Origin of the sequence: Iningainema tapete BLCC-T55, from assembly GCF_014698965.1 — a bacterium.
Classification (GTDB): domain Bacteria; phylum Cyanobacteriota; class Cyanobacteriia; order Cyanobacteriales; family Nostocaceae; genus Iningainema; species Iningainema tapete.
The window spans coordinates 1-57671 of the sequence record NZ_JACXAE010000098.1; the positions used below are offsets into that span (position 1 = coordinate 1).

Consider the following 57671-nt stretch of genomic DNA (forward strand, 5'->3'; position numbering starts at 1 on the left):
AATTTTATCTATAACTCTTGCTTGAATATTTTACTAATCCTCCTATGGCTTTTTATTGAGTTTTTCAGCAAGCCCTAATTAGTATTTTTCGGAGACTAGCTGTTGAGCGACCTCTATCAAGGTAAAGACCCTCGCAATATTGGTATTTATAGCGCGACGGATGCGGTACACTATTTGCGTGTACCTTACTCGACGGTGCGTTCTTGGGTATTTGGCGCTAGATATAAAACGAAAGCTGGTTCAAAACGCTTCGAGCCAGTTATTAAAATTCCCAAGTCTGATGAGCGATTATTATCTTTTACTAATTTGATTGAGATACACGTCCTTAATGCGATACGTCGCTATCATCATATATCTTTGGAAAAAGTAAGACTTGGGGTTGCACATCTTCAAGACTCCTATGGGATGGAGCATCCACTTGCTTATAAAAAGCTTTATACAGATGGGATTGATTTATTCATCGAGCATTTGGGGTGTTTAGTGAATGCTTCACGGCATGGACAATTAGCGATACCAGAAATTGTTAAAGTTTATCTGCAGCGAATTGAGTGGGATGAAGCAGATTTGCCAGCAAAGCTTTATCCATTCACTCGAACAAGAGAAACTGAATTGCCAAAGTTGATTGTGATAAATCCGTTGGTATCTTTTGGGCAACCTATTTTAGAGGGAACAGGAGTACCAACAAGTATTTTGGCTCAAAGGTATGCTGCTGGAGAATCAATTAATGATTTAGCAGAAGATTATGATTGCGATCGCCTCAAAGTAGAAGAAGCTATCAGGTATGAACTAGCATTGGCAGCATGAGAGAAGAGGTTGAAATTGTTTTTTTTATTGACCGATCTTTAGGAAAAACTCATGTTGTAAATGCTCTGAGGAATATAGGAGAATTAGTGGAAATTCACGACGACCATTTTAATCAAGCAACGGCTGATACGGATTGGTTGCCAATAGTAGCGTCAAAGGGTTGGGTGATTTTGACTGCTGATAAAAAAATTGCTCATCGTCGTTTAGAACTTATGGCTGTTCAGGAATCGGGTGCGCGTATGTTTGTGTTGGTGTCAGGAAACTTGTCTGGGATCGAGATGGCAGAAATATTTGTTCAAGCTGTACCAGTAATGAAACGCTTCATGGCAAAGACTCCAGCACCTTTTATCGCTAAGGTACACAAGAATGCTAGTGTGAAGACTTGGAAGTAAATTTGCCTTCTGCCTTTGGAAAGATTTACGTTACAAATTCTGTTACAAATAACTAACTTGAGCAGTCAGCGTTTTAAAGTAATAACACTTATGTATTATTACGTAGAGTGGTTATGCGCTTTATTTCTCGCCGTAGATTTTTCCAATTTGCCGGCTCTACTTTAGCAACCTTAGGGTTTAGCCAGTCTAACTTTCTACAAAAAGCTGAAAACTACGGAAAAGTTCTAGCAAAAAGCACTTCCCGCAAAGTTGCCTTACTTGTCGGTATAAATGACTATAAATCTCAGCCTTTGCGGGGATGTCTCAGTGATGTGGAGTTGCAGCGCCATCTCCTACAGTATCGCTTTGGTTTTAACAAAGAAGATATTCACACTCTTACGAACGAACAAGCAACTCGTGAAAATATATTACAAGCTTTTGATGAGTATTTAATTAAACAAGCCAAGCCTGATGATGTGGTGGTGTTTCACTACTCAGGACATGGTTCGCGTATTGTCGATCCCGATCCGATTTTTGTGAGTTTTCTTGACAACACAGGCTTAAACGGGACTTTAGTACCCATTGATGCTTTGCTACCGCCAGGATATCCCCAACAAGGTGGACAGGTAAAGGACATTATGGGACACACATTGTTTCTGTTAATGGCATCTGTAAAAAGTGAAAATTTCACCGCCGTTTTAGATAGCTGTTTTTCTGGTGGTGCAACCAGAGATTTTCGCGTTCGTTCTCGTGATGGCGGTAGGAATATCCAGATTGTACCAGCAGAAAAAGCATACCAAGAAAATTTGTTAGCCAAACTCAACCTCAAACGCCAAGATTTTGTTAAAGCGTATCGTAAAGGAGTTGCCAAAGGAGTTGTTCTGGCTGCAACAGATCCTCATCAAGAGGCAGCAGATGCACAACTTAATGGTTTCTATGCAGGTGCTTTTACATACTCATTAACTCAGCATCTTTGGCAGCAAACCAGCACGCCAGAAACTGCTATTTCCTATGTTAGGCAAGTGATACCTGAGAAATATAACCAAACACCCATATTTGAAGCGAAAGCGAGCAGTGGGTATGAAAAACAACCAATCTATTTCATCAATAATCCATTTGTGGGCGCGAATGCAGTAGTTACCGCAGTTACAGGAAATCAAGCAACACTGTGGTTTGGGGGAGTAGATGTCGGAAATGTTGAGACTGGCATGGTGTTTACTGTGGTGAATGGCTCAGGCAAGGTAATATACCAAAGTCGTCAAGGGTTAGAGGGAAAAGGAATAGTACAGGGAGTTGTGAAGCAAGGAGCGCTGTTGCGAATGGTTGGGTGAAATTGCATATCCTCTCCCGCCTCAGAAATATAGCAATAGTAGAGACTCGACAAACCGCCGCACAATACAAATGTAGTATGAAGAATCAAAATAAATCGTTGGTTGTAGTCACATCCAGGACGCGATCGCTTTTATCTTTGTGTTTGCGCTTCCCCGTGTCTGCCTTATTCATCAGTATTTTCTTGCTGTCATCAGTAGTTGCCATACCGGGGCGTATGGGGAGCAGCGTTGCCCAGCAGCCAACAGTGATGCAGCAAGAAGAAACTCGCGCTGCGGCGAAAAGATTATTACAGCAAGGAGCTCAACTATATAAACAAGGCACAGCACAATCAAAAGGACAAGCGCTTATAAAATTCGAGGAAGCACTGAAGCTATTTTATCTACTGGATGACAAGGGAGGGGAAGCGCTTACTATTTTGGGTATTGGCAGAGTCTACTCAGATTTAGGAGAAAAGCAAAAAGCCCTCTCATACTACAACCAAGCCCTGCCCTTGATGCGTGCAGTGGGCTACAAAGCAGGCGAAGCTATAACCCTTAGCAACATTGGCATAATTTACTCCGATTTAGGAGAAAAGCAAAAAGCCCTCTCATACTACAACCAATCCCTGTCCTTAAGCCGTGAAGTGGGCGATAAAGCACATGAAGCTGGAACCCTCAACAATATTGGCGCTGTCTACTCAGATTTAGGAGAAAAGCAAAAAGCCCTCTCATACTACAACCAATCCCTGCCCTTGTTGCAGAAGGCGGGCAACAAAGCACTTGAAGCTACAACCCTCAACAACATTGGCTTAGTCTACGACAATTTAGGAGAAAAACAAAAAGCCCTCTCATACTACAATCAATCCCTGCCCTTGAGCCGCGAGGTGAGGGACAAAGCAGGTGAAGCTACTACACTCAACAACATTGGCTTAGTCTACGACAATTTAGGAGAAAAGCAAACAGCGCTCTTCTACTACAACCAAGCCCTACCCTTGAGTCGTGCGGTGGACGATAAAACAGTCGAAGCTACTACACTCACCAATATTGGCTTAGTCTACGACAATTTAGGAGAAAAGCAAACAGCGTCCTACTACAATCAATCCCTGCCCTTGAAACGTGCGGTGGGCGACAAAACAGGCGAAGCTAGAAACCTCAACAATATTGGCTCAGTCTACTACGATTTAGGAGAGAAGCAAAAAGCACTGACATACTTCAACCAAGCCCTGCCCTTGTTACGGGAGGTTGAGGACAAAGCACTTGAAGCTACAACCCTCGGAAATATTGCCTTCCTCGAACGCAGCAGAGGCAATCTCAACGCAGCTGTAACTCCAATCAAAGAAGCCATCAATATCATTGAAGACTTACGCACCAAAGTTATCAATCAAGAACTGCGTACCTCTTACTTTGCCTCTAAACAGGGTATTTATAAATTCTACATCGACCTGTTGATGCAACTGCACAAAAAAGACCCATCCAAAGGATACAACGCTCTTGCACTGCACATCAGCGAACGCGCACGGGGGCGAAATCTCTTAGAACTGCTTGCTGAAGCTAATGTTGACATTCGTCAAGGTGTAGATCCTAAGTTAGTCGCACAAGAACGCAGCTTGCAACAACAACTAAACGCCGCAGAATTGCAAAAATCTAAATTGCTTCAAGGTCAGTATACAAATAAACAATTAGATAATATCAAACAACTTATTGAATCTCTTGACTCTCAGCTTGACGACGTACAAGCACAAATTCGCGTCAAAAGTCCTGAATATGCAACTTTAACTCAAGGCAATCAATTTGATAAACTTGTACTCACTCTGCCACAAATTCAACAACAAGTACTCGATGACAATACCCTGCTTTTAGAATATTCTCTTGGCAAGGAACGCAGTTATCTTTGGTTAGTCAGCAAGACAGGTATTACCACTTACGAACTTCCCAAAGGCGCTGATATTCAAGCTGCGGCACAGGCTTTTAACAAAGAACTGTTAGACAAAAAAGATTCTGCGGCTATCCCAGAAACAGGAATCAAATTAAGTCAAATGATCCTCGCACCCGTCGCTAGTCAACTAAAGCAAAAACGCTTGCTGGTTGTTGGAGACGGCGCTTTGCAAACGATTCCTTTTACAGTATTGCCCATACCTGGAAGCAGTCAAACGCCTACTCCTTTGCTGGTACAAAACGAAATTGTGACTCTACCTTCTGCCTCTAGCATTGGAGTATTGCGAAATAAATTTAAACAACGCAAAAAACTTCCTCCCAAAACGATCGCAGTCCTTGCCGATCCCGTCTTTAGTTCCGACGATCCGCGTCTGACAAATATTTCACAGTCACGCAATGCTCAATCGAGAGATTCTAATGACGAATGTCTCAACTTGGGTCGTCTTCAATATACCGAAAACGAAGCCAATTATATTCTTTCCCTTGAGCCGAATTCCACAAAGAAATTTTCTGCCTTGGGTTTTGGCGCATCTGTTAACACCGCCGTCAAACCAGATTTATCGCAATATCAAATAGTTCATTTTGCCACTCACGGTTGCATCTCCCAAAACAATCCGCAATCATCAAAATTAGTCCTTTCCCAGTTCGATGACAAAGGCGGCAACATTGACGGCGACTTGAATCTCAACAAAATTTACAACCTCAAATTACCAGTTGAACTCGTTACCCTCAGCGCCTGCAAAACCGGATTGGGTAAAAATGTCCAAGGAGAAGGCTTGGTAGGCTTGACAAGAGGCTTCATGTATGCTGGTGCAAAGCGTGTAGTGGTGAGTTTATGGAGTGTGAATGATTTGACAACAGCTTCTTTGATGCAACAATTTTACCAAAAGATGCTGCATCAAAATCAAAATCCGGTGGCGGCAATGCGAACAGCACAGTTAGAAATGTGGAAATCTGGGAAAGCACCTTATTACTGGGCGGCGTTTACTATCCAAGGTGAATGGCAATGAAGTTAATGCGATCGCCAACGCATTCGCTACGCTTTATTTGGACTAGAACTTACAGCCACGACTTTAGTAGAGTTCTAGACTGTGTAAACTGGGATTACTCAAAAGTTCTTGAATTGCCTCTGCACCAGAACGAAGTATAGTTTCAACTTGCTTGGTTGGTGCATTCCCACATCGTAGCCATACTACTTTAGGTGGCGAACCGTACAAACGGCTTCTCTCTGCAAAGTCTACGTCTTGAGTCACAATACAATCATTCGTTGATTTGAGCAAATTCCCATATTTCAGTATCAGTCTTTTCTTCTAGTCCATGAAACTGCACATGGCTAGAATCGGGAAAAATATCTGCTAACCGATTCACTAGTCTACGACTCAAATTTTGGTCAAAAAGTAACTTCAAATAGCACCTGCCGAAGCAACTAAGCGATGTTCGCGATCTGCAGCAAATTCTAAACAAGCCCTTATGTCTTCTTCTGTTAATTCCGGAAAGTCTTCTAAAATCTCATTGTGAGACATGCCTGCTGCTAGCCAGCCCAAAACATCATATACAGTGATTCGCATCCGTCGAATGCATGGCTTACCGCCTCTTTTACCTGGTTCGATTGTGATAATATTTCGATAACTCATGCTGATGAAAACTTGCCTAAACGTCTCGTAATTTCTTATTAGTTTAATTGATTTGTCTGCAACCGCTCAAAATCTTTGAGAGACTCTGCTTGTTGTAATGGACGTAACTGGATTCGAACCAGTGACCTCTACGATGTCAACGTAGCGCTCTAACCAACTGAGCTATACGTCCGAAGCTATACAAAGGTAGCACATATTTTTGTAAAATGGCAACTACCTTGTGAAATTAATTTGCTAGCGTGTTTGCCAAAGGCAGTTGCCCTAAAGTGGCGATTGCGCGAAGCGCAGTGGGCTAAAGCCCAATCGCTCACCCAATACTACTTCAACCTTTTTTGTGCCGACAAAAGTAGTTGTTGTGCTTCTGCGTAAGCTGTTGTACCTGGTTTGACGGTTTTGAGTTGATTGATAATCCCTATTAACTGACCATTGTACTGGCTGGGTTCGGAGGGAGGAGAAGCAACAAATCTTTGAATTAGCGCATTTGCTTGTCTAAGAGCTTGTTGTGACTCACTTTCTGCTAATTTTCGAGTTTGCACAATCCCTAAGTTGCTTTGGTATTTTGCCAGTAAAGTTTGCGCTTCTAGATAATTCGGCTCTTCTACTTTAATATTTTGCAATCTATCTATTGCTTGTGACCAAAATTTTTCGATTTGTTCCCACTCTGAAGCTGTATGGGGTGGATTTTGTGATGCTTGAGCAGCTTGAAGAGCAAATACCTTTGCCGCTTCAATCACAATATTACTATGGTTACTATCCACAACGCTACCGGAAATCTTTTCAAAATCGCGTTTGTACGCGGCGAGTTTAGTTTGTGCTGATTTTCCTGCTAGGGTTTGTTCGGAAATTTGCTCTAAAGTATCAATTGCTGCTTGGATGGAGGCGATCGCTTGCTCTTTCTCTTTCGTACTGGTAGCTTGTTCATATTGTTGCTTTGCTGCCAAAAGTGCCTTTTCTCCTTGATTAAGTGAGGTTAAAGCATTCTTGTCTTGGAACACAATAGCATCCAGCCGCGCCACCAGCCGACGAGCTGCTTCAAATTCATCTGCGGTAAACTTCCAAGTGCAACCACGTAGATTGCAGTAAGCTTCAGGATAGTATCCCAAAAACCAAACTGGCAAATTATCTAGGTGTTTTTGTGCTTCCTTAACTTTATCGCCACCCCGCTCAATATCCGAAGAACTAGTAGCTTTATTAACCAACTGATCCGCTTGCTCAAGGGAATTAATTGCTCCTCGATAGTGATAATCCATACTAATGAAGCTTGGTAAAAGTAGGATTGGTGCTGTTTTGGCAACACTCCAGCGAATCATCGGGTAAGGTAAATTCACCACCCAAATCACTCCAGCAGCACTTGTCAAAAGTATAGCCGCCCATTTAATTGCTCTGTAATTAAGAAAGTACATAATAAGAATATGTATATTATAATTTCAGTATTCCCGTCTTTGAGTAAAAAATTGCATATTTAGAGACGCTCCGGCGGAGCGTCTCTACGACTCTGGGCGGGTAAAACGTTAAGCAACAATTGCTAGTATCAACAGAAGGGTTTAACAAATTGTCTTAGTAAATAGAATGTCAACTGCTTTAATTACAGGTGCTTCTAGTGGTATTGGTAAAGCCTTTGCGCTAGAATTAGCGGCACGCAATACAAATCTTGTTTTAGTCTCTCGTGCAGAAGAAAAACTCCACCAACTAGCTAAACAACTACAAGAAAAATACAAAATTCAAGTAGACGTGATAGCTAAAGATCTCACAGAAGCAGGTGCTGCTGGGGAAGTTTTTGATGCTACCCAAGAAAAGGGATTAACGATTGATTTGTTAATTAATAATGCTGGTTTTGCTGAATATGGTGATTTTGCCAAAGCCGATGGAGAACGGCAAATCAAGATTGTGCAATTAAACATTCTGGCATTGGTGGATTTAACTCACAAATTTTTGCAAGAAATGCGGCAACGCGGTGAGGGGAGCATTATTAACGTATCTTCCCTCACAGCATTTCAACCGATGCCTTATATTTCTGTTTATGGTGCTAGCAAAGCGTTTATTGTTAATTTTAGTCAAGCACTATGGGCAGAAAATCGTCACTATGGTATTCGTGTGCTAGTCACTTGTCCAGGACCTGTGGAAACAAACTTTTTTACAGAAGCTCATTTCCCCCCAGCCTTGGCAGCTAAAACAAATAAAATATCTACTTGTGAGCAAGTGGTGCGCGAAACTTTGAAAGCTTTGGCTCGGGGAGATTCTATTGTTGTCATTGGCGGTATTACCACTCACCTGATCACTAAATTATCTCCTTTCGTTCCGCGCCAAACTTTGCTGTATTTTTTGGAAAAACAGTTTAAAGTAAAAACAATTTAGGGTGTAGAAACGTTCCGGCGGAACGTCTGTACAAGAGTCGTAGAGACGTTCCGGCGGAACGTCTCTACAGGTGGCGTACAGTATCATGACTGATCTTCAAAAATAGATGGTAAATCTCGGCGAGCGTTAATCACTCGGAGAATTTCAACGCCATCGTCCAAAATTCTGTAAAAAATAATATACCCATCCAACGGTATACCGCGTAGGTAGGGACGGATTTCTGCATAGCTCCTACCGATTTTAGGAAAATTTATTAATTGTTCGCAGCTACGATCAAATTAGCGGAAAAATTGTTCTCCTGCTTCGACATTATTATTCGTAAAGTAGTCAGAAATTTCCTTGAGATCTTGAGTTGCAAGAATGTTAATAGAATAACGGCGATTCATTCAGACGCCTCACGCACTTGTTGGAAGTGTTTAAGAATTTGGTTAACGAAAGTTTTTCCGTCAATGGGTGGAGTATGTTCGCTGATGGCAACCGCAGCGTCTATTTTTTCCCGTACAGAGTTTATCCAATCAGCATCGGCTTGCTCATATTCATCAAGTAGCCGGAAAGCAAGTTCTAGCACTTCTTCGGCATTGTGATATTTGCCTGAAAGCAGCTTGGCTTGGATGAATTTTTCTTGCTGTGGTGTAAGTGTGATGCTCATCTCGACTATTCTCCCTTACATATACCTAGTCAACTGCACTCTGTAACGATCTTTTTTGGTGACGGCGATTTCCCCAACTTCTAAACGTCCTTTACCGCGAATGGCGATTAAGTCACCTGTTTTCACTTGATGACTAGCTTGGGTGATATCCTTCCAGTTAACACGAACATCACTACCGTCAATTAACTCTACCATTTTGCTACGGGACATGCCAAAACCAGCTGATGCGATCGCATCTAGCCGTAAAGAAGCTTCGACGGTGGTTAACTCTTTTTTCTTCGGTTCGCGTACCTTTAACTCGCTCAAATCTATGCGCTGAGTTTTCACTGGTACTGAGCGCACTTGCTGGAGATTCATTTCTAAAAATTCTGCTAACTCAGGTACGACAATTACCTGCGCCCCCCTTTCTCCCAGTACAATAATATCCCCTGTTTTTTCGCGCACAATTCCGGTTCCTAGCATTGCGCCTAAAAAGTCGCGATGAGTTGCGGTATCAAACAAGAAGTTTCCGGCGATATCTAACAGGGTGACAGCTACTTGAGATGTATCTAGTTCCATTTCTGAACGAGCGATCGCAATTCTTTGCCTTTCCGCTTGCGGATATCCACCCCACGCCACCAACTGCACGTCTGAGAGACGGTTAAATACCTGCTGAGTTTCCACCAACTCTGGTGGAGACAGAAAATCTGTCAAAACAACTTCCCAAGTTTTGATTGCTTGCTCAGCAAAGTCTATGACACGAGCTATACTATCTCGATTTTCTACACCTTTTAAAAGTTCTTCCCGTGGTAACATTCTCTAAGTTTATAAGTTAAGCTTATGTTAGTAGTAGAACTACGAACTAAATTTATTATCACTGTAAGCTTGAATATCTTCTGGTTCCAACTTCCGCAAAACGCGGGTGGCACTACGGATGAGAGTTTCAGCACCTTGGACTACAATCAGATATTTGCCAGCATTCAAGCGGTTACGATAGGGTAAAGCGTCACCACTACCTACCACTAAACCGACTCCACCACCAGCAAATATACTGCCCATTGCGCCGCCGATCGCACCTAGTAGTCCGCCAATAATGTGGTTGCCAATTTCACCCGCCCAAGCAAAGGTTTCCAAACCAGTAATGATGTTGAAAGTGAACCCTGCAAAAAAGCCAAATGGTACAAGCCAAACAGCCATGAGCTGAGCTTGCTTCTTTGCTTGCTCATTGGGGTCAATCAAACCAAACTCGTCAGCAGTTTTGTAGCCTTTACCCAAAATCGTACCTTTGATGCCCTCTTGCTCTAAGGCTAGGTATGCAGCTTCTGCTTGGATGCGGTCTGGTAGTATAGCAAAAAGATAACTCATTGATTTAACAATTGTAATAAAAATTTAGCTTATTAACCGAGTATCGTCGTGATTAACTTCTTATTTTAGCGTATCCAAAGGTTCACAAAAACTGTTAACGCCTTGCTTCAAGACATATATGACAACTGGTGTTGCTAACATCTCAGGAAAAGTTGTGATTGTTTTTAAATGTTTAATCATTTCCTCAAGGTTGCCATGAAGTAAGTCATCTCTAAATCCTTGTTGACAGATTACAGCACGCCACTGTCTAGCCAAAGCATCTAACCACTCTGAGTTTGCTCTTTCTGGTTGTTGTCCAGATCGAATAGCTAAACTCATCGCTGCATCTTCTAAATCTCCCTCACAGTCCTCAATCAAATCCAAAGCTTCCATTGCTGCGGAATCTTCTGCTAATTGAGAGCGAAACTGTGCAATTTCTTTCGATGTAACTTTAGTCATATTTAGTGAGACACGGAGGCTGTTGATGAAACGGCACGGAGAGACAAATTCAAACGTGTAGAGACGTTCCATGGAACGTCTCTACAAAATTTTGTTATGGTAGTTAGTTAGTTTAGCGCAAAAATGCTCTTGAGGTAACAGATCTTTGTAAACTAGCCAAAGCGCGGTTGTAATCCAGAATAGCGCTGACTCGACGACCTTCAGCTTGGGTAAGTCTGTTTTCTGCGTCAATTACATCAGTTTGAGTACCTACACCAGCTTGAAAACGTAAACGCGCTAGACGTAAAGACTCCCTTGCCTGATCAAGAGCGGCAGTGGCGGTTTGAATATTCTCTAAATTTGATTGCAGGTTAGAATAAGCCTGCTCTACTTGAAAGCGGATTTGGTTGCGAGTCTCAGCAAATTGAGTTTCAGCAATCCGAATATCAGCTCTGCGCTGGTTTGCACTTGCTCTTGCTGCCCCTCCGTCAAATAAAGTTAGGTTTGCTCTAACTCCTAGTGAATAATTATCAATAATGCTGCCGCTATCATCAAAAGTATCTTGCAAGCTGTAGCCAGCAACCAAACTAATTTGCGGACCAAGCTGAGCAAGAGCCAGCCTCCGCCGTTGCTCGTTGATATTGCGATTTGCTAACTGCTGTTGTAGTTCAGGACGGTTTTGGAATGCTAGTACAATGCTGTTTTCTAATGTTTGGTTCCAAAGACCAGCTAATTGCACAGGATCTGCCGCACTAATATCAACTGACTGGGACAATGAGAGCGAAGTTACTAATCGGCGACGGGTAATTCGCTGCTGGGAGATAGCATTAGTCAGGTTTTGTTGAGCGTCTGCTAAATTCACTTGAGATTGCAGCACAGCGAATCGCGTACCAACACCAGCTCGTTCAAGAGCTTGTGCATCCCGCAAACTAGCCTGAGCGTTTCTCACTGCTGCCTCGTTAATGCGTACTTGCTCATCTGCTTGTTGCAAGTCGTAGTATTGCGTTGTAACATTTAGGCGGATTTCTTCAGATTGACGCTCTACATCTAATTCAGATGAGCGTACTTGTTCCTCATTCGCTCTAATGTTCGCGTTTCGTTGCCCAGAAGTATAAATTTGATAATTTATTTGGGCGCTAGCATTGAAACCTGTGGAGGAAGATCGGAATGTGGGATCGAGTGGATTACTACCTGGCAGTATCTGATCGGAAAAACCAGGACCACTACGAGTTAAATCACTACTAAGATTAGCACTAGGCAACAAAGAAGCTTGAGCTTCTCGCAAAGCAAAGCGGTTACGTTCTAAAGTCAGTAATGCTACCTGTAATTCCCGGTTATTTCGCCGTGCTAGCTCTAACGCTTGTGCCAAAGTAATTGGCTGAGTTCCTTGAACCGTAACTTCATCTGGTTTAGTCGGAAACTGTAGGGGATTTGGGTTGGGGTTGAGGTAACTCGGAGGTTGATCATTCTTTGTCGGTACAGCATTATTGATTGGGGCATTGGGCTTTGGGGAGCCTGTTTGCGCTACCCGCTTCTTCCCGGAGTTGGGGAGAGGAGTTGGGGGGATAGATTGAAATTCTCCTCTACTCCCCTGCACCCCTGTAGCCGTGAATTCCTGCACAGTAGCTCCCCCACTACCAACGGGATTCACATTTGTAATAACGCTAATAGGGGTAAATATAGCGGGAAAACTATCGATATAGGGAGTAAGCTGTTGTGGATTGACTTTTTTTACTGCCGAATTTAGATCGTAAATTGCACTCAAACCTTGAGGAGAGGCAAAATACCTTACCTCATTTACTTTCGCGGTATCAGCCAGACTGGGTTGAGTGGTCAGTACCGCTAGTGTCACACTAGGTAATAAACTTTGGAATAGTTGCTGTCCTTTCACCGCATCTCCTCACAAGAAATTCAGGCGGCTCCAAACCGTTTTGTCACCACAGAATATAGCATGATGCCAACTTTAGGTATCTGAACTCGAATTGTCTTGAAAGCTCTTAACAATTCGAGACAGTTCCGCCTTTTCATCGATACTAACGCGGGTAGGTGCTCCACTGACAATCCGTTCATAGTTGCGGAAAGAATCTTTAATTTCCGGACCGTCGGCAGTAATATTGTACTCACGAATACCTTTATCATGCCAAGAACCCCGCATTTTGAAGACATTGATTGCTCGCGCCATTTCGCCCCGAATTTCTACATACTGTAGCATCAGAATGGTGTCAGTAATGGTGGAAATATGGGAGTCAGTAATTGAATGGGAACCCATAAACTGATCTGTTGTGTTGGTAAAAAAGCCTGTAATCTCCTCTTGCTTTGCATAACCTGTCACACCAATGACAAACTGCCTAAAAGCATTATTGCTTACTCCTCGTGCTAGGGCGGAAAGCGAATCAATGGCAATCCGAGATGGTTTAAACTCAGTAATTTCTGTTTTAATAATTTGCAAATGGTCTTCTAAGCCAGTAGATTCGGGATAGGTACAAATTATTTTCAGTAATCCTTGACGTTCTAATTCATCAAAACTTATTCCCCACGAAGACGCATTACGAGACAGTTGGGCGCGTGATTCTTCATAAGCAAATAATATCGCTCTTTCACCATTAACGCAGCCTGTTTGCAAAAACTTACTTACTAACAAGGTTTTACCAGTTCCTGTCGCTCCTGTCGCCAAGATAATAGAATCTTTAAAGAAACCACCACCACACATTTCATCTAAGGTTTTGACTCCCGAAGATACGCGCACGTTAGAAGAGCGTTGAGTTAACCGCATTGCGCCCAATGGGAATATGTTAATTCCTTCATTAGTCATTGTAAAAGGATACTCTCCTTTCATATGAGTTGTGCCGCGTAATTTGAGAATTTCTGCTGTACGACGACGACGTTCTCCTTCTAAAACATTGCGGACGATGACAACATTATCAGATACAAACTCTTCTACACCAAAACAGGCAACAGAACCGTATTCTTCAGTACGTTCTGCGGTAATGATAGTGGTGACATTTAATTGTTTGAGCCGCGCTACTAGCCGAAAAATCTCTCGGCGTACAACTCCCACCGCTTCGTACTGCTGGAAGACGGCTGTAATTGAGTCAATGGAAACTCTTTTTGCCTTGTATTTACGAATGGCATATTGTAAGCGCTCAATTAGTGCGGAAAGATCGAAGTTACCAACAATATCTTGTCCTTCAGGATCGGGGGAAGCATCAAGAATAAATAACTTTCCTTCATCAATTAACCTCTGTAAATCCCAATTAAAACTATAAGCATTTTTGATAATATCAGTGGGAGATTCTTCAAAGGTGACAAACACCCCTGGCTCATTAAAATAGGTAATACCTTTATAAAGAAATTGCAGCGAAAATAATGTTTTGCCTGTTCCTGAAGTGCCACTGACGAGTGTAGTTCTACCCATAGGTAATCCGCCATGACTAATATCGTCAAAGCCTTCGATCATTGTGCGAATTTTTTCTATACCTCCAATTAATGGTTTGTTATTTTGATTTAATTGTTTTTTTCCACTCATTTTTCGACACTTACTATTGGGATTAAACCCAGTTATATTAATGTTTTACTCTTGCGCGTCTTCTTCACTCAGTTCGTCATACAACAAATCTAATCCAATCAATACTCTTTCTCGATCAGAAAGATCGCCAATAATTTTACGCACTGGTGGTGGCAGTATCTTAGATAATGTAGGTGTAGCTAAGATTTTATCTTCTTCCGCTAGTTGCGGACTTTTGAGTACGTCGATTACTTTTAAAGCATATACCCCTTGAAACTCTTGCTCAAGAATATCTTTGAGTGTTTTTAATGCTCGTACTGAGTTGGTTGTATTTCCTGCTACATACAGTTTGAGAATATAGGTCTTTTTTACATTACTCATATGGACTAGAAGTTAATATATCCAATAAATGTACCTTATTTGGGTAACGAACACCGATATAATTCGCATAAATGAGCTAGTATATCAATTAGTGTCAACCGATAATCTAGTAATGATTCTTCACTTCTTCCTTCCAATTTTAGCTGTTGGGAAAATTCATCAATCAGCTCCATATGAATTTCGATAATTTGCGGTACAGGAATATTAGCGGAAAATACTGTGTTGATAAATTTATCAATTTTATCTTTTAACTTTGCGTCTGTGGTAAAGTAATTTATAAGAATTTGTCTATAGTCTAATTTAAGTTGCTTTAAAAATGCCTGTTGTTCGGCTTTGGTCATTGGGAGAAAAAACTGCTAGTGATCGGCATCAGAACAATAAAATTACTTAGATCTACGTAGGCGGATGGCAGCAGTACCATTATTGCTATGGAGACTGCTATCACCATAGTTACTTTTGATTGGTAAAGTGAGGCTAACCAAAAGATTTATCCTCTTAAGTTTACAAACTTTTGCCGCTATTGAGCGGAATTAAGATAGGTTTTGACATCACTTACTACAAAAGAGCTAATGAGTGTATCTCTCTTTAGGTAGAGAGTCATTGCGGACGTTAGCTAAAATACTTAAGAAAAGCTAAACTATGGTCGCAATGTAAATCATTATAATTCCTAAAGGTTATTTGCGAATCTTTGGAGCCATAATTGTTTTAGTTATTGCTCGTGCTAACTAATTTCAACACCAAAGAGTTGAACTCGTCAAAATAATCACCTGCCGCAGCGTCTTCTGGGAAAAACGTTGCTTTGTCGTCATATATAGCGCTAAACAAATGGCGCTGGTTAGTAATACCTCCAAGCACAAGCCTCCGCGTGAAGATAGACCATCGCAGCCTTATGTTAATGCTAAAGTACCCGCTTTACGACTTTATTACAACAGTACCCAGTTGTGTAGAAACGACTCCTGTGAGTGTTGTAATGGAGATTTTTGCCCAACAGCAGTGCGCCCACCTAGTAGTCTTAGACGAACAGCAATATCCTCTAGGGTTACTGACTTGTACCAGTTTGCTACCATTATTGGCGGCAGATGGTCAGAAGTCTTTGGATCAACAACCACTGAAGAAGTTAGCAACTTCAATTCAACCAATACAGCCATTACCCCATTCTTATAGTGTAGAGGAATTCGGTTTATTTTTGCGATCGCAACACAACCAAACAAATCTTAACCTAAATTGGGCATTAATTGACGCGGGTGGTAAATACCAAGGACTGGTTGATAGTTTACGCCTGTGGCAGTTTTGGATGAAGCACCGCCACGAATTAAGCGGTGAATACACAACCTCAAGTAAAGCGGTGAAGCATGTTGAGCGGCACAAAACAGCAAAAACGCCAAAGCCAGTAGAAATTAAGCCATCGCTAAACAAACCGTTAGTACAACTACTAGAACGACTACCGTGGCCTTTAATGTTACAAACAAGTACTGGTGAAATAGTAACGCAAAATCCAGCTTGGTGGCAGCAATTAGGAGCATTAAAAGATCCAGAAGGGGTGAGACAACAGGTTTCGGCAATACTAACAACTGCCCCGACACAAAAAACACCACCCACAATAGCAGCCAAGACTCAACCTAGTGGTAAAGGAAAAGAGTACAACGGCTTTGAACATCAGTCGCTAATTGCCATTCCCGAAAAACATTTGCAGCCAGAGCAAACAAAAACATCAAGTCAATGCTTTGTAGATGGTATAGGCACTTGTACCTGTGTTGTCGAAGTACAAAATGGTCAAGAGCGAGTATGGCAATTTGTTAAAATCCCCTTAGATAGTCCTGAGTTAAAAATCCTCAATCCTGAGTTTTCTGTTCATGTCGGCAAGCGTAACACGACAAAAGAGGAAAAACGTACCGATAACTTATGGCTAATGTTAGCTACTGACGTGACAGAACAACAGCAGCTATACAAAGAACTAGCAGCAAAAAATGCGGATTTAATTCAACTAAATCGTTTAAAAGACGAATTTTTAGCTTGTATTAGTCATGAATTAAAAACTCCCTTAACAGCTGTTTTAGGTTTATCGCGGTTATTAGTCGATCAACAATTGGGAGAATTAAACGAGCGTCAAGCCCGATATGCAGGACTAATTCACCAAAGTGGACGCCATTTGATGAGCGTAGTCAATGACATTTTAGACTTGACACGCATGGAAACAGGACAAATGGAACTGACGCTTTCTAAAGCAAAAATTCGCTCCGTATGCGATCGCGCTTTATCAGAAGCAAAAGCAATCAGAACTCAAAGCAGTAAATCAACTTTAACAGATCAAACACCAGAACATCAATTTACCCTTTCCATTGAACCAGGTTTAAACGAGATTGTTGCCGATGAAATGCGCCTGCGTCAGATGTTAGTACATCTACTTTCCAATGCTTTTAAATTTACCGAAACAGGTGGTGAAATTGGGCTTTCAGTAAGTCGATGGGAAGGCTGGATTACCTTTACAATTTGGGATACAGGCATTGGTATTCCCGAACACCAACAACATTTAATCTTCCAAAAATTTCAACAACTGGAAAATCCACTCACACGCCAGTTTGAAGGAACTGGTTTGGGGCTAGTTTTAACTAGAGCCTTAGCCCGCCTCCACGGTGGAGATGTCAGCTTCTTATCGAAAGAAGGAAAAGGTAGCCAGTTTACCCTTTTGTTACCACCTAGTCCCCCAAATAATCGAGTGAGGGAGAAAGGGAGTAGGGGAGTAGGGGAGAAAGGGAGTAGGGGAGAAAGGGAGAAAGTTAGTAGGGGAGTAAAGCAGACTGCGCCAATTTCCACTTTACAAACTCACCACAACAGCTTAGTGTTAGTTGTCGAGACGGTGGGCAGATACATTGAAGATTTGACTGAGCAGCTAACAGCTTTAGGATACCGCGTGGTAATTGCCCGCTCAGGATGTGAAGCGGTAGAAAAAGCTCGTCGTTTGCAACCAAAAGCTATCTTCCTCAATCCGCTACTACCATTATTATCTGGTTGGGATGTGCTGACTTTAATTAAATCAGATGTGGCTACTCGTCACATTCCTGTATTAATGACAGCCACAGGAGCAGAAAAAGAACAAGCATTTGCTCACCGAGCCGATGGTTTCTTGCGCTTACCAATACAACATCAGGTGTTGGCAACGCTGTTAGAAAGTTTTTTTGCCACACCAACGCAATCGCCGCAAAAATTAGAAAGTGATAGTATCCCGACAAAAAACCCACTCCGAATTCTCAGGTTAGTTAATTCAGAATGGGAATCATCCAATGGAAACTTATCACTTCCAGAACATCGTGTTATCGAAGTAGATGACTTAGAGCAAGCAGAACTGATGGCGCGAGTTTGGCAGTTCGATATACTTTTACTAGATGCAGAAATGCCAGCAGCAGAAACTTATCTGCAAAAACTCACTCAGTATTCGCGAATAGCCGCTTTACCACTTGTCACCTGTAGTGTAGCAACTACACAAGCAGCCTCTCAAGTACCTGGGCTTTCTGTGTTTCCTTGCTTAGCACCACTTAGTACAGATAAAAATAGTCGAACAGATGCTTTACTGTCAGTATTACAAATTGCCGCAGGTGTGTGCTGCCCACCCAACATACTAGTCGTAGATTTTTCCATACTACCAGATTTACCAACAGCACCACAGCAACAAAGAGGTTATCGATCGCACTCCTTACCAACTGATGTTACTCCCCAAGGATTACAACCTCTTACCATATCTCGTGGTTCCAAATGGTTCCAAGCTTTAATCCAGTACCTGCAAACTGCTGGTTTTAAAGCGGCAATGAGTAAATCGTGGGCAGAACTTTTACAACAAATTCGCCACCAAAGCGTTGACTTACTGCTAATTAACTTAGAAAAATCTGCCCTTCACGAAGAGGTGCTAGCAGCACTAAGTACATTAAAGCAGTTACCTCTCAATCTACCACCTATATTAGCACTCGTTTCCGTTGGCGATCAAGATATAGAAGCCTGCCCAGTCCAAATTCTCAACCAATTTGATCAGCACAATTGTGTGCCAACAGAAATTCCTGATGCTGAAATAGAATTGATTGAAACTGTTTTAGGTGGAATTGCCACTAAAATTTTACCTCGTTCGCTGTCTGTAGAAGAATTATTAAATCAGATTAATCTGATGTTGAGGACGTAGAGACGCCCCGGTGGGGCGTCTGTACAAGATTAAAATTTTTCGCTATATTATTCAACGGAATACGAATAAGTTGATAAGCACCTCTCGTCGCCAAATTATTGTAATCAGTAGATTTTAAGCCCATTTCAACTAATTTTTTTGGCTGAGTCAGAATTAGCAGCGATCTTGGTGGTAATTTTTGTGTAGATTCGTCCTTGATATACTTTGCTGCATCCTGAGTCAAGCGAATAAAGTTTACCGGACGCTGTGTATAAAATACCACACTAGGTTTTTTAAACCCAACCATCACCAATTCTTCATTTGGTAGTTGTACTTGTATAGCGATCGCCGATAATTCTCGCAAAGGTAGTTGACGTTCATTATCCATTATAAATAAAGCTGGTGTAAGCACAAAAACTAAAAAAGCGGCGAATGCCAGTAAATTTACTAAAATAAGATTGTGCCAACGGCGACGAACTAATAAAGCGGCAACGACAACAGCACAAAATAACCAAATTGCGCCACCTACCATCAATAAACCCGATTGTTGAAGAGAAGAACGAAAGTTAGGTGCAGCAGGATCGTTACCTATTAACTTAGGTAGAGAATACATTGCTACTGCCAGAGTTGATAAAAATGCTACATTGAACCAACCACTCCAGAGAAGAGGGGAGAGGGGGAGTTTGTGAGTTTGTGAGTTTGTGAGAGTATCGTTCCATAGCAAAGCGACTAAAATAGCAGCGGCGGGCATTAAAGGCAAAACGTAGCTAGGAAGTTTAGTAACAGCAACAGTGAAAAAGCAAAAGACAACAGCAAACCATACAAAAGCAAACAAACCAAGTTGACGAGAACGTTCTTGAGATTGCCAGAACTTTGGTTGCCAGAACTTGATTCGAGCTATCGCCAAAGGTAAATACACCGAGTAAGGCGCAAAACCGATTAACACTACTAAAAAGTAAAAATACCAAGGAGCCGAGTGGCGATTGACTACATTTGTAAAACGTTCCAGATTGTGGTAGCCAAAAAAGGAGTTAATAAAATTCCAACCATTGCGCCAAGTCACTAGTAGATACCAAGGCATTGATAAACCTGAGATAATGAGTATGCCCAATAGGGGGCGCATCTCCCGTAACACTTCTTTAACCTTAGACAGGTAAAGCAAAAATGTGCCGACAATTAGCCCAGGTAAAACAATTCCCACTGGTCCTTTTGTTAAAATAGCGCCAGCAACAAGTACATAAAAAGCCAAATACCACTTATTAGGAATTGCCAATTGCGAATTCCCTTGCCCCTCAGTTGCATATCCCAAAAAAAAGCATAATAATGCTGATGCTATGCACCCAGTGAGCAGCATATCTGAGACACCGACTCTACCCCAGACAATCATTTCCGCATTTAATCCCATCATAGCTGCAGCGATTGAAGCTGTTAACCAGCGTTGTTGGGGTTGTGAATTTTCTACATCTCTAGCCAAATGCCACTGTACAGCGTAAAAAGCCAAACTAATTAGTCCAACCGCTGCCAATGCAGAAGGAAGACGTACCGCCCACTCATTTACTCCCAGAATAGAATAAGCGATCGCCTGACACCAATAAATTAAAGCTGGTTTATCGAAACGTGTCTCGTTATTAAAAAAAGGTGTAATCCAATCACCTGTTTTGAACATTTGCCGGGAAGCCTCAGCAAATAGTGGTTCTGTCTCATCAATTAAACCAATACTGCCCAAATGCCATCCATAACCCAACCAACCAATGAAAATCAACCATAAAATCGATACAGTCACAAACAGGGTAGGACGCTTTGGGATATTATCAAACCACTTGTCAAAAGCGCGATTTGTCATTAGCCTTTAAACTTTTGCCTTTAATAAAGATGACTTTGACTCAGCTTTTGGGTTCCTGATCAAAAGGTATTGCTAAGGACTAAGAGTTAATTGCCATTCTTCCTTTTGTGAATTCCAAGTAGGTGAGGAAGTTTCTCCGACAACATAAGGTCCCCAGTATTTACGAGAACCATCCTGAGCAAAAGCTACTAAGATATCTCCCTTTTCTAGCTTTAAATTACGCTTGGGGAGGGACAAAAGCAGCCCTTTGTCACTACCTTCTTGAGGAGCAAAATCCCAATGTGCCGGAAGGTTATACTGATCACCGCTGGAAGAGCCTTTCTTTTGGGAGTCTCGAGCTAGTAAAGCAAGGCGCACAGGTTGAGCAGTTTGATTACTCATCCGCAAAGTGCCTTTTGCATAACCTATATCATTATTACGACTTTTTGTCAATGTTTTAGAGGAATTACTACTTTCATTTTGCTCAGTTGATTTGGGTGTTGGCGTTGGTAAATCAGTTTTAGGTAACTGCTTTGGAGTTGACGGTAGAGAGGATGTCTCTAAATTTGAAGGTTCAAATGATACACTTACTTGATAGCATCCTACTGGTAGTAGAAGCAGTCCCAACGAACAAGCTAGCCGAACAGCTTGGCGATACCGTGGCGATTTCATATTTGATAATTTTAGAAATAAGTATTTTCTTTAGAGCTGAACGAAATGGTAGCCCAATCCCAAACAGGGCATTCAAATGAATGCGATAGTGTGAATGACGAAATATATAGGGATAAGTGACGTGAACTAGCTAGGCATCCACGCATTTAAGATGAAAAGATGTATAAAATTTAACTTTTTACCTAAAGCCTACAGATGCCCTGAAACTATTCAAACAAGCTTATGCTAAACCCTACACTTTTAAATATAGAAAAAATTTTTTCATAAGATCTTAAAGATTTGGAAGTTTAGTGAATGCAAAACACACGTCTTAACAATCTTTTAGATACCATTGCTCGGCGTTTGAGTCAATGGTTCTTCAACCCTTGGCGAAGGATATCCCTTTTAGTAATTAGTCTGTTGTTCGGATTTTTCTTAGGCAGCGCAGTTTCCACTACCGCAGGGCAAACCGCTGAATGGGACATTGTGATCGCTTTTTTCATCCTCATAGCCACAGAATTTACCAACAGAATCTTTTATGCTCGTAACTCCACCTCTAGGCGATCGCTGTGGGTAGAATCATTAAACACGCTCAAAATCGGGTTAATCTACAGCCTATTTCTCGAAGCCCTCAAACTGGGATCGTGAAAAATTCGTAGATAGAGACGCCCCACCGGGGCGTCTCTACAAAATCACCAACAGAACAAACCATGACTAATTGGTGCAGCGAATTTCTAAATCAAAAAACATTAAATTTATTAGCAAAAGGAATAGCCACCCATCGCCAAACAATAGGGCGTCCCCTCATCCAAGGCATCTTAGGACTACAAGGCACAGGCAAAACGACGATGTGCAAAGCACTTTCATCCACACTCCATAGCTTAGGATACCGTACCCTAAACCTTTCCCTAGACGACTTATACAAAACCCACAGTGAGCGCCTAACATTGAAACAACTTGATCCCCGGTTAATTTGGCGTGGACCACCTGGAACCCACGACGTAAACTTAGGATTAACCCTACTAGAGCAAATTCGCCGTCATCAAAGTCCAGTAATCGTTCCCCGCTTTGACAAATCAGCACACGGAGGATTAGGCGATCGCACAACACCAGAAACCGTAGAAAACATAGATATCGTCCTATTTGAAGGTTGGTTTATTGGAGTACAACCAATTAATCCCGCCGCATTTGAAACAGCCCCACCACCAATTCTCACCAGAGAAGATCGAGCATTTGCCCGCGACATGAATCAGCAGCTCAACCAATACCTCCCCCTATGGAAACTACTAGACAGCTTAATCTTACTTAACCCCATCGACTACCGCCTTTCCCTAGAATGGCGTCAAAAAGCCGAACAGCAGATGATAGCAGCAGGAAAACCAGGAATGACTGATGCACAAATCCAAGAATTCGTCAACTACTTTTGGCGTTCCTTGCACCCAGAACTATTCATCAAACCATTAATCAAACCACCAACAATAGTCGATCTAGTCATCGAAATACTTCCCAACCACACTTTCGGTGCAACCTATGAACCAAAATAGCTAATGGAAGACTGGCTAATGGCTAATAGCTCATGGCAATTAACAATTAACAATTAGCAATTAACAATTAACAATTAGCCATTCTCTACTCCCCATTTTGAAGACGCCTAACCAAATCATAAAAAGGCTGCCAATCATCAACTTGAGTAATAGGTTCCCAAACAGACTCAATCACAGGTCGTAACAAAGCCGTCTTCGGATTATAACGAGCCAAATTCCGAGCAATCACATCCATTTTTTCCAACCCAAAACCATTTAAAATCTGATGATACAGCAAACACCAACTATCAAAAAATCCTGATGTTCCAGGGGCAGGTACAACATCTGTATCTGTTGCCAGAATCAAACCGGGATCATCGCGCCACTTAGAAGAAAAAGTACGAGCCATCTCATAAAAAAACTGATGATAACCAACTTGACTCTCTTGCAAAAATTCAATAGTCAGCAGCACAAGCTCAGAACCTTCTTTTAACGGCAACTGCTCAAAACCCAATTTCTTCAACATTAAAGAACGGTACTCACTATAATAATGTTCTTCAAAGCCAGATAAACCAGCCTGCAGATCTTCAAGAGAAATCACCGCCTTTAACGGTTGTTGAAGCAATTCTAAATTCAACTTACAGATCCCAGGTTGATTGCTGTAACAATAGCGTCCATAATAGTCGAAATATGCAGCGGTAAAGTTAGGTTGATAACTAGGAATAAAAGCATAAGGACCGTAGTCAAAACTCTCCCCAGTAATTGACATATTATCTGTGTTTAGCACTGCGTGACAAAAGCCAGCAGCCATCCACTGCGCTACTAGTTTTGCTACCCGTTTAACCAACTCGGCATAAAACAAACTATACTTATCTTGTTCACCATTTAAATGTGGGTAATACTGCTCAATTACGTGGTCTAACAGTTTCTGAGTTAAATCGGGACGCTGAAAAAAGTGCAGACGCTCAAAAGTGCCAAACCGGATGTGCGATCGACTCATTCTTACCATCACACAGGAACGAGTAGGCGAAGGTTCATCGCCCCGCCACAAAGCTAAACCTGTTTCAATCATCGTCATACAGCGTGAGGTATGTACACCCAGACGGTGTAGTGCTTCTGCCGCGAGAACTTCTCGCACACCGCCCTTAAGTGTGAGCATCCCATCTCCACCACGGGAATAGGGCGTTGTACCAGAACCTTTAGTGCCAAAATCGTACAGTTCCCCATCTGTACCGCGCACTTGCCCGTAGAGAAAACCTCTGCCATCGCCCAACCTGGGGTTGTATTCACCAAATTGATAGCCGTGGTAACGCAGCGCTAACAAAGGTTTACGTCCGATAAAGAAGCCAAAAGCTTCTTGAAAGTCGTCATCTGTAACTGCTTGAGGATCTAATCCCAATGTAGGTAAAAGTGCGTCGTTACGCCAACGCAAGATGTGTTGAGGAAATTCCGCTGCTGTAACTTCGTCATAGTAATCATTGCCTAAAGATTCCAGCGCGGGTTCGTAGTTAAGGTTAAGAAAGGGATTGCGATAATTTTTATTTTGAGGTTCAGCCAAAGTCATTAGATTTTGGATTTTGGTGTTTGGATTTATTTCACGGACGAACACGCTCTCTCGCTACGCTATCTTTCAGAGAGTTGCATCAACATTCCCAACAGCCCAATTAGAGAGGCATTGTAATCAATGGCATATTCGTTGGTGGCGTAAGAACGCTCATCATCAATATAGCTTAAAGCTTTCATATCTTTTGGCGCAATTCCGTCTTGAGCTTGGGTATTGGGACCGCCAACCAAAAGTCCTGGGATGATGATTTTTTGAGCTATGGCGATGCGGTGATGTACATTGCGCACAAAGTTAGTACCTACACCGCTCACAAAGGATTTGTTGAAATGATTGCGTCCTAGTAAATAGTCTAGTTGGTCGATCGCCGCTTGTAAGTAAGCTGGATTTTTTTTGATGCGATAAGCATACATTAAAGTGATCCCCTCCTCAGCTACTAATTTATTGGAACCCCAAATGAACTGCTGATTGGCTAATCTCCAAGGACTAGTTTCTACCTTTTTCAGCGCTAAGTTGGCTCTAGTTATGAGCTTTTCTTGAATTTGCTTGAGCAAACCAACATTATAAGGTTGACGTGTCATCAGTAAATAATCCATCATCCCCAAGGAGGAAGGGTTAGTCCATTGGAATAAAGTATACTCGGTTACAGGAATTATCTGTGCTAAATAATTTTCAAAATTAGCACGCCCTGTGGTAATATAAAGTTCCGCTGCTGCCCACAATCGATGATCGCGATCGCGCTTCAAAGCCTCTTGTTGGTCAACACTATTATCAATGTAACTACCAGAACCGCTATCATCTCCTTCAACCCAATCTATTTTGAGAGCAGGCTGTGTTTCCAGAAAACTCCAAGCTTTTTCCGCCGCCTTTAAACAATTTTGCGCAAATCGAGGATGAAATGGTGAGTAAATCCTTGCTGCCATAGCCATTACTGCGGCAAATTTAGCAGTTTCTGATGTGGAGATGCCATAAACAAAGCGTGGCTGTTTATCTTCATGGGGAGAAATAAAACCCGGCCAATTTTTTCCTGACAGTTTGCGATAAACAGCACCGTCAAGTCTTTGCATGGTAAGCATCCAATCTATGCCAATTTTAGCTTCATCTAAGATGTCAGGAATGCGATTTCCGCTTTCAGGAATAGTTAGCTGGCGATCGCTAAACAGTTTAGGATATTGCTCATACAAATTCAACAAACGCCCCACAGCTATACTAGTAGGACCAACATACTTGCCAAAATCTCCGGCATCATGCCAACCTCCTTTAGCAGTGATGAAATTACCCTGTACCTTGTAAGTATCTGTATGGGCAATTAAGCCATCATTCACATGGCAAGCAGGATGCCTAACACCAGTTACCCTATCTTGTACCGCAACACCACACCTTTGCAGATAGTAAGAGCGTAGTAATAGCTTGAATGGATTTTGATACACATCAGAGCCAATCCGAAAAGGATACGATTTGATATTTCCATATTGAAGATAATAATTACCTTCTCGATTAAATTCTGTAAAATCAATCCTTTGAATTACTTTTTTACTATCTTCCTCTGTGTAGGGATTGCCAACAGAAGTAACAAATACTGGTTCTTGATTTCTAACATTAACTAACTGTACATTATTTTGGTTAATATCTCCATTAATTAAAAACGCAACTTTTGGATTATTTTGGTAATATCCTACTTGATTGATAACTATTTGCATGTTAATATTATTCTGAGCAAAAACTGCATTATCATAATTTTTAAATGCGGTACGTACATCAAAAACATTAAACAAACAAATAATTATAAGTGTTAATACAGATAAAAAAAATTTATATTTAGTCATGAACGCCTACTGTAGAACCTGTAATCATAGTGTTCCCAAGCAGACGCCAAAAATATCAGTTCATGCACATTGGCAGACGTGGACTTCTAGCACCTTAAACCCACAATTGTTGTAGAGACGTTACATGTAACGTCTCTACATTAAATATCGTTTTTAAAAAGGGTTGTAAAAACCGGATTGGGCAAGAAGATACATCTCAATCTGGAATCACAATATTTTCCAACCCCACTTCCGCAGGTGGGTATTGGGGGTTCATAGATTCAAGTGTGTCGGCAATTGTACGGGCAACGACTAAATTGCGATACCACTTCTTATTTGCTGGCACTACATACCAAGGCGCATAAGTAGTTGAGCAATTATTAATTGCATCCTCAAAGGCTGTTTGGTAGTCATCCCAATACTGACGCTCTTTGATGTCATTGCTAGAAAATTTCCAGTGCTTATCTGGATCTTGTAGCCGACTTTCCAAACGTCGTTTTTGTTCATCTTTGGAAACGTGGAGAAAAAACTTAATTACCCTAATGTTGTTAAGAGTGAGCATATGCTCGAACTCATTAATTAGCTGATAGCGTTTTTGCCAAACCTCTTCGGGTACTAACTGCTTTACCCTGACAATCAGTACATCTTCGTAATGGGAACGGTTGAATATAGAAATCATTCCCCGTTGTGGCGATCGCAGATGGTAGCGCCAGAGAAAATCATGACTTGACTCTTCATCACTGGGCTTTTTGAAAGACCACACTTGACAACCTTGAGGATTGAGTCCGCCAAAAACATGTTTAATTGTACCATCTTTACCACCTGTGTCCATTGCTTGCAACACAATCAGCAAGCTACGCTGATGTTCGGCATACAAGCGTTCTTGCAAATTCTGGAGGCGCTTACGCTGGTGTTCGAGTTCATCTTCTATGTCTTTCTTTTTGTAGTCCTCAGCAGCATTAGGATCAACCTCTGCTAAAACAATTGGCTGTTCTGATCGAACTCGATAGTGGGGATAATCTGGTTTTGGTGGCGGGTTGTCTACTACAGTGTTTTCTGGTTCCATTTCTGACGCCACCTGAGTCGTCGCTTTGGCAGCCGCTTGTTCAGCTTTAGATTTATGTTCTCCTGCTGCCTTGTTTTTTGGTAGATTGCTCTGTTTACTCATGGAATTTTTCTCGGTATAGCATTGCTATACCTTAAGAAAAGTGAGTAGATACCACCTCTATCATTAGTAGATTAAATTAACGTTAACTAATAACTAATCTTCCAATGATTTGGCTGACACCTCAACTGCTGTCACATCAATTGTGCCTTCTGGTGTAAAGCGCTGAAAATGCTTGTGCTGCACCTGCAACCGCTCCCCACAGTTAGGGCACTGCAATTGAGTGTTATTTAACCCAGCAAATTCATACCCACATACAGGACAGCTATCAGTAACTAAATTGTACTGTAGCCACCAGCGAAACCCGAAAAACGCGAGAATGGGTGCTAAAAACAGCAGCCCAACAATAATCACCAACGAATTAACGAGCCAGCCCAAGCCTAATGATCCCAGTAACCATGTAACTGCTATCAGGGTGAGCAAAGGGCGGAGATTAGAAAGATTTAAAGGAAAGGTTTTAAGGCTCATTTTTTAAAAGTCGTCTTGCTCTTCTTCTAGGATAGCGACTATACAGCAGTGGATGACAACAAAGGTAAGAGGAGAAACCCAGTTTTTTTTACAATCCCTTGGCAGCCAGAACAAGCTTGTCAAATGCTTTGTTAGCAAAATTATACATAGCCTATGTGGAATGCTACAATTCTACTCGGAAGGGTTTACCTATATCAATATGCCTGCCAATGGATGGAAAATTAAGGTAGGGAACAACAAACTTCTCATCCCCAATTTAGCAGTGATATCTATGCCGTTGGAATCATTGGATTTCAGGCATTGACGGGGTTATACCCTCAACAGCTACCTCGAAATTCTTCCACGGGCTTATGTTGTGCTAATCTTAGCGAGTGCGCCGATATCCATCCAGGTTTGGCAAGAATTTTAGATACAATGGTGCGCGATGACTATAGTCAGCGTTACAAAAATGCAACAGTTGCCTTGGAAGCACTCCAGCAACTGCTCCCCATTTATCAGCCACCTATTGCACCTCCTCCTCAGCCGCCTTCACCTTCACTTTTAGCGCGAATTCTCCACGCCTTGCGACAACTTTTTGGTGGAAGTGAATCAAGTAATCCTCAACCACCAACCATCATCCCCGCTCAAACCACTGCTACTTCCTCCCCTAGTCTTGAGCAACCAGAGGGACGAGTTAATCTGGACTCGGCTTTTTATGTAGAGCGTCCCCCTGTTGAGGTAGAATGTTACGAAACGATTCTGAAACCAGGAGCGTTGATTCGGATTAAAGCTCCTCGCCAGATGGGTAAAACTTCACTTTTGACACGTATTCTCCATCAAGCCAAAGAGCATGGTTGTCAGACTGCGTATTTGAACTTTCGCTCAGCGGATGAAGAGTTTCTTACTAGCTTAGATAAATTACTGTTTTGGTTTTGCACTAGTATTAGTAATGAGTTGAATCTCACAGATAAGCTAAATGATTATTGGCAGAGTATTCTCGGTTCTAAGGACAAGTGTACAAACTACTTTCAAAGATACCTGTTATCAACAATTAATAGTCCAATTGTTCTAGGTTTGGATGACATCGACCAAGTTTTTCAACATCATAAAATTGCAGCGGACTTTCTTACATTGCTACGAGTTTGGAATGATAAGTCAAGCAATAACGAGATTTGGAAAAAACTGAGATTAGTGATTGTGCATTCTCAAGAAGTTGATGTTCCCTTGAATATTAATCAGTCACCGTTTAATGTAGGATTGCCAATCGAATTACCAGAGTTAAATCAGTTACAAGTACAGGATTTGGTGCAACGACACCAACTCAATTTGACAAAAGAGGAGATAAAGCAACTCATGGCAATGGTGGGAGGACATCCCTATCTGGTACGGCGATCGCTCTATGAAATTGCCCGTGGTAAAATGAGTTTGCCGCAACTGTTACAAACTGCACCAACGTCCGAGGGAATTTACAGCGACTACTTACGCCGTCACTTATCAAACTTGCAAAAAGATGTAAATTTAATTGCTGCCTTCAAAAAAGTAATTGCAAATCCTCAATCAGTACTGATAGAAACTGATTTGGCTTTTAAATTACGCCGCATGGGTATGGTAAAATTTCAGGGCAATGATGTAATCCCTTCGTGTGAGTTGTATCGACAGTATTTTAGCGTAGACGCGGAGCGGCTTGTCGTCAGACATCGCTTGTAATTTTAGGCTTGGATAGCAAACAATTCGTTGAGTTTATCTCTTAGAGCGGAAGATACAAGTAAAGGCTTATAAACTTCTCCCTCATATGGTTTCGGTGAAGTAGCCAGGAGCGAAAACCCTGAAGCCAACAGGATGATTCATCACCTGCCATAATGTTTCACTCAACACCAGCCCAGAAAAATTCAGATTAGCGTGATTATTTTCTGATATCAATTCGCTGTAGGTTCTAAATTCATCAACTTCTAGACCTACTAAAGCATAACGAAATGCTGGAGCATAACGTAAATGTTGATATAAAAGTATGCCAATTTCAGTCATCTGATAGGCATCTTCAGGAGTGGTAATGCCAACTTGACTGATGCCACTTGGACAAACTCTAATCCACCAGTTATCTTCACTGTCTTGAAAAACTCCTGTGTTAAATTTTGACTCTACTCCATTAGGAAGTTGCCAATAAATTTGGTTAAAGTGTGTGGCAAATCGCTCTGCATCTTCTTGAGAGGAGCCACATTCAGCCGACAAACTAAAAATCCATGCCATATCTATATCTTACTCCTAACATTCGAGGCGATCGCCCAACCTTACTTAGGGAAGCCTTCCTCTATCATTACTCGGTAAAGTAGTGCCAACGCTGTTAATTAAGAATTGTTACGAGTGCCACTCAGTATTAAGTATTATTAAAAAGTAATAAATGTAGTAAGGGCGCTTGAGAGAAACAAAAATTTTTGCAAAAATCAGGAAAGCAGCAATTACAGTAAGTAGTTGAGTGTATTCTCGCGGAAATAGATCCACCGAATGAGTCACCTACCTTATCAGTATCAAGTCGGGGGCAGTCTACCAGTTGGTGCACCTACCTATGTCGAACGACAAGCAGACAGTGAACTGTATGAAGGGTTGAAGGCAGGGGAGTTCTGTTATGTACTCAATTCCCGGCAGATGGGCAAATCGAGTCTGCGGGTACGAACTATGCAACGCTTGCAAGTGGAGGGCATTATTTGTGCTGACGTTGATATTACAGCTATTGGTACATCAGATATCAAGCCAGAGCAATGGTACGCTGGAATTATTAATAGTATTGTTAATAGTCTAAATCTCTATGAAACCTTTGATTTAAATCTTTGGTGGTCTAGTCACAGTTTGCTGTCTCCGGTAAATCGATTCAGCGAGTTTATTGAAAAGGTTTTGCTCAAGTCGATTTCTGAAAAGATTATTATTTTTGTTGATGAAATTGATAGCGTTTTGAGTCTTGAATTTAAGATTGATAATTTTTTTGCTGTTATCCGTGAATTCTACAACAGTCGAGCTACTCAGCCAGATTATCAACGATTGACTTTTGCCCTGTTTGGGGTGGCGACTCCCTCGGATTTAATTCAAGATAAGCGACGTACACCTTTCAATATTGGTAGAGCAATTGAACTAAGTGGTTTTAAGTTACACGAAGCAGAAGCGCTAGCTCAAGGTTTGGCTGGGAAAACTAGCAATCCTACAACGGTACTGCAAGCAGTATTGGAATGGACAGGAGGACAACCGTTTCTTACCCAAAAAATTTGTAAGCTTATATTTACTGCTGATTCTCCTATTCCAGAGGATGGAGTTGCTCAGTGGGTAGAGGAGTTGGTGCAAAAGTTGGGGCAGTAGTTGCAGTGGTATTCGCAGGCAATGCGGTTAAACAAACATGGGAAGTACAGGAAGGCGCTAACTTGGAACAGGCAGGAGTGAGTGCTTTGCGGCAATTTGAGTCCTATGAGCTAGAAGCGTTACTGGCGGCTATGGATGCGGGACAAAGGTTGCAAGAAATAGTTAAAGACGGACGCTCACTGGAAAAATATCCAGCTACCAGTCCCATCCTAGCTTTACAGACAATTCTCGACAATATCCGGGAGCGGAATCAACTCGGGAATTCTTCTTTTAGCCGGATCGGGAATTATTTTGTTTCAGCCGTCAGTCCCATTTTTAGCCGGAATGGAGAGCGCTTCGTCACTACATCACTCGACGGTATCACCCGTGTGTGGGACTTGTCCGGCAAGCAGCTAGCGGAACTTAAAGGGCTCCGGGGGTTTGGTCAAAAGTGCTAATTTTAGCGCGGATGGACAGCGCATCGTCACTATATCAGATCACAAAATCGCCCGTGTGTGGAATTTTTCTGGCAAGCAGCTAGCGGAACTAAGGCATCCGTCGCAGGATCGAATCAGCAGTGCGAGTTTTAGCCCGGATGGACAGCGCATTGTCACTGCATCAGGTGACGCCCGTGTGTGGGATTTGTCCGGCAATCTGCTAACGGAACTCAAAAGGGATCGCGATCCAGTCCACAGTGCCAGTTTTAGCCCGGATGGACAGCGGATCTTCACTGTATCATGGAACAATAACGTCCGTATGTGGGACTTGTCCGGCAATCTGCTAGCGGAACTTACGAATCGGTGGTGTGCGGATTATGGTATAGTTAGAAGTGCGAGTTTTAGCCCGGATGGACAGCGCATCGTTACTGCATTAGGTAACAAAGTCGCTTGTGTGTGGGATTTCAGCAAGCAGCTAGTGGTAGTACTCAAAGGGCATCAGAATCGAGAAGTCAACAGTGCGAGTTTTAGCCCAGATGGACAACGCATCGTCACTGCATCTGATGACAACACCGCTCGTGTGTGGGATTTGTCTGGCAAGCAGCTAACGTTACTCCAAGGGCATCTGGAACCAGTCAAAAGTGCCAGTTTTAGTCCAGATGGACAGCGCATCATCACTGCATCTGAGGACAAAACTGCTCGGATTTGGAGGGTTGAGGGGTTAGATGTGCTGTTAGCGCGGGGTTGCGACTGGCTGAAAGATTACCTCGCCACCCACCGCGAAGCACGGGAAAGACTTAAGGTGTGTAAGCGAAAGTAGTGGAGGGTAGGTAATTAACATGATTGCAAGTTTTGATTTCAACCAATGCCTGAGCTACAAGCTACAATGAAACGAAACTTTTAATTGCCACGAAGAGTGTGAATACCTGTACAATGGACATTCAGAAGGTTTTACGTGACCAACAAATTATTCACTCCGATCCAGAGATTATGAGTGGAACTCCAGTCTTTGTTGGCACGCGAGTTCCATTGCAAACCTTTTTTGACTACCTTGAAGGTGAAGCAGGCTTAACCGAATTCCTAGAAGATTTTCCGCACTTGCAAGCTCAGGTATTACTAGTTTTAGAAGTGATTGCAAAAGTAATGTTGGAGCAGGAGCGAACTGTCGGTGCTCATACTCCGTAATGGAGATACGACACGGTAGTGATAATAACTTGTACTGGTGATTTCGCCACTTCTGATCGCCACCCTCATCCGCCACCACCCCACCAATTACCAACACCCCTCCAGAAGACGCTGTGAGGGGATTTGTGTTGGCACTATAGAGATTACAGCAATTACCACACCCGCAGCACTGGGGGCTTACGCATAAGTTGATTTTCTAAAACCTAATAAAAAAGAAGACTTTCTTGAGTAATACCCTCACCGCGTTGGGGGCTTTTCTTTTTTAGCCCAAGCGCGATCGCCATCGCCACCAACTCGGACTAACCTTAAGTAGCAGCATGACCGCTAAGGAAAGGTTTCGCCTAGCGGCTAGTTTAATTACTTGCTTTCTTAACTGCTTCCTTTAACTCTTCAAAGGTAATACTACCGTCTTTGTCTGAATCATACTGTGCTATCAACTCTTGGGGACTAGTGGTACCTGTTTCTGATGAGATGACTGCACTTAAGCCAGGACTTAAAAAAAGCTCATTAAGGGAGACTTTGCCGTCAAGATCGGTATCTAAGGTATTAAAAAGAGATTGAAGCTCTTGCTCGGTTGTCATAAGTTTCTATCTGAATTAATTTTTCATTTTAATATCTCAAAATTTTGACAAAGAAGCAAGGACAGTTAAGGTGTACGCTGTGATACAGCGTCTTGTGAGGGGATTTGTGTTGCACTACAGAGACTACAGCAATTATAAAAGCCGTGACGCCACCCCCACACCACCAACCACCCGGGGCGTGAGTATCAAACGAACAGAAAACCAGGTTTGCGAGCTAAACCTGATTATTGTCGTTATACCCATAATATTGCCGAAGGGCGAGCTTACAATTTTTCTTGGCAATGTTATGCTTTTAATGTCTATAATGCTTGTTCCGCCTAGACTACTGTTTGCACTCGTGTATAAAATACATCGTTATTTTGACTAAAAGGTGTTGGTATTTTGGCGGACTTATGGTGCGATTTTGGGGTTTCGGCAAAGTTATCTTTCCTTGAGTAAAAATTTATTGGCGTTCGCGCTTCGCGTGCCGGAGGCATCGCTTAACGGAAGAATGAGCATGAAAGCCCAACAGGTGGCAAGATAATGGTTCCAGACGAGGCAATATTATCAGTATACCGACACTTATGTAATATGCCTTATTCCGGTTTTCTGTTCCAATGATTCTCATACCCCTTATTAAGTTTTCAACACCGGGGGCGCTTCCGCTTATATATCTACATAAAGGATGTTGCCATCGTTGGACTCGCTACGCAAGATGACTTTGGCAATTTGAGTTTTTCATTCGCGCTATCGCCTACTTCAATTGACAAGCATCTATAATCTTATATATTATCCTATTTAGGCTAAAAAGTTAATATGATTAGCAGCATCACATGAAACAGCACAAGCAATCTTGAGCAACTACAGGCGATTTATAGACAAAATATTATTTATCGGGCTGAACCCGTGCTAATGCCCAATGACGTGATGATACCTGTTTAAAATGCCAACCAAAGAACAGATGCAAACTTCCTTTATTCTCACTTATTGGGCAACTAAAATGTACTTACCAATTTACTTGGTTCGGCTGGACGAGAGAACAGGAGAAGTATATTTCTTAGCGGGTGAAGAAACAGAAATAACGATATTCCCAAACGGAAATTGGCAATACTTATGAGCAGCAAACCAGAGTTCATGTCCATGACTCGCAACGAACTGCGTAGCTATATTCTTAAACATAGAGATGATGACGACGCCTTTCGAGTTTATATCGATAGGTTCAAGTCTGAAGATAACGAGATTTACCCAGCACCACAATCGATTGAGGATCTGAAAAATTTCCCCGAACTACAGCGGCAGCACCAGGAGCGACGCCGACAAGCTTGACGAAAGAAACCCGGTTTCTGCCAGAAACCGGGTTTCAAGATTAGGTTGTCAACAACTCGGCTGGTAAGCGAGTAAAGGCAAGGCGCTCATTTTGCACATCAACATAAATGGTGTCGCCGTCGTTGAATTCACCGCGCAAGATGGCTTTGGCAATCTGAGTTTCTAACTCGCGCTGAATTGCTCGCTTCAGTGGACGCGCTCCGAATACTGGATCATATCCCACCTCAGCTAAAAAGTCAAGAGCAGCGCTGGAAAGTTTGAGAGACATCTTGCGATCGCTCAATCGTAAAGCCAGTCTATTTACCTGCAACTGCACAATTGAACGCAATTCCGAACGCTGTAAGGTATGGAAGATGATGGTTTCATCAACGCGGTTGAGGAACTCTGGACGGAAGCTATTGCGCATCGCCTCCATCACCCGATGACGCATCTCATCGTAGCGTGAGTCATCTCCGGCAACATCCAAGATATACTGCGAACCGATGTTGCTAGTCATAATAATAATCGTGTTCTTGAAGTCCACTGTACGACCTTGGGCATCAGTTACGCGACCATCATCAAGAATTTGCAGGAAGATGTTGAATACATCTGGGTGTGCTTTTTCAATCTCGTCGAACAAAATCACCGCATAGGGACGACGACGGATTGCTTCGGTAAGTTGCCCACCTTCTTCGTAACCCACGTAACCAGGAGGCGCACCGATTAAGCGAGAAACTGCGTGTTTCTCCATATACTCAGACATATCAATTCGTACCAGGGCGTCTTCAGTGTCAAACATGTACGACGCCAAAGCTTTCGCCAGTTCCGTTTTACCCACACCCGTCGGACCAAGGAAAATAAAGCTAGCAATGGGACGATTAGGATCGGCTAAACCTGCACGCGATCGCTGAATCGCATCCGCAACTGCTGTTACCGCCTCATCTTGTCCAACCACGCGGTGATGCAGTTCATCTTCTAAGTGCAGCAGTTTTTCTTTCTCAGATTCTACCAACTTGCTGATGGGTATTCCCGTCCACTTCGAGATTACTTCCGCAATGTCAGCTTCTGTCACTTCTTCGCGCAGTAGAGTTTTGCCACTGCGTTGATTTTGTGCCAATTCAGTTTCTGCTGCTTCTAATTGGCGGTGCAAATCGGTTAACTTACCGTATTTCAACTCGGCAGCACGGTTGAGATCGTAATCGCGTTCTGCTTGTTGAATTTCTAAGTTAATGCGGTCTATTTCTTCTTTGATAGATTGTATTTTGGTAATGATGTCTTTTTCCGACTCCCATTGGGCATTTAACGCCCTTTGTTCTTCTTTGAGATCCGCAAGTTCTTTTTCAATTCTTTCTAGACGCTCACGAGATGCTGCATCGCTTTCTTTTTGCAAAGACAGCTTCTCCATTTCTAATTGAAGAATCTTGCGATCGATTTCATCAAGTTCTTCGGGTTTGGAGGTAATCTCCATTTTCAACCTAGCCGCAGCTTCATCAACCAAGTCAATCGCTTTGTCTGGGAGAAAGCGATCGCTAATATAGCGACTTGATAATGTTGCTGCTGCAACTAAAGAACTATCAGAAATTCTCACCCCGTGGTGTACTTCATACCGCTCTTTCAACCCGCGCAGAATGGAAATGGTATCTTCTACAGAAGGTTGATCTACATAAACCTGCTGGAAGCGTCTTTCCAAAGCCGCGTCTTTTTCAATATATTTGCGGTATTCATCTAGAGTTGTCGCACCAATACAACGCAATTCACCCCGCGCCAACATGGGTTTGAGCAGGTTGCTAGCATCCATTGCGCCTTGAGTCGCACCCGCGCCTACGACGGTATGAATTTCATCTATAAAGAGAATTATATTGCCACCGGACTCGGTTACTTCTTTTAATACTGCTTTGAGACGTTCTTCAAATTCACCCCGGAATTTTGCCCCCGCAATTAAAGCACCCATATCTAAGGCTATCAGCTTACGGTCTTTAAGAGATTGGGGTACATCGCCAGCGACAATACGCTGTGCTAGTCCTTCGACAATTGCTGTTTTACCTACACCCGGTTCACCAATCAGTACGGGATTATTCTTAGTGCGGCGCGAAAGAATTTGAACCGTGCGGCGAATTTCATCGTCGCGTCCAATCACTGGGTCAAGTTTACCTTGACGGGCAGCTTCTGTGAGGTCACGCCCATATTTTTCCAGTGCTTCGTATTTGCCTTCTGGATTTTGGTCGGTCACTTTTTGGCTCCCTCTAATTTGTTTAATAATATTTTTTAGCTTGTTTTCGTTTAATCCAAATTCTTGGAATAAACCTTTACCAAAGCGATCGTCTTTGGCGTAAGCAAGTAATAAGTGTTCAATGGAAATGTATTCGTCTTGAAGTTCTTTGCGATACCCATCTGCACGATCTAAGAGGGTATCTAAGCTGCGTCCTAAGTATACGGAACTGCTACTACCGGATACTTTGGGCTGACGTTGAATGAATTGTTCAGTGCGATCGCGTAGTTTTTGTAGAGTAATACCTGCTTTGGTGAAGATACTGCTGGCTAGTCCTTCAAGATCTAATAGCGCTTTCATCAGGTGTTCACTTTCGATCTGCTGTTGTTGATATTGTTTGGCAATATCAGGGGTGTGGGCGATCGCTTCCCAGGCTTTTTCTGTAAATTGGTTGGGGTTGGTTGGTTGCATAGGCTTTGTGAGGAACAAACCGCGTTCGACGAAATCGTTGCCGTAGGTTAGGCGCGAAGTGCGCAAAGAGAAGAAAAATTTGTTCTATATCGTTATTTTAAGAATAGGGGGGCAAGTGGCTAGATCGGTGATTACGTATTTATAATGTGGTGTTACCGTCCGGTGGTGTTCAGGTATTTATGAGCTTGTATTACGGTGTGTTTTCTCTTCTTTGTTACAACTTGTGGTGGTACCCTGGTAAGGGTGTCACTTATGACAACTGCCGAACATAGAGAGTTAACCATCTTAATGGAGTCATGGATTTAAAAATCTTGGACACGAGCAGCGCTCAAAATGCTCAAGTGACAAAGAAAAAAAGACTTCCAGGATGGCGCAGAATTTTCTTTGGCGTTCGCACGCGCATCCTAGCTTTGTACATCGTGCTGATGGCTTGCTCCACGTTGGTATCTATTCTAGCAATCCGTCAAGTTCTCCTTGCCCGACTAGAAGAGCAGGTGGAAAACTTTCTTACCCAGGAGGTAAAGCAGTTTAGACGATTGACACAGGGCACGAACCAGACTAGAACTAAACCTTTGAGGGATGATGTCGCTGCCATATTTGATTTATTTTTGTCTCGCAACATACCCCATGACGATGGGTTTTTCATTACACTGTTGAATGGGAAATTTTACAAATCGAGTCCTCAAGCCCTCCCGGCTACTCTACAGCCGAATTCGGATTTGGTTAAACACTGGGAGAAACTTACCCAACCCCAGCGAGGCTTGAAGAAATTAACTTCGACTAATAGTATTTACTATCAGGCAGAGCCAGTAAAAAAAGGGAAAACGCACGGTGTGTTTGTGATCGCTTACTTGACTAGTAACGCTCATCAGCAGGTAAACCGGGCGGTTGTCGTCACTATCCAGGTGACAATAGCTGTTCTAGCCGTAGCATCGGTGCTTGCCTGGGTAGTAGCGGGACGGTTATTAGCTCCTCTGCGCTTACTTATTGAAACAGCCCACTCGATTAGCGAGTCTGACCTATCTCGACGCATTCCCGTGCAGGGAGTAGACCAAATTGCTGAACTCACTATCACCTTCAACGAGATGTTAGATCGTCTCCAGACTGCCTTCGCCAGTCAACGAAACTTCATCAACGATGCAAGTCATGAACTCAGGACACCGATCACAATTATTCGAGGTCATTTAGAACTGCTGGGGGATGATCCCCAAGAGCGACGTGAAACATTGGAGTTAGTGACTGATGAGTTGGATCGAATGAGTCGCTTTGTCGATGACCTACTATTATTGGCAAAGGCAGAGCAACCCAATTTTTTAAATTTACAAACTGTGGATGTTAGCTCGCTGACTGAGGAACTTTACACCAAAGCCCTAGCCCTGGCGTTTCGAGACTGGCGTTTGGAAAACAAGGGTGTGGGGAGGATTGTAGCTGACCGTCAGCGACTGACTCAGGCAATGATGAACTTGGCTCAGAATGCTGCTCAGCACACAAGTGATGGGGATGTCATTGCCCTTGGTTCAGTGCTGATGAATGGTTTGGCTTTTTTCTGGGTGCGTGACACAGGCGTTGGCATTGCCCTTGCCGACAGAGAGCGGATCTTCGAGCGCTTTGCTCGTGGGCATCATAGTCGCCGTCGTTCTGAGGGTGCTGGTTTGGGATTGTCGATCGTACAAGCGATCGCTTCTGCTCACGGTGGTCGGGTTGAATTAAAAAGCAACCTGGGTGAGGGTTCTACATTCACTATTGTTATTCCAATAGATCCACCGCAGGAGGTTATGTTTGACTGAGCGAATTTTGATTGCCGAAGATGAGCCGCGCATAGCTGCTTTTTTGGAAAAAGGGTTACGGGCGTCGGGGTTCATTACCGCAGTTGCCAAAGACGGTGATGAAGCGTTGAGTATGGCTCAAAGTGGGGATTTTGACCTCCTCATCCTAGACATCGGTCTTCCTGGTAAAGATGGTTGGATGGTGTTGGAAGAATTACGCGGTCAAGGCGAACAGCTACCTATTATTATCCTCAGCGCTCGTGACGAGGTGAGTGATAAAGTCGCTGGACTCGAGGGTGGAGCTAACGACTACGTAACAAAGCCCTTTCGGTTTGAAGAACTGCTGGCGCGGGTACGGGTGCGGTTGCGCGACAATCGCTTGCCCAAACGACAGGAAGAATTTGTTCTCAGAGCGGGCAATATTATCATTGACTTGCTTACACGTCAAGTTAGGGTTGGCGATCGCCCGGTTCAGTTATCCGCAAGAGAATTTACGCTAGCTGAAACTTTTGTGCGTCATCCCGGACAAGTGATGAGTCGAGAACAGCTACTGAGTCAAGTTTGGGGCTACGACTACGATCCCGGCTCCAACGTCGTTGATGTCTGCGTGGGTTATCTGCGCAAGAAGCTAGGTCACAACTACATTGAAACCGTCAGAGGCATGGGCTATCGGTTACGAACATGAAATTTTTCTCATCAAATATTCATATTAAATCCATAAAGATTTATGAAGATAACTATTAACCCTCTTCTATGAGGGTAATAGGGGTGGCTGATAGTCAGGTGGGGAGTCAAATATCCATAGCCACAGCCGTGATGCCGAAGCATTATCAGGGGTGCAAATGCTGAATAATTGAATGTTCAAGAAAATGAAAATCAGATATATAAAACCAAAACAGTCCATAGTCAACGATCTAGTGGCATCTTTTGTTGTGTTTCTTGTCGCTCTGCCACTATGTATGGGAATTGCGATCGCATCAGGGGTTCCTCCATCCTTGGGGATAATCACAGGAATAGTTGGCGGAATTATTGTTGGCACTGTTGCTGGCGCTCCATTGCAAGTAAGTGGACCTGCGGCTGGGCTGGCTGTGATAGTCTGGGAACTGGTTCAGCAGTATGGTATTGAAATGCTAGGACCTGTTCTTCTCCTCGCAGGTTTATTCCAGTTACTAGCAGGAGTGTTCAAGCTAGGACAGGTTTTCCGCGCAATATCTCCCGCAGTAATCTATGGGATGCTAGCTGGCATTGGCGTGCTCATCTTTGCTTCTCAATTCCACGTCATGTTTGATAGCAAGCCCAGCGCTCACGGAATCAATAACCTCATTTCCATTCCCAGCGAAATCTATAAGGCAATCTTTCCAGACCAAGGTAGCAACCATCACATTGCTGGCATTGTGGCGGCGATTACTATGATCGCGCTCATCCTTTGGGAGAAGTTTAAGCCAAAAAGATTAAAGTTGATCCCCGGTGCTTTGATTGCTGTCGTGATTGCAACGCTTGTCGCCACTGCGTTGAAGTTGCCTGTTCAGTACGTCAATGTACCCGATAATCTTGTCAACACGGTTCAAATTCCAAAGCTAGAGAACTTGATCAGTGCCCTCAAGCCACAAATGCTCACCGAAGCGATGGGTATAGCGTTTATCGCCAGTGCGGAAAGTCTGCTCTCAGCAGCAGCGGTAGATCGGCTTCAGTTTGAATCAAAGACTAATTTTGACCGCGAACTGGCAGCACAAGGCTTTGGTAACATGGTTTGCGGCGCGTTGGGAGCGCTACCGATGACGGGTGTGATTGTCCGCAGTTCTGTGAACGTTGAAGCAGGAGGCAAAACTAGACTGTCAGCGATTCTTCACGGAGTGTGGCTGTTAGCTCTTGTTGCCGCCGCGCCTTCGCTACTGAATATGATTCCCACTTCCAGCCTCGCGGCGATTTTGGTGGTCACCGGCTATAAGCTAGTGAAAGTTGAGAATCTGCGGAAGCTGCAACAATATGGGCGCATCCCTGTGTTTATCTACTTTGCCACCTTGGGCGGAATTATCACTGCTGACTTACTGGTTGGCGTACTGCTTGGTCTTGTGCTATCGGTATTTAAGCTGATCTACAAGGTTTCCCAACTTAATATCCTCATCGATCAAGATGAAAATAACCAGCGCACAGACGTGTATTTGGAGGGGATGGCTACATTTATTCGGCTGCCACAACTTGCCAAAGTTCTTGAGCAGATTCCTCCAGGGAAGGAAATTCATCTCCACCTAGAGATGCTAACCTACATTGACCACTCCTGCCTCGACTTTTTGTCAATGTGGGAAAAACAACAACAAAACAAGGGAAGCACTGTCGTCTTGCAATGGAATAAGTTAATAGAGCGCTACCGCAAACCGCTTGTCACTGGGCGATCTTCTCTAGCGGCGTAGAAATCACTCTGATTATTTATGACAATAATGTTACAATTGTCTTGATTAACTCTTTAGGTTCGATGGGTTTGGCTATATGCCTTTGAAATCCGGCAGCTAGAGCAAGCTGTTGATTGAAATCTCCAGCATAAGCGGTGAGAGCGATCGCTGGAACTTCCCCGCCCTGATCTTTTGGCAAAGTTCTGATCTGCCGAATCAACATATACCCGTCCATGTCTGGCATCCCAATGTCACTAATTATCACATCAGGCTGGAAACTTATGAAAGCAGCAAATGCCTTGCTTGCCGTTGCTGTAGCGATCGCTCTTGCCCCAGTTTGCTCTAACAAAAAAGCAACGAACTCGCGTGTATCTGTATCATCGTCTACCAGCAGAACTTGAACACCGTTCAAATCAAGGGATGGCTCTGAAAATGTCAGATTATGATTGACGGTGGGTTGAATGGGCATAAGTGGAAGCCTCACGGTAAAGGTTGCGCCCAAACCTTCACCAGGACTTTCTGCCCACACAGTTCCGCCATGTAGTTCAACTAAGTGATGGACTATTGCCAATCCTAACCCCAGTCCACCAAATTTGCGGGTTGTGGCTGCATCAGCTTGACGAAAGTAGTCAAACACATGAAGGAGAAAGTCAGGATGAATACCAATACCAGTATCGCTCACAGTAATTTGTGCTTGAGAGCCAAGTTGCTCTAGTCGGATCTCTACTCGTCCCCCAACATCTGAGAACTTGACGGCGTTAGAAAGCAAATTCCAAATTACCTGCTGTAATCGTGTGGGATCTCCTAAAACTTGACAGACATTTGGAACAAGCATTGATAGGATTTGAATTGATTTGGCTTCTGCCGCCAGTCGCACCGTTTCCGAAGCAGCGTTAATTATTGCTACCAAATCAACCGGGCAAGTATTCAAGCTGAGTTTGCCCCGCAGAATCCGAGAGACATCCAGCAAGTCTTCAATCAGTTCAGACTGCAACTTAGCATTCCGGGCAATGACACTAAGGGCAAGTCTAGTCTTGGCTTCGTCAAGTTTGCTGGTTTGGAGTAGTTTTGACCAACCTAAAATGGGATTCAGGGGACTACGTAGTTCGTGGGATAGCACTGCTAAGAACTCATCCTTAATTCGGTTAGCAGCTTCGGCTTCTGCCCGTGCAGCTTGTTCTCGCGCTAAGAGTTGTTCGCGTTCGGCTTGTGCAAGTTTACGCTCGGTAATATCTTGAGCAACACCTGCAATCCTGTAAGGTTGACCGTTTGCATCGAAAATTATAGTACCGCGATCATGCACCCAACGCACCGATCCATCGGGACGCACTACCCGATACTGAACGTCAAAGGTTGGTGCGGGATTGTCTCTTGAGGCAGTGGCTTCTGTGAGGGCGCGATCATCAGGATGTATGGCTTCAAGCAACTCATTAAAGTTAGCATAGAGGCGATCGCGGCTGCGTCCCCACACGCGCTCGTAGGCAGGATTGACGTAGAGTACCCGTTGCTGTTTGGCATCTGATAGCCAAAACACATCCTCAACAGTTTCCGCCATCTGCCGGAATCGCTCTTCGCTTTCCAGCAAGGCTGCTTCTACTCGTTGGCGCTCAATTTCGATGAATGCTGCTCGTTGTGCAACAACTAGATGTGTCGTCTCGTTTACCTGGTGAAAGACTCCGACAGCATTGCCCATCTCGTCACGAATGGGACTAAAGGATAAGGTGAAGTAGGTTTCTTCAAGATAACCGTTGCGATCTTTAAACATTATTTGATCGACAACACAACTTGTCTGTCCTGTTGCGAGGCATTGCTCAAAAGCAGAACCGATCGCACACCACTCGAAAAACCAACATTCCTGATAATCTTTACCAATTGCATCAGGATGCTTAGCCGCGCATAGGGAACTATAGGCATCGTTGTAGATCTGCACTCGTTGGGAACCCCAAATCAAGCACATAGGAGAGTTGGAGGCGAGGCACAGATTCACTGTCACTCGCAAAGTTAGCGACCAAGACTCTATCGGTCCTAGCGGCGTCTTTGACCAGTCCATTGAGCGAATTAGCTTGCCCATCTCACCGCCACCAACGAGCCAATGGGCGGCTTTTGGTTCCTCGTGCGCAGTCATGGAGTTTTTTTTCCTTTGCAAAGAGGTGTTCTACGCGGTGTTGTATTGGGCGATCGCTATTAGCGGGGTAAAGCCTGTTGCACCAACTGTGTACATTTTAGCAAATTTGAATCATTACTTCTACCACATTTAGTCAAAAATTAGTCTCTATCTAAGAGAATATTTTTTTACTTTGGACAAATATCTTCAAAGTCCAAATACGGTATATGCTTCCTCGTCAGCTTCAGACGCCCATTCATTCAAGGTTCCAGCCACCGCATCAAGATAGTCCCAATCTATTTGCCGTGCTTTTTTTAATATCACTTGTCCTTGCACGATTTCAAAGGCGACACAATCCCCTTGAGAAATCCCTAGTACATCTCGTACTGTCTGGGGGATAGTTGCTTGGTACTTCTTGGTTAATCTAGATACAGGTGTCTTGCTCGTAGCCATAAAGAAATTCTGTTGAAGGGAAATTTATTATAGTAATATCGTAATACGGTATTACTATAGCCAGCAATAAAAGTCACGCGATCGCCATCCCTTAGCATATAATGCCATCAATATTGTCCCTAAATTTATGTAACATTGTACTACTTTATAATACGATAAGCAATTGAGAGTTTGAAAAAAACAGAAAAACTATTCGTAATGCTTAAAGTAACTTACAAGACAAATTTGGAAAATGTTGATTGGACAGAAATGAAAGCAACGCTACAAGCAGATGCATTTGACAATGGACGAAGCCCTAAGCAACTCAAAGATTCTTTTGAAAATAGCTATGCCACTTGTATTGCTTATATAGATAATCAAATCATTGGCACAGCTCGTGTTTTGTCTGATGGAATTTGCAATGCTTATGTTGTTGATGTCTGGACACTTAGTAACTATCGCCGTCAGGGGATTGGACGCACAATAATGCAAATCCTCTTAGAGAAGTTAAAAGGACAACATGTATATTTATTTACTAATGATGTTCCTGAGTTTTACAAAAAAATAGGCTTTACTGAACAGCCCATTGGTATGAGTCAGGTTGTGGGCAGATGGCTAGTGAACAAATAAATAATTCAACTATGTTAATCTGGATTCCATGTGTACTCAATATTTGGTTGTTTATTAATTAAATTGACTCCTAAACATCCAGCAATAAAACCATGCTTTTCATAAAACTTGCGTGCATGTAGATTGTGCTGAAGAGTTGTGAGCGATAAACCGTCAGAACAAATTGTTTTTGCTTTGTTTAGTAAAGCAGTTCCTACTCCCATTCGCTGTGCATCAACATCTACAAAGATTTGCGCCAATTTTTTCTCTGCTACCATAAGAACTACAAAACCAACTATCCGATCTTGAGTTTCAGCAACCCAAACACTGCCAAGCTTAGCTATATCATTTTGAAATCGTTTCTTCCATTCATCAAAGGGTTGCGGATGCTTCAGGGTAGGGAATGTATTTGTCCAAATGCGATACCAAAGAGCAACAACTTCATCTAAATCATCGTCAATATAATGTCGTATTGTGAGCATGTGGAAGGTAAAACGGACAAATGACAAATGCCTAAGAAACAGAAATTTCCTTACCTAGTTGGTTCTAAATGGACGGCGCAGCAAAAAGTAGATGGTTGGCGGCACTTCCAAGTTGTCAATCGTAAAAACCAGGGTAAGTGGGTTTACGCTGAGATGGTTGCTGCCTGTGACCCTAATGTCCGCTTCTGGATTAATGCCAAATTATTACAAGATGGTTCCCAGTGGCAAGCTGGTTGGCAAACACTACAGGAAATTCGCGCAATCGAAGAAGATGTTTCTTAACGCCCCCGTGTAGGGCAAATCCTTTTGGTGGTATTTTGAAGAATTTTAACCAATTTTTCCACATGTAATAATTTTTTACATAATTCAAGCAATTACTCTAAAACCCTTTCTCTTCATATTTGCACTTTACGATCCCCCCTGCCCCCCTTGTAACGGGGGGGATTATCTGCGCCCCCTCAAGATGATGAGCGATCGCCTGCCCCCCTTGGATAAGGGGGGTTGGGGGGATCTCCTTTAATGAACAAGGTTAACCAAGCCGTATTGTCCATAGAGTGATCGCACTCTTCATCCCGATTCTCAATCCTAAAATTAGCCGCTTAGAATAAGTTTTTTTGATGGAAAAGCATATATTACAGGATATTTTGAGTTTTTGTTTTTTGTAACTAATTTTTTGTTAACTAATTATAAATTTTTATTTTTTGAGTTTTACTTGCATAATTGAGCTTTATTATAGGTAAAAGTCAAAAAAAACCTGCTTTAAACCCAAAATTGCCATATAAATCCCTCAGATAATTGACAACCCCCTTTATTTTCTGTGTGATTTAGACAATAATGACACTCACATACCTCACACATCGCCAACAGCGGCTAGTTGAAGGCAAGTGTTTGAGCCACGCAGTTTGACAAGAAACTATAAGAGGCAAACAAAAGTGAAACTAGCAGTTTATGGAAAAGGTGGTATCGGAAAATCCACAACTAGCTGTAATATCTCTGTCGCCCTAGCCAAGCGCGGCAAAAAAGTGCTGCAAATTGGTTGCGATCCCAAACACGACAGCACCTTCACCCTCACCGGGTTCTTAATTCCGACAATTATCGACACTTTGCAAGAAAAAGACTACCACTACGAAGATGTCTGGCCCGAAGATGTCATCTACAAAGGCTATGGCGGAGTTGATTGTGTGGAAGCAGGTGGTCCTCCCGCTGGTGCTGGATGTGGCGGCTACGTAGTAGGCGAAACAGTGAAATTACTTAAGGAACTCAACGCCTTTGATGAGTATGATGTAATCTTGTTTGATGTTCTCGGTGACGTTGTTTGTGGTGGTTTTGCAGCACCTCTTAACTATGCTGACTACTGCTTAATTGTTACTGATAACGGCTTTGACGCCTTATTTGCTGCCAATCGCATCGCTGCTTCTGTACGGGAGAAAGCCCGAACTCACCCACTACGTCTGGCTGGGTTAATTGGCAATCGCACTTCTAAGCGCGATTTGATTGAAAAGTATATCGAAGCCGTGCCAATGCCAGTTCTAGAAGTTCTGCCTTTAATTGAAGATATTCGCGTTTCTCGTGTCAAGGGCAAGACTTTATTTGAAATGGCAGAACTAGACCCCTCTTTGAGCTACGTTTGCGATTACTACCTCAACATCGCCGACCAAATTTTGGCACGTCCAGAAGGTGTAGTCCCGAATGACTCACCAGATCGTGAATTGTTCTCTTTGTTATCTGATTTTTATTTAAATCCGGGTAAACCACAGGTTCCTAATCCTAAAGAGGAATTAGACTTGATGATTGTATAAATCATTAAAGTTTAGGATGGGGGATAAAATGAGTTTCTTTCACAGCTTTACAGAATCGATCAAGCAAAAGTGGTTGCAATTCTTTGGGCTCAACCAAGACTGGTTAAGGCTGCATATGGAGGTGGAATCAGTTTATACGCCCGATGGTGGTAAGCGACCACCTTCTTACCTCATCCTGGGAGTAGTGAACGCGCTAGAACCTAAACTAGCGCAGTTGATGTTACCCTTTTCTAAATTGAATCAGGACGCTGATACCCTAATTGAGGTGCTGGAGTTGCACTTCGATCCAGATATTGCTCTCGGTAATCGTGTCATCCCTGAAGTTTCTGAGTCAAGTCGATTTGAAGAATCAGAAGAAATCATGATGGATTCGCCCAATGATGAAACATTGGCGCACTCCGTGACAAATGGTTTTGGTTCAGGTAATCACGAGTTGGAAATGCTCGATGACCATGAACAAACGCTCATGGTTTCAGATACCGAAATGCAAGATGAACTCAGAGCAATTTCTTTAGATGATGTCACTCAAAATAATGTGGCAGACACACATAATGGCTCTAAAGATCACAATTTAAATTCGGAGCTTCATCACAACGGTGTCAATGCAGTGGATGCTTTTGGTGATATTTCTTTTGATGACCTCAAGGAAGTAGATAGTAAAAACTCCACAGCCAATGGCTCAAATGAGAATGGGTTTGCCGTAGTGGATGATATTTGGGGTGACGAAACATCTCACAAGGGTGAAGCTGATAAAGACATTTTTGGTGGGGAAGAAATATCCGGCTCTTTTGATGATTCAGATATTGCCCGTCTCTTCCCCAAAGCGTAACTAATAGTTAGGAGTCAGGAGCCAGAAGTCAGCAGTCAGGAGGGTTAATTTTTAATTTTTTCGTTTTGAATTAAAAACTCATTACTCTGCACTCAGTACCTAGTAAAAATTCTGAATTCTGATTCTAAATTCTTGACTCCTAACTCATATAAATCAAGGGGAGAAAATTATAAGATGACTGCTGCTCAAGCTAATCCAGAAGCTTTAACTTTTGAGTGTGAAACCGGTAATTACCACACCTTTTGCCCAATTAGCTGCGTGGCGTGGTTATACCAAAAAATTGAAGATAGCTTCTTTTTGGTAATTGGAACAAAGACTTGTGGCTACTTCCTGCAAAACGCAATGGGGGTGATGATTTTCGCTGAACCCCGTTATGCAATGGCTGAGTTGGAAGAGGGAGATATTTCTGCACAACTAAATGATTATGAAGAGTTAAAGCGACTGTGTTTACAGATTAAGCGCGATCGCAACCCCAGTGTAATTGTGTGGATTGGCACATGCACGACGGAAATCATCAAAATGGATTTGGAGGGCTTGGCTCCCAAACTCGAAGGTGAAATTGGTATTCCCATCGTTGTAGCTCGTGCCAACGGTTTAGACTACGCCTTTACCCAAGGAGAAGACACAGTATTAGCGGCAATGGCTACACGTTGTCCAGACAAAGCTCCTGTGGTAGAATCTGAGAAGAATGAGCGCAACGCTATTCAAAAGCTGCTTCACTTTGGCAAGAAGAAAGAAGAAGTTGCCGAAGAAGAATCAGAGTACGTAGATCACCCACCTTTAGTACTGTTTGGCTCCCTCCCCGATCCAGTTGTCACTCAATTAACCCTTGAACTTAAGAAGCAAGGTATTAAAGTTTCTGGTTGGCTACCCTCCAAGCGCTTTACAGAATTACCTGTAATCGAAGAAGGGTATTATGTCGTAGGTGTCAACCCCTTCTTGAGCCGCACTGCGACAACATTGATGCGTCGTCGCAAGTGCAAATTGATTGGCGCTCCCTTCCCCATTGGTCCTGATGGTACGAGAGCTTGGATTGAGAAAATCTGCTCGGTGTTTGGTATTACCCCGAAAGGTTTGGACGAACGCGAAGCGCAAATTTGGGAAAGCTTGGAAGACTACTTGAAACTGATTCGCGGTAAGTCAGTGTTCTTCATGGGTGATAACTTGCTAGAAGTCTCCCTAGCTCGGTTCTTAGTACGCTGCGGGATGATTGTTCAAGAAGTAGGTATTCCCTACATGGATAAGCGCTACCAAGCTGCTGAGTTGGCGTTGTTAGAGAAAACCTGCCTGGAGATGGGTGTACCTTTGCCTAAGATTGTGGAGAAGCCAGATAACTATAACCAAGTTCAGCGGATTTATGAGTTAAAGACTGACTTGGTAATTACTGGTATGGCTCATGCTAACCCACTCGAAGCACGTGGTATTAATACTAAGTGGTCTGTGGAGTTTACTTTTGCGCAAATTCACGGATTTACTAATGCCCGTGACATCCTAGAGTTGGTGACTCGTCCTTTGCGCCGCAATAACAGCTTGAAGGATTTGGGCTGGGATAAGTTGGTGAAGGAACAAGCTCAGGTTTAAAAACAAAAATTAGTTAAACGCCGAGAAACCCGGTTTCGTCAAAGTTACCGGGTTTCTTTTCCTCAATTTACTTAAAGGGATTGACATCGGTTATAGAATAATTGAATAACTTGCTTAATTTGCCATAGCAGTAAATGAAGCTTTTCTACACAAAACAGAGCAAACCTCATTAATAACTTGAGTGCTGACAACACCATTAACATTATTAATTAAATTCGCAACAACCCAAGCTGTTTGAAACTCCAACACAGCGTTAACACCACTCATTTACGAAACCTCCATCAATTCCATACATTTCTTTAAAAGTTCGTCTGCCATTGACAAAGATTCTACATCAATACATATAAATCCAAGACGCTCAACTTCCTCCCTCATATGTTTATTGTAGAATAGGGTACGGTTCAGAAACTTTTGAATTAGGTGCTTTTCATCATCACATACATTATAAAAACTACTTTCACGCTTGATTCGGTTTCGGAAGAGTTGGTCGCTAGCGGTAAGCCAAAGTGCTCTAACACCATTTTTGCCAACTAAATGTGCTACAAATTTTGGCCATAATGCAGATCCCTCAAGTATAAGGCATTCTGTTGATAAATCAGCAGCATGATAATGAACAATAGCCTCAACCTGCGGTATGACATTTTTCTCATAATGTGACAATACATCTAAAAAAAGAGCGTCGATAGACAGCTCTCTATAATGCTCTGCTACGTACTCTGGAATAACCTTTCCATTTGCACCCACCCAAGGACGCCCAGGATGCCGAGCGAGTTTGTCTGTAGAACGATAACTCCAACCAAGCTTGAGCGCCAAAGATCGACCAAGGGTTGATTTTCCTGCATGAGAGGAGCCGCCAATTAGAATCACTCGTGTTTCATTGATTAATTTATTCATGAGTAAAATCAAACTAGAGGGTTTAGTTTGCCCTTGGTGACAGCTTAGCGCCGATCCACTCTAACGGGAATTATAAAACTTCGTACCCGTAATAGGTAGTTAAATATATCTGAAACAAAACTTTCTTCTTAGAATAAATATATATTACAGGTAATAAATAAATATCTTGACATATGAGTAAAACATTTTCTCAAGATGAAAGCCAACAAATGCTGAAGTGGCTGAACCGCAACCGCGAACAATTAAAACAATATGCCCATCAATATATTGCCTACAATGCTAACGGTATAATTGCTCATGGTCAAGACTTGCGTCAAGTTTTGGAGTTGGCACAAGCTTCTGGAGAACTTTTTACAATTTACTTGGTTCCCGGTTTTACTGGCTCTATCATTATTTTACCTATTCGGTTACGCTCCGTCAGTCGTCATGAATGGCTACCAAACTATCAGGTGAATCTGAAGCATAAAGAGTTTGTCTTCAATACAACTATTTTGGTGGATTCGGGGGCAGATTTTAGTTTAATTTCACATAAAGTAGGTCAAGATTTGGGATATGCTTTGGCTGATGGAGAGCAAACATTATTAGCACAAACAATAGGCGGATCTGTAGAGTATGTTTTACGCAATGTTGAAATGACAATTGATGGACACAGTTTTATGGCTCCTGTGGCATGGCTACAAAACAATACTACGGATGTAATGCTTTTGGGGCGGGAAGTTGTATTTGATAAGTTTAATATTGAGTTTAAGCAAGCTGACGAGCAAATTATTTTTACATGGCGTGAGGAGTCAGAATAAAGTGTTATGGCGATCGCGAGTCATTAATGTAGAAGCGGATCGCCTGTGTTCTTTTTTATGAACTACACCAGACACAGAGGGCGCAGAGAAAGAGAGTGAGGGAGTTTTATGGTTTGGTTGTGGGCAGCATTACAAAGTCGTAATCAAGATGATTAGACTGAATTTGAACGATGATTGGGGAAGAAGTGCGTTCGCCACTGGGGGCAAAACTAACGGCACTACTTGCTCCCCTAACGGTAAACCCTCGACTGTGCAAAGCTTGTTGTAAACCATCGCGACGCTGACTCTGCTGTAACCCTGCAATCATCGCCTGGGTGGCATCATAAGCGGTAGCTGTGCGCCAACTAACTTTGCCACGCCAGCGTTGACTCATCCTGTCGGCAAAAGCAGGGTTAACTTGAGGATGCCAAGGTGCGACGAGGACTAACCTCTTGACGGCTTGCTGTCCTGCTTGTAAAGTTTTGACGGTATACATTGTCGGATTGCTAAATAGTGCTAATTTGCCTTGATTTGCTCTAGCGACATTAACCGCAGCTTCTAAGTGATCGACGTGGCTGGTAATAAACAACCCATCTGCACCACTACTAATAGCGCTACTTACTACTGTATTTGGGTTAAAGTTAGGAGCTGATAAATCGCAAACAGTTGGAACTAATTGCCCTCCCTTGCTGACAAACGCCGCTAAAAATTCATCTTTGAAAGAGACATTATCAGGTGATTGGGAATCGTAACAAAAGGCAAGTTTTGTTTTGCGGGCAGTCTTTAACGTATAGTCGGCTAACGTCTGAGCCATGACTTTAGTTGTGGGAACCGTGCGAAAAATATAGCTACCAAATCCAGAAAGATTATTAGCAAATGAGGTTGGGGATATCATCACTAATCCTCCTTGCTGATAAATAGGTGCAGCTGCAAGGGAAACGTTGCTAGTATTATGTCCTATAACCCCAAGAATTTGGTTATCTTTAACTAACTCAGGCGCAACTTGGCGGGCAATATCTGGGTTATTTTCATCATTAACAATCTGGACTTGTAATTTTTTTCCGTTAATTCCGCCATTTTGATTAATTTCATCCTGGGCTGTTGCCACTCCCCGCAGGATTTCTTGAGCCACATTTAAGTTGCTACCAATTGGCACGCTTACCGCTATTTTCAGGGAATTGTTGATTGATTGAGCGTTATTTAGATAAATCAGTGTTTCCGGATCGTTCGGCTGTTGGAGGAGGGATTTTTTAAAGGATGCGTTCGCGAAGCGACTCCGAAGGAGTATCGCCTCTTGATAATCCCCCTTTGCAAAGGCGGCAATTCCCTTTTGTTTTTCTGGATTCAAATTATCTTTAATTAACAAAAGATTCCCAATACTCCCGATTTTTGACTCTGGTTTAAAAAAACTTTGAATCTGAGGAAATAATCCTACACATAACAATCCCAGAGCAATGTATAAAATGGGAGGTACTTTACGTTTTTTTGTTTTTACTTGTTCTGTTTTAGTCATAATAGTCTGCACCTCACTGTGAGTCTTTCAATTGGGCAAGGCGACGGGAAATTTCATCGTTAAGCATTAAATGATCTAAATCTGCTTGCACTCTTTATGCAGGATTTTCTGATATTTCTACTTGGGAATTTGCTTTTAAATATCCCTCTTCGACTGCTGCTTTTGCCGATTAAAATTGATAGCGAGATGAATTGATATCTAAACTATTATAGCGTTCCTAAATGATTTCCAAACAGTCCTGTTTTGACTGATGACTGATAACTGTTGACTGTCAACTGTTAACAGTTAACAGCCCAAATGAAAAGTTTGTAAATCAAATAGGATTGCTATATCAACTTGGGCGATAGTTTCTAAGGCTGCGTTTATTTCTGCTAAAACTTTCAAATTTTGCATTTCTGTCTGATAAGCTTCTAACTTTTCTCGTTCTCGATAAAGTTTTTCTTTGACAGCTACTACAACTTTTTCAGCTTGAGCGACTTGTTCACCGATTTTAGGAAGTAAGCGTTCGATGGCAATAGCCCGACTCATCGCCAGTCTTGCTGCTTCTTCATTCCCTTTTTGATAGGCGAGTAATGCTTAATTTTCCGCTACTTTAAACTCTTGCTGTTTGAGTTCGTATTTTCCTTTTGCGTTCTCATAAGCAGCGATGGCTGTGGCTACAGATTCGGCAAGTTTAGCGACGGATTGTTGCATCGATTTCAAAGATTCCCCCGCTACTTCCACTGCAATCTCGCCACCTGATTCAATTGGGATACCCCACAACCAATTCCAGATTACTACTAGGGTACGCCCAGCTTTTCCCCAAATTAACTTTAAACCCAACGCGGCAAGAATAGTAAGGAGCAGTGCCGGCTGCCACTGCTGAGGTTGGTTTGGATTATTGTCATTATTAGTAGGTTTCATTATTTCTCTCACTCAGAAGTGCATCTAATTTATAATTGAGATAGAGTGAGAGAATTATGCAGTTATTTTAAGTAGATTAAACAAATTAAATAAGATATATAGCAATCCTATTTGATTTGCAACATCGAGATATTCAGAATCCCGGTTTCTTTGAGCAACCGGGATTCTGGTTTCTCACGAATGATTTAAGCCATCGTTATTCAATCTTGACAAATTTACCGTTTTGAATTTGGATTAAAGCGTCAGTACGTCCTTTCTGAAATAGAAATCTGCGTTCGCCTACGTTTTTGTCGAAGTTAAATTCTCCTGTGGCACCCTTAACCTTAAAGTTTGGATTTCTGAGGATATTGTCTAATTCCTTACGAGTTGCCTGTGGTTGTCTGAGTAGTTGTTCTAAACCCGTAGCGATCGCTTTTGTGGCATCCTTAGCCATAGGGCTTCGCCAACTTTTTAGCTCTGTGTGCCAAAGTTGCCGAAACGAATTTTTTTCTTTCTCATCGGGGTAGTAGGGAACTGATAATGTCAAACCTTCTACGGCTTTTCCTCCTAACTTAATGGTTTGTTCGGTATACAAAGTTGGACTACCAAACAGCTTAATTTGTAACTGATTTTCTTGCAGTGCCTTGAAGATTTCTATCCCCTTTGGTAGGTTATTAACATAGGGTGCAATCAACAAACTGTTCACCTTATTTTTTCTAATCACTTCAACAACGGAAAGAGGATTAAAATTTGAGTCGGCAAGTTCACAGGGTATCTCGATATTTTGTCCTTTATAGGCTGAAACAACGTACTTAAATTGTGAGCGAAAATCTTGCTGATCCGGAGACACATTTGTATCTACACAAACGGCAACTTTGGGCTGAGGAATTGCTTTACCAAGACTTTTAGATAATTGTGCGGCGAAAAAGTAATTTGCGGAACCATGCGGAAAACATACGCAGGTTCTTGCAAGTTGTTAGCAAAGCTTGTTGCAGAAATCATAACTAATTTCCCTTCCTTATATATGGGAGCCGCTGCAATAGAGGCATTACTCGAATTATGTCCGACAACTGCCATCACAGAGGTATCTTTGACAAACTTACGAGCAACTTCTTGAGCTGACTTTCTATCGTTATTATCCTTAGCGATTACCACCTGTAACAACTTGCCATTAATCCCATCGTCGCGATTAATTCCATCTTGAAATTCCGCGACACCCCGCAAAATCTCTTCTGCTATGGTGGGATTTCCACCAAAGGGTACGCTTACAGCAATTTTAATTGTTTCTTTGCTATTAGCGGCTTTAGCATTATTTAAATAAATGCGTGCCTCTGGATCGTTAGGATTGTTTTGCAAAGATGCTTTAAAGTATGTAATGGCATCTGAGTACTTTTTCTCACTAAAAGCTTTTACACCTGCTTGTTTTTCAGGAGTGCTATTTTGGCTCAAAATTTCTTCCCCTAAGCTAATTCCTGGTGCTAAGGTAGAATCTTTATCCAAATCGGTAATTATTTTATAGATTACAGAAGCAAGAGTGATAAGTGCGATCGCACCTATACCCCACAGAGCAAGTTTCTTAATTTTCTGCCTCGTTGCCGAATTTTTCGATGATTCTACTAATTCTGGTAATGGCTCTCGCGGATATAATAGTGGTGGTTCTTCGGGATTTTGAAAAATCACGGGTAGCCAAGACGCATTAGGAGAGTCATTTTCTATTAACCTTAAGCGATCACGAGCTTCGCGCACAGCTTCATGTAAAGAAGCACCATTCGCAAAGCTCGTGAGAAAATCATCCAAGAATTTGTGTGCCACTATATCATGAACTGGCTCCCGCATGACAATGATATGAGGAATTTGCAAACTTTCTAATTGTCGTGCTAAACCTAATCCATCACAAGAGTTAAAAATCGCCAGTTTCAAACCATTTTTAACGGCTTTTTCCAGAGAACTCCTTAGCTGCTGCGGCGATAAAAATTCTTTGTCGTTCAACCAAATTCTACCATCATTTCCCTCTGGTTGAGTTGAACTATGTCCAGCAAAGAAGATAATATCCCAAAGCTGACTTCTGAGGGTTTCTCTAAATTTATCTGCACTAGGTTTTTCCAGTAAAACTAATTCGGCATTTGGCAATTTTTCTTTAAGAATATTCCAGTCGTTTTGAATATCAATTTTTTCATCGTTCCCTAAAATCACGAGAATTTTAAGTGAACTTCTCAAAGCTCCTTTTTTAGGTGCTTTTCTGCTATTCAAAGCCACTTCAGCCTGTTGATAACGATTCTTAAGTAAACGCCATAACTCCCAAGGTATTTTCTGTAATTCTCTGTTATCAGTTTGGATAATGAAGCTTACAGAATCATTTCTGTTAACTGTATGCAGCAGTTCATCTTTTAACTCACCTAAGTCAGAACTGTCTAGCCATTCATTTAAAGCATTTTCAAACAAGCAAGCAAATTTATGAGCATCATCCTTGCTGTTAACACTCGAACAGTTTGTATCTATTTGCTCTGGCACAATAATGTGCCGTCTCCACCAACGGTTGCTTTGCCCCCAAGAGTAGTAAGCTTGTTGCCAGTCATTATAACGGACGATAATTTCTGGTGCTGGTGCAAGTCTACCCCTAACTTCTGGAGCGCAAATCTCCCCATTTTCCCTAATCGTTAAGGTTATAGGAAAACCTTGCGTGAAATCACCTTGATCAATTCTGAAGATGACTTGCTTGCTCATATTGAGCTTCCTTTAAATGTGTTAATTAAGTAACATAATACTGGGGAAAGTTAATAAATAAAAGTTGTTGTTTTTTACCATATATAAAAATTAACATAACTTTTTTTAACATAGCAATCCGCCTATAACTTCAGTTCTAGGCTGCATAGCTCAAGTCGGTTAAAACGGACTAAACAGTTGCTTTTTAGTCCGTTTTAACCGACTTGAGCTATTAGCCATGTACTTGAGTACATGGCGGTTGTGTATAGAATGAAATAGCCCTACATTTGTACCTAGTTAAACTACGAATTGTTCAGTGATACTGGTATTTTCTAAAGTTAGTCTAACATTGAAGCGATCGCCCACATCAGCACTAAAGTACAAAGAAATGTAATCATCTTGCCGTTCACTTCTGGATACAGCTTCCAAACCCAGAATAGGAGTGCCATTTTCATACAATACAGTCAATCGTAAACCAGGCGGTAATGTATAACTACTTATAGGATAAGCTCGCAGCAACACGGCAACTTTACCATCCAGTTTACGTAAAACTGCAACCATCAAAGCAATAGGATATCCCATCATTTGGACACCTAAATCCATCACATTTCTGATAGCGTTTCCTTGATAATTTGGTGCAATTGTCCATAAATATTCAGCCGCTTTCCATCGAATGGTTTCATCCGTCGTATTCTGCAACAGATGAACTAATGCATTTCGTTCTTCAATATTATCAGGGTAATTAACCTCACTTTGACTGTTGTACAATTGCCGCACTGCTCGTCTAACTTTTTCTGGTGTTTCTAGTTCAATTCCTCTCACTCTCCCTCGAAACGCTAGTGCTATCTTAGAATTAAATAACTCTTCAAATGTTTGCCAACCTGATAAAGCAACACCATCCAACCACCGACTCAAATTCCATATTGTCGGTGAACCTGGCTGCACCCGTAATTCATATAATCTCTGTAACCAAGCACTTTTATTTAATAATGCGCCCCACTTTTCAAAGTTGGCTTTCAGGCGGGGAGAATAAAGCTTATCTTGGCTCAATTCCTCTATTAATTTTTCTACTTCAGTCTGTGATAGTTTTGGTAAAGCTGTTACTTCGCCTTTTTCATCCTGCAAAATATTCGCCGCAATTACCAAGCTTTCTAAGTTAGGAATCACCCAATCTCGCTCAACATAATAGAGACGATAAATCGGATCGTAATCTGCTTTAGCTTTCAAACTGCGCCGGGAAATAAAACCCCAAAAATGAAGATACTGCTTTTGTAAATCTACCCTTATAGGTAAATAATAATCTGCTGCCCAATCGGGAATATCAACCCATTCTTGAGGAACAGCAAAGTCTGCAATATCGATGGCATCACTAGGAATCAGTACCAGCTTTTTACTACCGACATTAATCGCACATCCATTGACGAATTCCCAAGTAAGGGGCAATTTTTCATTGGGTATACTTACAGATAACCCTATCTCCTGCATCCACTTCAAAAAGGCATTCAGACACAGGCGATTTAGATAAGCAAAATTGCGTCCTGTTTCATTAGAGTAATCTTGAGATGGTTGAGCTTGTTTCAAATCACTGTCTGTC

At 42.4% G+C, this 57671-nt stretch carries 56 protein-coding genes, 1 tRNA gene and 3 pseudogenes (1 of these 60 running past the window's edge); 25 read left to right on the top strand and 35 right to left on the bottom strand.

The window, feature by feature from the left end; genetic code table 11:
- Positions 1-102: 102 nt before the first annotated feature.
- The 4 genes from ICL16_RS31920 to ICL16_RS31935 all read left to right on the top strand — a co-directional run bounded on the left by ICL16_RS31920 (position 103) and on the right by ICL16_RS31935 (position 5430).
- A complete protein-coding gene (locus ICL16_RS31920; protein WP_190835615.1) occupies positions 103-804 on the top strand; it encodes a DUF433 domain-containing protein in 702 nt (233 codons plus the stop codon).
- A complete protein-coding gene (locus ICL16_RS31925; RefSeq protein WP_190835616.1) occupies positions 801-1196 on the top strand; it encodes a PIN-like domain-containing protein in 396 nt (131 codons plus the stop codon). The genes ICL16_RS31920 and ICL16_RS31925 overlap by 4 nt, the downstream gene beginning before the upstream one ends.
- A gap of 113 nt (positions 1197-1309) precedes the next feature.
- Positions 1310-2506 (top strand): caspase family protein, encoded by a 1197-nt coding sequence (locus ICL16_RS31930; protein ID WP_190835617.1) that lies wholly within the window; start codon positions 1310-1312, stop codon positions 2504-2506.
- Positions 2507-2583: 77 nt separating this feature from the next.
- Positions 2584-5430 (top strand): CHAT domain-containing tetratricopeptide repeat protein, encoded by a 2847-nt coding sequence (locus ICL16_RS31935; protein WP_190835618.1) that lies wholly within the window; start codon positions 2584-2586, stop codon positions 5428-5430.
- 63 nt (positions 5431-5493) lie between these two features.
- Here the strand turns inward: ICL16_RS31935 and ICL16_RS46255 are convergent, their stop codons facing one another.
- The 5 genes from ICL16_RS46255 to ICL16_RS31955 form a co-directional block, all read right to left on the bottom strand.
- Positions 5494-5673 (bottom strand): DUF5615 family PIN-like protein, encoded by a 180-nt coding sequence (locus ICL16_RS46255; protein WP_337907166.1) that lies wholly within the window; start codon positions 5671-5673, stop codon positions 5494-5496.
- Positions 5674-5680: 7 nt separating this feature from the next.
- A complete protein-coding gene (locus ICL16_RS46260; protein WP_238361045.1) occupies positions 5681-5827 on the bottom strand; it encodes a DUF5615 family PIN-like protein in 147 nt (48 codons plus the stop codon).
- Positions 5824-6054: a DUF433 domain-containing protein gene (locus tag ICL16_RS31945; protein ID WP_190835619.1), complete on the bottom strand. Its 231-nt coding sequence runs from the start codon at positions 6052-6054 to the stop codon at positions 5824-5826. The genes ICL16_RS46260 and ICL16_RS31945 overlap by 4 nt, the downstream gene beginning before the upstream one ends.
- A gap of 98 nt (positions 6055-6152) precedes the next feature.
- Positions 6153-6226, bottom strand: a tRNA-Val gene (locus tag ICL16_RS31950).
- Between the two features lie 145 nt (positions 6227-6371).
- A complete protein-coding gene (locus tag ICL16_RS31955) occupies positions 6372-7457 on the bottom strand; it encodes a hypothetical protein (protein ID WP_190835620.1) in 1086 nt (361 codons plus the stop codon).
- A gap of 166 nt (positions 7458-7623) precedes the next feature.
- On the opposite strand from ICL16_RS31955, the gene ICL16_RS31960 reads away from it, so the two are divergent.
- Positions 7624-8409 (top strand): SDR family NAD(P)-dependent oxidoreductase, encoded by a 786-nt coding sequence (locus ICL16_RS31960; protein WP_190835621.1) that lies wholly within the window; start codon positions 7624-7626, stop codon positions 8407-8409.
- Positions 8410-8492: 83 nt separating this feature from the next.
- Here the strand turns inward: ICL16_RS31960 and ICL16_RS47470 are convergent.
- From ICL16_RS47470 to ICL16_RS32010, 10 genes and pseudogenes are all read right to left on the bottom strand, one after another.
- Positions 8493-8669 (bottom strand): annotated as a pseudogene (locus ICL16_RS47470) (type II toxin-antitoxin system RelE/ParE family toxin); the annotation flags it as partial.
- A gap of 122 nt (positions 8670-8791) precedes the next feature.
- Positions 8792-9058, bottom strand: coding sequence for a ribbon-helix-helix domain-containing protein (locus ICL16_RS31970; protein WP_190835622.1), 267 nt, complete (start codon positions 9056-9058; stop codon positions 8792-8794).
- Positions 9059-9073: 15 nt separating this feature from the next.
- Positions 9074-9853, bottom strand: a complete 780-nt coding sequence (locus tag ICL16_RS31975) for a photosystem II electron transport protein, Sll1252 family (protein WP_190835623.1) — start codon at positions 9851-9853, stop codon at positions 9074-9076.
- 39 nt (positions 9854-9892) lie between these two features.
- On the bottom strand, positions 9893-10402 hold the full coding sequence (locus ICL16_RS31980) for a hypothetical protein (RefSeq protein WP_190835624.1): 510 nt from the start codon (positions 10400-10402) through the stop codon (positions 9893-9895).
- Between the two features lie 60 nt (positions 10403-10462).
- Positions 10463-10840: a hypothetical protein gene (locus ICL16_RS31985; protein ID WP_190835625.1), complete on the bottom strand. Its 378-nt coding sequence runs from the start codon at positions 10838-10840 to the stop codon at positions 10463-10465.
- Between the two features lie 112 nt (positions 10841-10952).
- Positions 10953-12710 (bottom strand): TolC family protein, encoded by a 1758-nt coding sequence (locus tag ICL16_RS31990; protein WP_190835626.1) that lies wholly within the window; start codon positions 12708-12710, stop codon positions 10953-10955.
- Between the two features lie 72 nt (positions 12711-12782).
- Entirely contained in the window at positions 12783-14345 is a 1563-nt protein-coding gene (gene kaiC / locus ICL16_RS31995; RefSeq protein ID WP_190835627.1) for a circadian clock protein KaiC, read from the bottom strand.
- Between the two features lie 45 nt (positions 14346-14390).
- Entirely contained in the window at positions 14391-14705 is a 315-nt protein-coding gene (kaiB, locus tag ICL16_RS32000) for a circadian clock protein KaiB (protein WP_190835628.1), read from the bottom strand.
- 35 nt (positions 14706-14740) lie between these two features.
- A pseudogene (locus ICL16_RS32005) lies at positions 14741-15049 on the bottom strand (circadian clock protein KaiA); the annotation flags it as partial.
- A 361-nt stretch (positions 15050-15410) separates the two neighbouring features.
- The gene (locus ICL16_RS32010; protein WP_190835630.1) at positions 15411-15560 is read right to left on the bottom strand and encodes a hypothetical protein; all 150 of its coding nucleotides are present in this window, start codon (positions 15558-15560) and stop codon (positions 15411-15413) included.
- A gap of 40 nt (positions 15561-15600) precedes the next feature.
- Here ICL16_RS32010 and ICL16_RS32015 point away from each other — a divergent pair, with 40 nt between their 5' ends.
- Positions 15601-18873 carry an ATP-binding protein gene (locus tag ICL16_RS32015; protein ID WP_190835631.1) on the top strand — a complete coding sequence of 1091 codons (3273 nt, stop codon included), beginning with the start codon at positions 15601-15603 and terminating at the stop codon, positions 18871-18873.
- Here the strand turns inward: ICL16_RS32015 and ICL16_RS32020 are convergent.
- Positions 18851-20695 carry an ArnT family glycosyltransferase gene (locus tag ICL16_RS32020; protein ID WP_190835632.1) on the bottom strand — a complete coding sequence of 615 codons (1845 nt, stop codon included), beginning with the start codon at positions 20693-20695 and terminating at the stop codon, positions 18851-18853. The two genes, ICL16_RS32015 and ICL16_RS32020, sit on opposite strands and share 23 nt — an antisense overlap.
- 72 nt (positions 20696-20767) lie before the next feature.
- Entirely contained in the window at positions 20768-21346 is a 579-nt protein-coding gene (locus tag ICL16_RS32025; protein ID WP_190835633.1) for a hypothetical protein, read from the bottom strand.
- A gap of 294 nt (positions 21347-21640) precedes the next feature.
- Here ICL16_RS32025 and ICL16_RS32030 point away from each other — a divergent pair, with 294 nt between their 5' ends.
- Together ICL16_RS32030 and ICL16_RS32035 are read left to right on the top strand one after the other, a co-directional pair.
- Complete coding sequence (locus ICL16_RS32030; RefSeq protein WP_190835634.1) at positions 21641-21973, top strand: DUF565 domain-containing protein; 333 nt, start codon at positions 21641-21643, stop codon at positions 21971-21973.
- Positions 21974-22035: 62 nt separating this feature from the next.
- Entirely contained in the window at positions 22036-22869 is an 834-nt protein-coding gene (locus tag ICL16_RS32035) for a glycerate kinase (protein WP_190835635.1), read from the top strand.
- Between the two features lie 85 nt (positions 22870-22954).
- Here ICL16_RS32035 and ICL16_RS32040 read toward each other — a convergent pair whose 3' ends face one another.
- The 4 genes from ICL16_RS32040 to ICL16_RS32055 all read right to left on the bottom strand — a co-directional run bounded on the left by ICL16_RS32040 (position 22955) and on the right by ICL16_RS32055 (position 27847).
- Positions 22955-24412, bottom strand: a complete 1458-nt coding sequence (locus ICL16_RS32040) for a protein adenylyltransferase SelO (protein ID WP_190835636.1) — start codon at positions 24410-24412, stop codon at positions 22955-22957.
- 59 nt (positions 24413-24471) lie between these two features.
- Positions 24472-26109 (bottom strand): glycoside hydrolase family 9 protein, encoded by a 1638-nt coding sequence (locus ICL16_RS32045; RefSeq protein ID WP_238361046.1) that lies wholly within the window; start codon positions 26107-26109, stop codon positions 24472-24474.
- Positions 26110-26431: 322 nt separating this feature from the next.
- On the bottom strand, positions 26432-27382 hold the full coding sequence (locus ICL16_RS32050) for a polyphosphate kinase 2 family protein (RefSeq protein ID WP_190835638.1): 951 nt from the start codon (positions 27380-27382) through the stop codon (positions 26432-26434).
- Positions 27383-27475: 93 nt separating this feature from the next.
- Positions 27476-27847 (bottom strand): hypothetical protein, encoded by a 372-nt coding sequence (locus ICL16_RS32055; protein ID WP_190835639.1) that lies wholly within the window; start codon positions 27845-27847, stop codon positions 27476-27478.
- A 300-nt stretch (positions 27848-28147) separates the two neighbouring features.
- On the opposite strand from ICL16_RS32055, the gene ICL16_RS32060 reads away from it, so the two are divergent.
- On the top strand, positions 28148-29533 hold the full coding sequence (locus ICL16_RS32060; protein ID WP_238361047.1) for an AAA-like domain-containing protein: 1386 nt from the start codon (positions 28148-28150) through the stop codon (positions 29531-29533).
- Between the two features lie 81 nt (positions 29534-29614).
- On the opposite strand, the gene ICL16_RS32065 is transcribed toward ICL16_RS32060, so the two are convergent.
- Complete coding sequence (locus tag ICL16_RS32065) at positions 29615-30073, bottom strand: hypothetical protein (protein ID WP_238361048.1); 459 nt, start codon at positions 30071-30073, stop codon at positions 29615-29617.
- Positions 30074-30328: 255 nt separating this feature from the next.
- On the opposite strand from ICL16_RS32065, the pseudogene ICL16_RS32070 reads away from it, so the two are divergent.
- From ICL16_RS32070 to ICL16_RS32090, 5 genes and pseudogenes are all read left to right on the top strand, one after another.
- Positions 30329-31147, top strand: a pseudogene (locus tag ICL16_RS32070) (AAA-like domain-containing protein); the annotation flags it as partial.
- On the top strand, positions 31135-31608 hold the full coding sequence (locus tag ICL16_RS32075; RefSeq protein ID WP_190835641.1) for a hypothetical protein: 474 nt from the start codon (positions 31135-31137) through the stop codon (positions 31606-31608). The pseudogene ICL16_RS32070 and the gene ICL16_RS32075, both read left to right, overlap by 13 nt.
- On the top strand, positions 31592-32407 hold the full coding sequence (locus tag ICL16_RS32080; protein WP_190835642.1) for a WD40 repeat domain-containing protein: 816 nt from the start codon (positions 31592-31594) through the stop codon (positions 32405-32407). The genes ICL16_RS32075 and ICL16_RS32080 overlap by 17 nt, the downstream gene beginning before the upstream one ends.
- Before the next feature lie 98 nt (positions 32408-32505).
- Entirely contained in the window at positions 32506-32772 is a 267-nt protein-coding gene (locus ICL16_RS32085) for a DUF433 domain-containing protein (protein WP_337907167.1), read from the top strand.
- Between the two features lie 37 nt (positions 32773-32809).
- Complete coding sequence (locus ICL16_RS32090) at positions 32810-32959, top strand: hypothetical protein (protein ID WP_190835643.1); 150 nt, start codon at positions 32810-32812, stop codon at positions 32957-32959.
- 166 nt (positions 32960-33125) lie between these two features.
- On the opposite strand, the gene ICL16_RS32095 is transcribed toward ICL16_RS32090, so the two are convergent.
- Complete coding sequence (locus tag ICL16_RS32095; protein WP_190835644.1) at positions 33126-33353, bottom strand: EF-hand domain-containing protein; 228 nt, start codon at positions 33351-33353, stop codon at positions 33126-33128.
- Between the two features lie 922 nt (positions 33354-34275).
- Between ICL16_RS32095 and ICL16_RS32100 the strand changes: the two genes are divergently transcribed.
- Both ICL16_RS32100 and ICL16_RS32105 read left to right on the top strand, forming a co-directional pair.
- Complete coding sequence (locus ICL16_RS32100) at positions 34276-34449, top strand: DUF6888 family protein (RefSeq protein WP_190835645.1); 174 nt, start codon at positions 34276-34278, stop codon at positions 34447-34449.
- Positions 34446-34658 carry a DUF6887 family protein gene (locus tag ICL16_RS32105; RefSeq protein WP_190835646.1) on the top strand — a complete coding sequence of 71 codons (213 nt, stop codon included), beginning with the start codon at positions 34446-34448 and terminating at the stop codon, positions 34656-34658. Before ICL16_RS32100 ends, ICL16_RS32105 begins: the two co-directional genes overlap by 4 nt.
- A gap of 40 nt (positions 34659-34698) precedes the next feature.
- On the opposite strand, the gene clpB is transcribed toward ICL16_RS32105, so the two are convergent.
- The gene (gene clpB, locus ICL16_RS32110; protein WP_190835647.1) at positions 34699-37317 is read right to left on the bottom strand and encodes an ATP-dependent chaperone ClpB; all 2619 of its coding nucleotides are present in this window, start codon (positions 37315-37317) and stop codon (positions 34699-34701) included.
- 296 nt (positions 37318-37613) lie between these two features.
- Between clpB and ICL16_RS32115 the strand changes: the two genes are divergently transcribed.
- From ICL16_RS32115 to ICL16_RS32125, 3 genes are all read left to right on the top strand, one after another.
- Complete coding sequence (locus ICL16_RS32115) at positions 37614-39104, top strand: sensor histidine kinase (RefSeq protein WP_238361049.1); 1491 nt, start codon at positions 37614-37616, stop codon at positions 39102-39104.
- Positions 39097-39768, top strand: coding sequence for a response regulator transcription factor (locus ICL16_RS32120; RefSeq protein WP_190835648.1), 672 nt, complete (start codon positions 39097-39099; stop codon positions 39766-39768). Before ICL16_RS32115 ends, ICL16_RS32120 begins: the two co-directional genes overlap by 8 nt.
- Before the next feature lie 184 nt (positions 39769-39952).
- On the top strand, positions 39953-41494 hold the full coding sequence (locus ICL16_RS32125) for a SulP family inorganic anion transporter (RefSeq protein ID WP_190835649.1): 1542 nt from the start codon (positions 39953-39955) through the stop codon (positions 41492-41494).
- Positions 41495-41510: 16 nt separating this feature from the next.
- On the opposite strand, the gene ICL16_RS32130 is transcribed toward ICL16_RS32125, so the two are convergent.
- The gene (locus ICL16_RS32130; RefSeq protein ID WP_190835650.1) at positions 41511-43598 is read right to left on the bottom strand and encodes an ATP-binding response regulator; all 2088 of its coding nucleotides are present in this window, start codon (positions 43596-43598) and stop codon (positions 41511-41513) included.
- A gap of 186 nt (positions 43599-43784) precedes the next feature.
- A complete protein-coding gene (locus tag ICL16_RS32135; RefSeq protein ID WP_190835651.1) occupies positions 43785-44030 on the bottom strand; it encodes an AbrB/MazE/SpoVT family DNA-binding domain-containing protein in 246 nt (81 codons plus the stop codon).
- 171 nt (positions 44031-44201) lie between these two features.
- On the opposite strand from ICL16_RS32135, the gene ICL16_RS32140 reads away from it, so the two are divergent.
- Positions 44202-44639, top strand: coding sequence for a GNAT family N-acetyltransferase (locus tag ICL16_RS32140; RefSeq protein WP_238361050.1), 438 nt, complete (start codon positions 44202-44204; stop codon positions 44637-44639).
- Between the two features lie 14 nt (positions 44640-44653).
- Here the strand turns inward: ICL16_RS32140 and ICL16_RS32145 are convergent, their stop codons facing one another.
- On the bottom strand, positions 44654-45100 hold the full coding sequence (locus ICL16_RS32145) for a GNAT family N-acetyltransferase (protein WP_190835652.1): 447 nt from the start codon (positions 45098-45100) through the stop codon (positions 44654-44656).
- Between the two features lie 27 nt (positions 45101-45127).
- Here ICL16_RS32145 and ICL16_RS32150 point away from each other — a divergent pair, with 27 nt between their 5' ends.
- The 4 genes from ICL16_RS32150 to ICL16_RS32165 all read left to right on the top strand — a co-directional run bounded on the left by ICL16_RS32150 (position 45128) and on the right by ICL16_RS32165 (position 49309).
- Entirely contained in the window at positions 45128-45382 is a 255-nt protein-coding gene (locus ICL16_RS32150; RefSeq protein ID WP_190835653.1) for a TIGR02450 family Trp-rich protein, read from the top strand.
- Positions 45383-46032: 650 nt separating this feature from the next.
- Entirely contained in the window at positions 46033-46899 is an 867-nt protein-coding gene (gene bchL, locus ICL16_RS32155) for a ferredoxin:protochlorophyllide reductase (ATP-dependent) iron-sulfur ATP-binding protein (protein ID WP_337907168.1), read from the top strand.
- A 28-nt stretch (positions 46900-46927) separates the two neighbouring features.
- A complete protein-coding gene (locus ICL16_RS32160; protein ID WP_190835655.1) occupies positions 46928-47728 on the top strand; it encodes a DUF5331 domain-containing protein in 801 nt (266 codons plus the stop codon).
- A 174-nt stretch (positions 47729-47902) separates the two neighbouring features.
- A complete protein-coding gene (locus ICL16_RS32165) occupies positions 47903-49309 on the top strand; it encodes a ferredoxin:protochlorophyllide reductase (ATP-dependent) subunit N (RefSeq protein ID WP_190835656.1) in 1407 nt (468 codons plus the stop codon).
- 114 nt (positions 49310-49423) lie between these two features.
- Here ICL16_RS32165 and ICL16_RS32170 read toward each other — a convergent pair whose 3' ends face one another.
- Both ICL16_RS32170 and ICL16_RS32175 read right to left on the bottom strand, forming a co-directional pair.
- On the bottom strand, positions 49424-49576 hold the full coding sequence (locus ICL16_RS32170; RefSeq protein WP_202895825.1) for a hypothetical protein: 153 nt from the start codon (positions 49574-49576) through the stop codon (positions 49424-49426).
- The gene (locus ICL16_RS32175; RefSeq protein WP_190835657.1) at positions 49577-50203 is read right to left on the bottom strand and encodes a 2-phosphoglycerate kinase; all 627 of its coding nucleotides are present in this window, start codon (positions 50201-50203) and stop codon (positions 49577-49579) included. It lies immediately after the preceding gene.
- Positions 50204-50376: 173 nt separating this feature from the next.
- On the opposite strand from ICL16_RS32175, the gene ICL16_RS32180 reads away from it, so the two are divergent.
- Positions 50377-51000: a retropepsin-like domain-containing protein gene (locus ICL16_RS32180; protein ID WP_190835658.1), complete on the top strand. Its 624-nt coding sequence runs from the start codon at positions 50377-50379 to the stop codon at positions 50998-51000.
- 106 nt (positions 51001-51106) lie between these two features.
- Here the strand turns inward: ICL16_RS32180 and ICL16_RS32185 are convergent, their stop codons facing one another.
- From ICL16_RS32185 to ICL16_RS32210, 6 genes are all read right to left on the bottom strand, one after another.
- Positions 51107-52492: an ABC transporter substrate-binding protein gene (locus ICL16_RS32185; protein ID WP_190835659.1), complete on the bottom strand. Its 1386-nt coding sequence runs from the start codon at positions 52490-52492 to the stop codon at positions 51107-51109.
- Positions 52493-52777: 285 nt separating this feature from the next.
- On the bottom strand, positions 52778-53020 hold the full coding sequence (locus ICL16_RS32190; RefSeq protein ID WP_190835660.1) for a hypothetical protein: 243 nt from the start codon (positions 53018-53020) through the stop codon (positions 52778-52780).
- Between the two features lie 48 nt (positions 53021-53068).
- Positions 53069-53395, bottom strand: a complete 327-nt coding sequence (locus ICL16_RS32195) for a hypothetical protein (RefSeq protein ID WP_190835661.1) — start codon at positions 53393-53395, stop codon at positions 53069-53071.
- A gap of 196 nt (positions 53396-53591) precedes the next feature.
- A complete protein-coding gene (locus ICL16_RS32200; protein WP_337907169.1) occupies positions 53592-54224 on the bottom strand; it encodes a type 1 periplasmic-binding domain-containing protein in 633 nt (210 codons plus the stop codon).
- Between the two features lie 8 nt (positions 54225-54232).
- Positions 54233-56098: an ABC transporter substrate-binding protein gene (locus tag ICL16_RS32205; protein ID WP_190835662.1), complete on the bottom strand. Its 1866-nt coding sequence runs from the start codon at positions 56096-56098 to the stop codon at positions 54233-54235.
- 276 nt (positions 56099-56374) lie between these two features.
- A protein-coding gene (locus tag ICL16_RS32210) for a DUF1822 family protein (protein WP_190835663.1) crosses the window boundary here: on the bottom strand, positions 56375-57671 show its 3' portion. 59 nt of this gene lie beyond the right edge of the window; only the last 1297 of its 1356 coding nucleotides appear in the window; its start codon lies beyond the right edge, outside the window; its stop codon occupies positions 56375-56377.

Bases quoted from the DNA above. Each gene is read 5' to 3' on its own strand.
- ICL16_RS31925 (WP_190835616.1), top strand. From the start codon at position 801: ATGAGAGAAGAGGTTGAAATTGTTTTTTTTATTGACCGATCTTTAGGA.
- ICL16_RS31930 (WP_190835617.1), top strand. From the start codon at position 1,310: ATGCGCTTTATTTCTCGCCGTAGATTTTTCCAATTTGCCGGCTCTACT.
- ICL16_RS31935 (WP_190835618.1), top strand. From the start codon at position 2,584: ATGAAGAATCAAAATAAATCGTTGGTTGTAGTCACATCCAGGACGCGA.
- ICL16_RS31945 (WP_190835619.1), bottom strand. From the start codon at position 6,054: ATGAGTTATCGAAATATTATCACAATCGAACCAGGTAAAAGAGGCGGT.
- ICL16_RS31955 (WP_190835620.1), bottom strand. From the start codon at position 7,457: ATGTACTTTCTTAATTACAGAGCAATTAAATGGGCGGCTATACTTTTG.
- ICL16_RS31960 (WP_190835621.1), top strand. From the start codon at position 7,624: ATGTCAACTGCTTTAATTACAGGTGCTTCTAGTGGTATTGGTAAAGCC.
- ICL16_RS31970 (WP_190835622.1), bottom strand. From the start codon at position 9,058: ATGAGCATCACACTTACACCACAGCAAGAAAAATTCATCCAAGCCAAG.
- ICL16_RS31975 (WP_190835623.1), bottom strand. From the start codon at position 9,853: ATGTTACCACGGGAAGAACTTTTAAAAGGTGTAGAAAATCGAGATAGT.
- ICL16_RS31980 (WP_190835624.1), bottom strand. From the start codon at position 10,402: ATGAGTTATCTTTTTGCTATACTACCAGACCGCATCCAAGCAGAAGCT.
- ICL16_RS31985 (WP_190835625.1), bottom strand. From the start codon at position 10,840: ATGACTAAAGTTACATCGAAAGAAATTGCACAGTTTCGCTCTCAATTA.
- kaiC (WP_190835627.1), bottom strand. From the start codon at position 14,345: ATGAGTGGAAAAAAACAATTAAATCAAAATAACAAACCATTAATTGGA.
- kaiB (WP_190835628.1), bottom strand. From the start codon at position 14,705: ATGAGTAATGTAAAAAAGACCTATATTCTCAAACTGTATGTAGCAGGA.
- ICL16_RS32015 (WP_190835631.1), top strand. From the start codon at position 15,601: ATGCTAAAGTACCCGCTTTACGACTTTATTACAACAGTACCCAGTTGT.
- ICL16_RS32020 (WP_190835632.1), bottom strand. From the start codon at position 20,695: ATGACAAATCGCGCTTTTGACAAGTGGTTTGATAATATCCCAAAGCGT.
- ICL16_RS32025 (WP_190835633.1), bottom strand. From the start codon at position 21,346: ATGAAATCGCCACGGTATCGCCAAGCTGTTCGGCTAGCTTGTTCGTTG.
- ICL16_RS32030 (WP_190835634.1), top strand. From the start codon at position 21,641: ATGCAAAACACACGTCTTAACAATCTTTTAGATACCATTGCTCGGCGT.
- ICL16_RS32035 (WP_190835635.1), top strand. From the start codon at position 22,036: ATGACTAATTGGTGCAGCGAATTTCTAAATCAAAAAACATTAAATTTA.
- ICL16_RS32040 (WP_190835636.1), bottom strand. From the start codon at position 24,412: ATGACTTTGGCTGAACCTCAAAATAAAAATTATCGCAATCCCTTTCTT.
- ICL16_RS32045 (WP_238361046.1), bottom strand. From the start codon at position 26,109: ATGCAAATAGTTATCAATCAAGTAGGATATTACCAAAATAATCCAAAA.
- ICL16_RS32050 (WP_190835638.1), bottom strand. From the start codon at position 27,382: ATGAGTAAACAGAGCAATCTACCAAAAAACAAGGCAGCAGGAGAACAT.
- ICL16_RS32055 (WP_190835639.1), bottom strand. From the start codon at position 27,847: ATGAGCCTTAAAACCTTTCCTTTAAATCTTTCTAATCTCCGCCCTTTG.
- ICL16_RS32065 (WP_238361048.1), bottom strand. From the start codon at position 30,073: ATGGCATGGATTTTTAGTTTGTCGGCTGAATGTGGCTCCTCTCAAGAA.
- ICL16_RS32095 (WP_190835644.1), bottom strand. From the start codon at position 33,353: ATGACAACCGAGCAAGAGCTTCAATCTCTTTTTAATACCTTAGATACC.
- ICL16_RS32100 (WP_190835645.1), top strand. From the start codon at position 34,276: ATGCCAACCAAAGAACAGATGCAAACTTCCTTTATTCTCACTTATTGG.
- ICL16_RS32105 (WP_190835646.1), top strand. From the start codon at position 34,446: ATGAGCAGCAAACCAGAGTTCATGTCCATGACTCGCAACGAACTGCGT.
- clpB (WP_190835647.1), bottom strand. From the start codon at position 37,317: ATGCAACCAACCAACCCCAACCAATTTACAGAAAAAGCCTGGGAAGCG.
- ICL16_RS32115 (WP_238361049.1), top strand. From the start codon at position 37,614: ATGGATTTAAAAATCTTGGACACGAGCAGCGCTCAAAATGCTCAAGTG.
- ICL16_RS32125 (WP_190835649.1), top strand. From the start codon at position 39,953: ATGAAAATCAGATATATAAAACCAAAACAGTCCATAGTCAACGATCTA.
- ICL16_RS32130 (WP_190835650.1), bottom strand. From the start codon at position 43,598: ATGACTGCGCACGAGGAACCAAAAGCCGCCCATTGGCTCGTTGGTGGC.
- ICL16_RS32135 (WP_190835651.1), bottom strand. From the start codon at position 44,030: ATGGCTACGAGCAAGACACCTGTATCTAGATTAACCAAGAAGTACCAA.
- ICL16_RS32145 (WP_190835652.1), bottom strand. From the start codon at position 45,100: ATGCTCACAATACGACATTATATTGACGATGATTTAGATGAAGTTGTT.
- ICL16_RS32150 (WP_190835653.1), top strand. From the start codon at position 45,128: ATGCCTAAGAAACAGAAATTTCCTTACCTAGTTGGTTCTAAATGGACG.
- ICL16_RS32160 (WP_190835655.1), top strand. From the start codon at position 46,928: ATGAGTTTCTTTCACAGCTTTACAGAATCGATCAAGCAAAAGTGGTTG.
- ICL16_RS32165 (WP_190835656.1), top strand. From the start codon at position 47,903: ATGACTGCTGCTCAAGCTAATCCAGAAGCTTTAACTTTTGAGTGTGAA.
- ICL16_RS32170 (WP_202895825.1), bottom strand. From the start codon at position 49,576: ATGAGTGGTGTTAACGCTGTGTTGGAGTTTCAAACAGCTTGGGTTGTT.
- ICL16_RS32175 (WP_190835657.1), bottom strand. From the start codon at position 50,203: ATGAATAAATTAATCAATGAAACACGAGTGATTCTAATTGGCGGCTCC.
- ICL16_RS32180 (WP_190835658.1), top strand. From the start codon at position 50,377: ATGAGTAAAACATTTTCTCAAGATGAAAGCCAACAAATGCTGAAGTGG.
- ICL16_RS32185 (WP_190835659.1), bottom strand. From the start codon at position 52,492: ATGACTAAAACAGAACAAGTAAAAACAAAAAAACGTAAAGTACCTCCC.
- ICL16_RS32190 (WP_190835660.1), bottom strand. From the start codon at position 53,020: ATGAGTCGGGCTATTGCCATCGAACGCTTACTTCCTAAAATCGGTGAA.
- ICL16_RS32195 (WP_190835661.1), bottom strand. From the start codon at position 53,395: ATGAAACCTACTAATAATGACAATAATCCAAACCAACCTCAGCAGTGG.
- ICL16_RS32205 (WP_190835662.1), bottom strand. From the start codon at position 56,098: ATGAGCAAGCAAGTCATCTTCAGAATTGATCAAGGTGATTTCACGCAA.